The organism is Mesorhizobium ciceri biovar biserrulae (assembly GCF_001618845.1).
Lineage (GTDB): Bacteria > Pseudomonadota > Alphaproteobacteria > Rhizobiales > Rhizobiaceae > Mesorhizobium > Mesorhizobium ciceri.
On sequence record NZ_CP015064.1, the window covers coordinates 1,372,391 to 1,430,061 of the forward strand.

General features: G+C 62.2%; 49 protein-coding genes and 1 pseudogene (2 of these 50 running past the window's edge). 30 read left to right on the top strand and 20 right to left on the bottom strand.

Annotation, left to right across the window (positions count from 1 at the left end):
- Positions 1 to 154 carry the start of an NAD-dependent epimerase/dehydratase family protein gene (locus A4R29_RS06085; RefSeq protein WP_024502367.1) on the bottom strand. It extends 953 nt beyond the left edge of the window, so the window shows 154 of its 1,107 coding nt (coding positions 1–154); it begins with the start codon at positions 152 to 154; the stop codon falls past the left edge of the window.
- A 207-nt stretch (positions 155 to 361) separates the two neighbouring features.
- Here A4R29_RS06085 and A4R29_RS06090 point away from each other — a divergent pair, with 207 nt between their 5' ends.
- Positions 362 to 634: a hypothetical protein gene (locus A4R29_RS06090; RefSeq protein WP_013533191.1), complete on the top strand. Its 273-nt coding sequence runs from the start codon at positions 362 to 364 to the stop codon at positions 632 to 634.
- A gap of 102 nt (positions 635 to 736) precedes the next feature.
- On the opposite strand, the gene A4R29_RS06095 is transcribed toward A4R29_RS06090, so the two are convergent.
- A complete protein-coding gene (locus tag A4R29_RS06095; RefSeq protein WP_063173598.1) occupies positions 737 to 1,330 on the bottom strand; it encodes a response regulator in 594 nt (197 codons plus the stop codon).
- Between the two features lie 334 nt (positions 1,331 to 1,664).
- On the opposite strand from A4R29_RS06095, the gene A4R29_RS06100 reads away from it, so the two are divergent.
- From A4R29_RS06100 to A4R29_RS32820, 4 genes are all read left to right on the top strand, one after another.
- The gene (locus A4R29_RS06100; RefSeq protein WP_063171481.1) at positions 1,665 to 4,775 is read left to right on the top strand and encodes a CheR family methyltransferase; all 3,111 of its coding nucleotides are present in this window, start codon (positions 1,665 to 1,667) and stop codon (positions 4,773 to 4,775) included.
- Positions 4,772 to 5,149 (top strand): response regulator, encoded by a 378-nt coding sequence (locus tag A4R29_RS06105; protein ID WP_063171482.1) that lies wholly within the window; start codon positions 4,772 to 4,774, stop codon positions 5,147 to 5,149. The genes A4R29_RS06100 and A4R29_RS06105 overlap by 4 nt, the downstream gene beginning before the upstream one ends.
- 298 nt (positions 5,150 to 5,447) lie before the next feature.
- Positions 5,448 to 5,711, top strand: a complete 264-nt coding sequence (locus A4R29_RS06110) for a hypothetical protein (RefSeq protein WP_013533187.1) — start codon at positions 5,448 to 5,450, stop codon at positions 5,709 to 5,711.
- A complete protein-coding gene (locus A4R29_RS32820) occupies positions 5,708 to 5,926 on the top strand; it encodes a hypothetical protein (RefSeq protein ID WP_082827335.1) in 219 nt (72 codons plus the stop codon). Before A4R29_RS06110 ends, A4R29_RS32820 begins: the two co-directional genes overlap by 4 nt.
- A gap of 84 nt (positions 5,927 to 6,010) precedes the next feature.
- On the opposite strand, the gene A4R29_RS06115 is transcribed toward A4R29_RS32820, so the two are convergent.
- A complete protein-coding gene (locus A4R29_RS06115) occupies positions 6,011 to 8,311 on the bottom strand; it encodes an FdhF/YdeP family oxidoreductase (RefSeq protein ID WP_024502371.1) in 2,301 nt (766 codons plus the stop codon).
- Between the two features lie 218 nt (positions 8,312 to 8,529).
- Between A4R29_RS06115 and A4R29_RS06120 the strand changes: the two genes are divergently transcribed.
- The 6 genes from A4R29_RS06120 to A4R29_RS06145 all read left to right on the top strand — a co-directional run bounded on the left by A4R29_RS06120 (position 8,530) and on the right by A4R29_RS06145 (position 11,573).
- Positions 8,530 to 8,748: a hypothetical protein gene (locus A4R29_RS06120; RefSeq protein ID WP_013533184.1), complete on the top strand. Its 219-nt coding sequence runs from the start codon at positions 8,530 to 8,532 to the stop codon at positions 8,746 to 8,748.
- A gap of 84 nt (positions 8,749 to 8,832) precedes the next feature.
- The gene (locus A4R29_RS06125) at positions 8,833 to 9,063 is read left to right on the top strand and encodes a hypothetical protein (protein WP_013533183.1); all 231 of its coding nucleotides are present in this window, start codon (positions 8,833 to 8,835) and stop codon (positions 9,061 to 9,063) included.
- Between the two features lie 143 nt (positions 9,064 to 9,206).
- Positions 9,207 to 9,662 (top strand): hypothetical protein, encoded by a 456-nt coding sequence (locus tag A4R29_RS06130; protein WP_082827336.1) that lies wholly within the window; start codon positions 9,207 to 9,209, stop codon positions 9,660 to 9,662.
- The gene (locus A4R29_RS06135; RefSeq protein ID WP_063170167.1) at positions 9,659 to 10,879 is read left to right on the top strand and encodes an NRAMP family divalent metal transporter; all 1,221 of its coding nucleotides are present in this window, start codon (positions 9,659 to 9,661) and stop codon (positions 10,877 to 10,879) included. Before A4R29_RS06130 ends, A4R29_RS06135 begins: the two co-directional genes overlap by 4 nt.
- Positions 10,879 to 11,238 (top strand): hypothetical protein, encoded by a 360-nt coding sequence (locus tag A4R29_RS06140; protein WP_063171484.1) that lies wholly within the window; start codon positions 10,879 to 10,881, stop codon positions 11,236 to 11,238. Before A4R29_RS06135 ends, A4R29_RS06140 begins: the two co-directional genes overlap by 1 nt.
- Positions 11,238 to 11,573, top strand: a complete 336-nt coding sequence (locus tag A4R29_RS06145; protein WP_244506918.1) for a hypothetical protein — start codon at positions 11,238 to 11,240, stop codon at positions 11,571 to 11,573. Before A4R29_RS06140 ends, A4R29_RS06145 begins: the two co-directional genes overlap by 1 nt.
- 30 nt (positions 11,574 to 11,603) lie before the next feature.
- On the opposite strand, the gene A4R29_RS06150 is transcribed toward A4R29_RS06145, so the two are convergent.
- Together A4R29_RS06150 and A4R29_RS06155 are read right to left on the bottom strand one after the other, a co-directional pair.
- On the bottom strand, positions 11,604 to 11,990 hold the full coding sequence (locus tag A4R29_RS06150) for a hypothetical protein (protein ID WP_395316762.1): 387 nt from the start codon (positions 11,988 to 11,990) through the stop codon (positions 11,604 to 11,606).
- Positions 11,991 to 12,020: 30 nt separating this feature from the next.
- Positions 12,021 to 12,275, bottom strand: coding sequence for a DUF982 domain-containing protein (locus A4R29_RS06155; protein ID WP_013533177.1), 255 nt, complete (start codon positions 12,273 to 12,275; stop codon positions 12,021 to 12,023).
- 495 nt (positions 12,276 to 12,770) lie between these two features.
- Here A4R29_RS06155 and A4R29_RS06165 point away from each other — a divergent pair, with 495 nt between their 5' ends.
- The 15 genes and pseudogenes from A4R29_RS06165 to A4R29_RS35350 all read left to right on the top strand — a co-directional run bounded on the left by A4R29_RS06165 (position 12,771) and on the right by A4R29_RS35350 (position 40,156).
- Positions 12,771 to 13,514 (top strand): DUF4142 domain-containing protein, encoded by a 744-nt coding sequence (locus A4R29_RS06165; RefSeq protein WP_013533176.1) that lies wholly within the window; start codon positions 12,771 to 12,773, stop codon positions 13,512 to 13,514.
- 20 nt (positions 13,515 to 13,534) lie between these two features.
- On the top strand, positions 13,535 to 14,137 hold the full coding sequence (locus A4R29_RS06170) for a general stress protein (protein ID WP_013533175.1): 603 nt from the start codon (positions 13,535 to 13,537) through the stop codon (positions 14,135 to 14,137).
- A 715-nt stretch (positions 14,138 to 14,852) separates the two neighbouring features.
- Entirely contained in the window at positions 14,853 to 24,482 is a 9,630-nt protein-coding gene (locus tag A4R29_RS34475) for a VCBS domain-containing protein (RefSeq protein ID WP_063171486.1), read from the top strand.
- Positions 24,483 to 24,545: 63 nt separating this feature from the next.
- Entirely contained in the window at positions 24,546 to 26,240 is a 1,695-nt protein-coding gene (locus tag A4R29_RS06180) for a type I secretion system permease/ATPase (protein WP_063171487.1), read from the top strand.
- Between the two features lie 19 nt (positions 26,241 to 26,259).
- Positions 26,260 to 27,597, top strand: coding sequence for an HlyD family type I secretion periplasmic adaptor subunit (locus tag A4R29_RS06185; RefSeq protein ID WP_063171488.1), 1,338 nt, complete (start codon positions 26,260 to 26,262; stop codon positions 27,595 to 27,597).
- A gap of 197 nt (positions 27,598 to 27,794) precedes the next feature.
- A pseudogene (locus tag A4R29_RS06190) lies at positions 27,795 to 28,038 on the top strand (IS481 family transposase); the annotation flags it as partial.
- A 300-nt stretch (positions 28,039 to 28,338) separates the two neighbouring features.
- On the top strand, positions 28,339 to 29,319 hold the full coding sequence (locus tag A4R29_RS06195; RefSeq protein ID WP_013533169.1) for an AraC-like ligand-binding domain-containing protein: 981 nt from the start codon (positions 28,339 to 28,341) through the stop codon (positions 29,317 to 29,319).
- Positions 29,320 to 29,421: 102 nt separating this feature from the next.
- Positions 29,422 to 31,449 (top strand): hydantoinase/oxoprolinase family protein, encoded by a 2,028-nt coding sequence (locus A4R29_RS06200; protein WP_063171490.1) that lies wholly within the window; start codon positions 29,422 to 29,424, stop codon positions 31,447 to 31,449.
- A 3-nt stretch (positions 31,450 to 31,452) separates the two neighbouring features.
- Positions 31,453 to 33,420, top strand: coding sequence for a hydantoinase B/oxoprolinase family protein (locus A4R29_RS06205; protein WP_013533167.1), 1,968 nt, complete (start codon positions 31,453 to 31,455; stop codon positions 33,418 to 33,420).
- A 161-nt stretch (positions 33,421 to 33,581) separates the two neighbouring features.
- Entirely contained in the window at positions 33,582 to 34,439 is an 858-nt protein-coding gene (locus A4R29_RS06210; protein WP_013533166.1) for an FAD binding domain-containing protein, read from the top strand.
- Positions 34,430 to 34,927 (top strand): (2Fe-2S)-binding protein, encoded by a 498-nt coding sequence (locus A4R29_RS06215; protein WP_063171491.1) that lies wholly within the window; start codon positions 34,430 to 34,432, stop codon positions 34,925 to 34,927. Before A4R29_RS06210 ends, A4R29_RS06215 begins: the two co-directional genes overlap by 10 nt.
- On the top strand, positions 34,920 to 37,268 hold the full coding sequence (locus A4R29_RS06220; RefSeq protein WP_013533164.1) for a xanthine dehydrogenase family protein molybdopterin-binding subunit: 2,349 nt from the start codon (positions 34,920 to 34,922) through the stop codon (positions 37,266 to 37,268). Before A4R29_RS06215 ends, A4R29_RS06220 begins: the two co-directional genes overlap by 8 nt.
- A 12-nt stretch (positions 37,269 to 37,280) precedes the next feature.
- The gene (locus tag A4R29_RS06225; protein ID WP_013533163.1) at positions 37,281 to 38,012 is read left to right on the top strand and encodes a LamB/YcsF family protein; all 732 of its coding nucleotides are present in this window, start codon (positions 37,281 to 37,283) and stop codon (positions 38,010 to 38,012) included.
- A gap of 96 nt (positions 38,013 to 38,108) precedes the next feature.
- On the top strand, positions 38,109 to 39,491 hold the full coding sequence (locus A4R29_RS06230) for an aspartate aminotransferase family protein (protein ID WP_063171492.1): 1,383 nt from the start codon (positions 38,109 to 38,111) through the stop codon (positions 39,489 to 39,491).
- Positions 39,488 to 40,156: a nuclear transport factor 2 family protein gene (locus A4R29_RS35350; RefSeq protein ID WP_013533161.1), complete on the top strand. Its 669-nt coding sequence runs from the start codon at positions 39,488 to 39,490 to the stop codon at positions 40,154 to 40,156. The genes A4R29_RS06230 and A4R29_RS35350 overlap by 4 nt, the downstream gene beginning before the upstream one ends.
- Positions 40,157 to 40,270: 114 nt before the next feature.
- On the opposite strand, the gene A4R29_RS06240 is transcribed toward A4R29_RS35350, so the two are convergent.
- The 10 genes from A4R29_RS06240 to A4R29_RS06285 form a co-directional block, all read right to left on the bottom strand.
- On the bottom strand, positions 40,271 to 41,464 hold the full coding sequence (locus tag A4R29_RS06240) for an ABC transporter substrate-binding protein (protein ID WP_013533160.1): 1,194 nt from the start codon (positions 41,462 to 41,464) through the stop codon (positions 40,271 to 40,273).
- A gap of 42 nt (positions 41,465 to 41,506) precedes the next feature.
- Positions 41,507 to 42,598 carry a branched-chain amino acid ABC transporter permease gene (locus tag A4R29_RS06245; RefSeq protein WP_013533159.1) on the bottom strand — a complete coding sequence of 364 codons (1,092 nt, stop codon included), beginning with the start codon at positions 42,596 to 42,598 and terminating at the stop codon, positions 41,507 to 41,509.
- A gap of 4 nt (positions 42,599 to 42,602) precedes the next feature.
- Positions 42,603 to 43,508, bottom strand: a complete 906-nt coding sequence (locus tag A4R29_RS06250; protein ID WP_013533158.1) for a branched-chain amino acid ABC transporter permease — start codon at positions 43,506 to 43,508, stop codon at positions 42,603 to 42,605.
- 1 nt (position 43,509) lies between these two features.
- Complete coding sequence (locus tag A4R29_RS06255) at positions 43,510 to 44,244, bottom strand: ABC transporter ATP-binding protein (RefSeq protein ID WP_013533157.1); 735 nt, start codon at positions 44,242 to 44,244, stop codon at positions 43,510 to 43,512.
- The gene (locus A4R29_RS06260; protein WP_013533156.1) at positions 44,241 to 44,993 is read right to left on the bottom strand and encodes an ABC transporter ATP-binding protein; all 753 of its coding nucleotides are present in this window, start codon (positions 44,991 to 44,993) and stop codon (positions 44,241 to 44,243) included. The genes A4R29_RS06255 and A4R29_RS06260 overlap by 4 nt, the downstream gene beginning before the upstream one ends.
- A 249-nt stretch (positions 44,994 to 45,242) precedes the next feature.
- Entirely contained in the window at positions 45,243 to 46,214 is a 972-nt protein-coding gene (locus tag A4R29_RS06265; protein ID WP_027163991.1) for a 5-oxoprolinase subunit C family protein, read from the bottom strand.
- A complete protein-coding gene (locus A4R29_RS06270) occupies positions 46,204 to 47,079 on the bottom strand; it encodes a 5-oxoprolinase subunit B family protein (protein WP_027163990.1) in 876 nt (291 codons plus the stop codon). The genes A4R29_RS06265 and A4R29_RS06270 overlap by 11 nt, the downstream gene beginning before the upstream one ends.
- 9 nt (positions 47,080 to 47,088) lie before the next feature.
- Entirely contained in the window at positions 47,089 to 48,453 is a 1,365-nt protein-coding gene (locus A4R29_RS06275) for an acetyl-CoA carboxylase biotin carboxylase subunit (RefSeq protein WP_063171493.1), read from the bottom strand.
- The gene (locus A4R29_RS06280) at positions 48,453 to 48,686 is read right to left on the bottom strand and encodes an acetyl-CoA carboxylase (protein WP_013533152.1); all 234 of its coding nucleotides are present in this window, start codon (positions 48,684 to 48,686) and stop codon (positions 48,453 to 48,455) included. Before A4R29_RS06280 ends, A4R29_RS06275 begins: the two co-directional genes overlap by 1 nt.
- 66 nt (positions 48,687 to 48,752) lie before the next feature.
- On the bottom strand, positions 48,753 to 49,475 hold the full coding sequence (locus A4R29_RS06285; protein ID WP_013533151.1) for a LamB/YcsF family protein: 723 nt from the start codon (positions 49,473 to 49,475) through the stop codon (positions 48,753 to 48,755).
- A 135-nt stretch (positions 49,476 to 49,610) separates the two neighbouring features.
- Here A4R29_RS06285 and A4R29_RS06290 point away from each other — a divergent pair, with 135 nt between their 5' ends.
- Together A4R29_RS06290 and A4R29_RS34060 are read left to right on the top strand one after the other, a co-directional pair.
- Entirely contained in the window at positions 49,611 to 50,516 is a 906-nt protein-coding gene (locus tag A4R29_RS06290; protein WP_013533150.1) for a LysR family transcriptional regulator, read from the top strand.
- 55 nt (positions 50,517 to 50,571) lie between these two features.
- On the top strand, positions 50,572 to 50,745 hold the full coding sequence (locus tag A4R29_RS34060; protein WP_174564963.1) for a hypothetical protein: 174 nt from the start codon (positions 50,572 to 50,574) through the stop codon (positions 50,743 to 50,745).
- Here A4R29_RS34060 and A4R29_RS06295 read toward each other — a convergent pair.
- Positions 50,729 to 51,469, bottom strand: coding sequence for an NADPH-dependent F420 reductase (locus tag A4R29_RS06295; protein ID WP_063171494.1), 741 nt, complete (start codon positions 51,467 to 51,469; stop codon positions 50,729 to 50,731). The genes A4R29_RS34060 and A4R29_RS06295 overlap by 17 nt on opposite strands.
- Before the next feature lie 354 nt (positions 51,470 to 51,823).
- Here A4R29_RS06295 and A4R29_RS06300 point away from each other — a divergent pair, with 354 nt between their 5' ends.
- Positions 51,824 to 52,423 carry a TetR/AcrR family transcriptional regulator gene (locus A4R29_RS06300; protein WP_063171495.1) on the top strand — a complete coding sequence of 200 codons (600 nt, stop codon included), beginning with the start codon at positions 51,824 to 51,826 and terminating at the stop codon, positions 52,421 to 52,423.
- A gap of 250 nt (positions 52,424 to 52,673) precedes the next feature.
- On the opposite strand, the gene A4R29_RS06305 is transcribed toward A4R29_RS06300, so the two are convergent.
- From A4R29_RS06305 to A4R29_RS06315, 3 genes are all read right to left on the bottom strand, one after another.
- Positions 52,674 to 53,813, bottom strand: a complete 1,140-nt coding sequence (locus A4R29_RS06305; protein WP_024502410.1) for an alpha-hydroxy acid oxidase — start codon at positions 53,811 to 53,813, stop codon at positions 52,674 to 52,676.
- Positions 53,814 to 53,914: 101 nt separating this feature from the next.
- A complete protein-coding gene (locus A4R29_RS06310; RefSeq protein ID WP_063171496.1) occupies positions 53,915 to 55,015 on the bottom strand; it encodes an isocitrate/isopropylmalate dehydrogenase family protein in 1,101 nt (366 codons plus the stop codon).
- A gap of 25 nt (positions 55,016 to 55,040) precedes the next feature.
- On the bottom strand, positions 55,041 to 55,784 hold the full coding sequence (locus A4R29_RS06315) for a glucose 1-dehydrogenase (protein WP_013533144.1): 744 nt from the start codon (positions 55,782 to 55,784) through the stop codon (positions 55,041 to 55,043).
- A gap of 141 nt (positions 55,785 to 55,925) precedes the next feature.
- Between A4R29_RS06315 and A4R29_RS06320 the strand changes: the two genes are divergently transcribed.
- Positions 55,926 to 57,422, top strand: coding sequence for an aldehyde dehydrogenase family protein (locus A4R29_RS06320; protein WP_063171497.1), 1,497 nt, complete (start codon positions 55,926 to 55,928; stop codon positions 57,420 to 57,422).
- A gap of 100 nt (positions 57,423 to 57,522) precedes the next feature.
- Here the strand turns inward: A4R29_RS06320 and A4R29_RS06325 are convergent, their stop codons facing one another.
- Positions 57,523 to 57,671 carry the 3' portion of a LysR family transcriptional regulator gene (locus A4R29_RS06325; RefSeq protein WP_013533142.1) on the bottom strand. It continues 748 nt past the right edge of the window, so only the last 149 of its 897 coding nucleotides appear in the window; its start codon lies off the right edge, out of view; its stop codon occupies positions 57,523 to 57,525.

The window sequence follows — 57,671 nt, forward strand, 5'->3', positions numbered from 1 at the left end:
GTTCGGTCCCGGCGGGAAGCGCGACGGCTTCGCCCGCATGCACCTGCTCCAGCAGCGCATCGAGGATGCGAACCGAATAATCCTGCTCGACGAGTTCCTGTGCGACATGCCGGCCGATGAAGCCGCAGCCTCCTGTAACCAATATGCGTTTCACGACGACTCCTCAGACAAGTAACCTCGGCGCCCCGAACTTTTCGGCAAAAGGTTTGTTCCCTTGCTTCAACAAAGTTCCTTTGGCGGACTTCGTTGGGAGCCGGCATCGCGATCACGGCGCGGTGCTGGAACATTGACGCCCTTGTGCTGTTAGGACGCCCGACAGCCCGCGTGTCCCATGGGGCAACGCCGATCAAAGGAGATTTCAATGTCTCAGTCGCAAACGACCACCGACCACGACGAAATTCGCAAGTGGGCCGAGGAGCGGGACGGCCGGCCGGCAGTGGTGCGCACAAAAGGCGAGGGCGGCATCCTGCGGATCGACTTCGGTGAGCCTGAGGAAGCATTCGAGCCCATCGAATGGGACGAGTTCTTCCGGATATTCGACGAGAACGATCTGGCCTTTCTGTATCAGGCCAAGACCGGGGAGGGGAAAGCCAGCCGTTTCAACAAATTCGTCGAGCGCGATCAGAAGGACTGATGACACAAGCCAAGCGGCTGATCTGTACGGCCCAGTTTTCGAGATGTGGTCAACAATGACGGCCCCGCGGCTTACCACTTCAGCCTGAGAGGGAGGGTAAAACTAATGCATCAGGTTTGCGCCGCGGGTTTTCGCCATCTCTCGCATGATGCCGTTGAGCCAGTTTTCAGTGGATTGACCAAGCTGTCTGCGGTCGACATCCCGGATCGCTTGCTCGAGCGTCCTCTCGACGAGCCGATCCGATGCGTCGACGTCTCCCAGCAAAAGGCGAGCCGCAAGTCGCAGTTTAGGCAAAAGCGCGAAGACATCGTCGGACGGGTCCGGCGTGGAACTCGCCCGCCCCGGTGCCTGCGGGGGAAAGAGTGCGTTGAACACCGCCTGGCTGCCCGAGGATTTCCGCAGATTGCTGGCGTAGCGGAGATGGTCGGGAATGGCGATGTCGTCATCGCCACTGAAGAACACGAAGGGGACACCCCGGCGCATCAACTCATCGGCGATTGGAAACACGCGTCGGCCATTGAGATTGACGTCGAGGATTGCAGCTTCGGCCGTCCCGGTGTGTTTGGAAGCCTGTTCGACGGTTGCAGCGGGACCAAGGATTATGGCGCCCATATTGCTGAAGAACCGCGCAAGATCTCCCGCCAGCGTCCATTCGTCTTCGACTATCAGAATATGCAGCCCCCGCAGGTCGCGCACATCGTCATCCTTTCTTGGAACGGAGGTTAGCATGCAGCGCATTCGCTTCCCGAATTCTGTCATCCAGGGCCGCCTGCAACCGCTTCGCAAGCATCAGCATGCGATCCGGGACGGGCCCCGCATCGGAATCTGCTAGCGATCCAGGCGCCCCTGACACCACTGGCGCTCGGAGTTTTATGTCAGCAGAGCGTTTCGTCATTGAACCACCATTGATATCGGGTTCAACGTCATCCCTGACGTCTTGTTCCATACGTCTTGCGCGCTATATGGTTATGTCCTGTTCGATCCGGCCTTGAGGAGACTTCATGTCGGGTCGGCGAAAGGGGGACATGCCGTGACTGCCCGATCGACTAGATTTCCCATCGTTGGCATCGGCGCGTCCGCGGGTGGCATTCCCGCGATGGAAGGCTTGTTCAAAGGCGTTACCAGCCAGCCCGGCATGGCGTTCATCATCATCACGCATCTCAGCCCGAAGCGAGAAAGTCTGTTGCATGAAGTTGTCAGCCGCTACACCGAGATGCCTGTCGTTGTGGCCGAGGATGGCATAGCTGTTGTACCTGACCACGTCTACGTGATGCCACAAAACGTCACTCTGGCGATCGCCAACGGTGTGCTGCGCCTGCGGCGGCCCAACGGGCTTACCCAAGAGCGCAAACCCGTCGACATCTTCTTTAGTGCGCTCGCTGAAGACCAGGGCGAATATGCCGTGGGCGTCATTCTGTCGGGCGGTGATTCCGATGGAACGCTGGGCGCCAAGGCGATCAAGGAGCGGGGTGGCCTCACTGTCGCGCAAGCGCACGACGGCTACGGGCCGCGCAATCCCGACATGCCACAGAGCGCTATTGCCAGCGGGCTCGTCGACGTCGCTGTGCCCGCCGAGGAGATCGGGGCGAAGCTGGAGGCTTTCGCCCGCGGCTTCGACACGCTGGAAGGGCTGGCGGAAGAAGATGGCGACCATACGGCCGACATCGATAAGGTGCGAGAACAGATATACGCCATTCTGCGCAGCCACTCCGGCCACGACTTCTCGGGCTACAAGACCAAGACATTTCTGCGCCGCGTGAAGCGACGCATGCAGATCGCCCAGGTCCATTCCATCAGCGCCTATATAGACTGGCTGAAGAAAGATGCTCGCGAGGTGATGAACCTTTTTCGCGATCTGCTGATCAATGTCACCAACTTCTTTCGCGACCCCGATGCCTTCGAGTTGCTCGAGCGAAAGATCATACCGCAGTTGTTCGAAGGCAAGACCGCCAGCGACACCGTCAGGGTCTGGGTTCCCGGATGCGCCACGGGCGAGGAGGTGTTCTCCATCGGCATCCTGCTGCGCGAACACATGGAGACGCTTACGGTCGTTCCGCGCGTCCAGATATTTGCCACCGACATAGACGAGCCTGCGCTGGCGGTGGCCCGGGCGGCACGCTATCCCGAAGCCCTGCTGCAAGGGCTTTCACCCGAACGCCGACAGCGGTTCTTCAACGGCGACGGAGAGAGCTATGTCATTAGCAACGAGATACGGGAACTGTGCATCTTCTCGCCGCACAGCGTCATTCGCGATCCGCCTTTCTCGCGCATGGATCTGGTCTCCTGCCGCAATCTGCTGATCTATTTCGGCCCGAGCATCCAGAGCCGTGTCATCCCTGTCTTTCACTATGCATTGAAGCCCGGCGGTTACCTGTTCCTCGGCACCTCCGAAAGCGTTGGGCAGCACGACAATCTGTTTGCCACTGTCGACAAGAAACATCGTCTCTTCCAGGCGCGCGAGCATGCCTCGCCGCATATCAGGCTGCCCGCCTTGATCGGTGAGAGCCGTTCCGGCGTCTTTCCCTCTGAAAGCGCCGGCTTAAGGAAGGGAGCCGCCGGTTATCCGCTGCGCCAGGCTGTCGAGGCGCAGGTGCTGGAGCGCTTCGCTCCGCCGCATGTCCTGGTCAACGCCGAGGGCGATGTCGTCTATTATTCGGCCAAGACCGGCAGATATCTCGAAGCGCCGCAAGGGATTCCCAGCCGGCAGTTGCTGACGATGGCTAGGCGTGGGCTGCGACTGGACCTCCGCGCCGCGTTGCGGGAAGCGACGACCACGCGCCGCACAGTGGTGCGGGAAAACCTCATCGTAGAGGAAGACGACGAACGGGTCCAGCCGATCAAGCTCACGATCGAACCGCTCACCGAACGTGGCAATGGCGAGCCGCTTTATCTCGTCCTGTTCGAACCGTCGGGGCCGACCCAGGCCCGCTCAGAGGAAGACGGCGGCGGCCGTGACAGTGACAGCACCGCCGATCTCGAGCGGGAGCTGCGCGACACCAGGGAGCGCCTGCAATCGACGATCGAGGAATACGAGACCGCGCTGGAGGAGGTCAAATCGTCGAACGAGGAACTCGTCTCCGTCAATGAGGAGGCGCAGTCCACCAACGAGGAACTCGAAGCCTCGAAGGAGGAGATGCAGTCGCTCAACGAGGAGCTCAACACGATCAACGCCGAGTTGACGGCCAAGATAGAGGAGCTCGACCACGCCAACGGCGATCTGCGCAACCTGTTCGAAAGCACCGACATCGCGACCATTTTCCTCGACCGCAGCCTTGTGGTCCGTACCTTCACGCCGGCGGCGTCATCCTTCTTCAGCCTGCGTCCCTCCGATGTCGGCCGGCCGCTGACGGATCTGTCTAGCCAGCTCGACTACCCCGAGTTGAAGCAGCACATCGACAAGGTCTTCGAGACAGGCGAGATCCTGAATCACCATCTGGCACGCGATGCCAGGGGCCTGTTCCACATGGTCCGCATCAATCCCTATCGCGACAAGGGCAACAGGATCCAGGGCGTAGTGGTGACACTTGTCGATGTCACCACTCTGGCACAGGCGGAAGAGCATCAGCAGGTGCTCATCTCGGAACTCAACCATAGGGTCAAGAACATGCTTGCGGTGATCGCCAGCATTGCAAGCCGCACGCGGGAAAGTTCTGATACGAAGGAGGAGTTCGCGGATGCGCTGATCGGCCGCCTGCATGCCATGTCGCGGGCCTACGGCCTGCTGACCCGGGAGAGATGGAAGGAAGCCTCGGTCAGGGAAATGCTCCAGCAGGAGCTCGAACCATTCGGCATCGAGCGGATCGAACTCGATGGCAAGGATGTCAAACTAGGTCCGCAACAGGGGCTTTCCCTGAGTATGGCCATCCATGAACTGGCCACCAACGCGGCCAAGTATGGCGCTTTGTCAAAAACCGACGGCAAGGTCAGTGTGCAATGGTCGATCGACGATGACAGTTTCACATTTGGCTGGCGAGAAAAGGACGGCCCTCCTGTCAAGGCGCCGTTAGACAATGGCTTTGGGCTGACCTTGTTGCAGGGTGAAATTGATTACAGGCTGGGCGGCCATGTCGAGACCGCGTTCCACAAGGACGGCCTCAGCGTCCAGATTGCGTTTCCGGCAAACCACAAGGAGGCGCCGTGAGCGACAGGCCGCGCGTTCTGGTGGTCGAGGACGAATGGCTGATCGCCGAAGACGTCGCGTCTCGCCTGCGTGCGGCGGGTTATCCCGTGATCGGCCCGGTCTCGTCGGTCGCCGCGGCTCGTCAACTTATCGATGCAGGCAAAGTCGACGTGGCGCTGCTGGACATTCAATTGAACGGTGAAACAAGTCTGCCCGTGGCCGAAACACTGTTGGCTCGCGGTATCCCCTTCGCCTTCATGACCGGATTTGGGCCCCGTGACGTTCCCAAACCCTTCCGAAACTGCAAATTCGTGCCGAAGCCGGCAGGCGACGCTGCCCTTCTCAACACCCTGGCCGACCTGGCATCGCTTCGTCCCGACACGCATTCTCCGTGATTTCAGGCAGTGCTGGCCTCGATCGATCCGGTGACTCCGGCCCGCCCGATTTAGGGTTCATTCGACTGTGAACACCTCAGGGACCGCGAAGTGGAACAACTCAAGTCCGTGCGAGTTCGGTAGCCGTGCAGCGTCATCGCTCCCCTCGTTTGATGCTGGACGATCGGGTCCCCCTCAGCCTGATCCGCTCGCGCTTTCTGTTGGAAAGCGCGAGCCTTTAATCATCTCGACGATCATGTTTTTGGACCGGGTGGGAACAACGTACCGGTTCGGCAGTTCGGCGTGCAGGAGGAACAAAATGCAATTCGCCGAAGAAATCGCGCTCAGGCGCGTAAAAATGCTGGTCGAACAATATGTTGTCGCCAGGAGCAGGAGATATGATTTCGTCTCGACGGAACTTGCCTGCAAAGCCATCCGCCAGGTCGTACGAAGTCCGATTGAAGATGCCGAACTGGACCATCTGCTGGCCAGAAGCGCCGTCAAGCAAGGGCTTTCGGTGCGGTTCGACCGAATAGGTCATTGGCAGGCGGCTTCGCCCGAACTCCAGGAGAAGTCAGCATGAGAGCAGTGCTATTGATGTCGGCGGCATTGCTCGCCTTGGCGGGGTGCAACGATAATGCCGATCCAGCCAAGTCCAAGACGGATACTACGAACAGCCAACCGGTCGACAAGAATCCCACTACCGACACCGACCCGACACCGCAGACCAGCACCGGCGGCGAGCAGCAAGGTACGCAGCCAACCCAGCCGGCATCTCCAAAGCCAAGTGGCGGCTAGGCCAAGTGGCGGCTACGGTCGCTTCTGTGCCCAACGGCGGGGTCGCCGGACACGTCTCTCCGGCCGGGACCGAGGCCTCCGGCCTCAGCAAACAATTCTTACGGGAACGGACTTGACGGCCGGAACGTGGGCCTCCTTGGCGCGATGCCATAGGGGCACCAGGGGATTGAGTTCCGGATAATAGCCGGCGCAGTTGCCTTGCGGCACGGAATAGGGTGTCACACGAAGGCCGCGCACACGCCGCTCCACACCGTCATCGGCATGCGTTTCGAGATCGATCTGCTGCCCCGCGGTCAGTCCGAACCGCTGGATGTCGGCCTCATTCATCAGCAACACCATGCGTGTACCGTGGATGCCGCGCAACCTGTCATCATAACCGTAGACGGTCGTGTTGAACTGGTCGTTGGATCGCACTGTGATCAGCGTCAGCACCTTTTGGCCCGAGACATCGATATCGGGATCTGTCTCCAGCGTGGTGGGCGGCTTGAAATTGGCCTTCTTGTTCGGCGTTTCCCAAATTCGCTTCGATGCCTTGATGTCGCGATGGAAGCCTCCGGGTGTCAGGAACCGCTTGTTGAACTGGCGGAAATGCTGTGGAAAGCAGCGCTCGATCTCATCACGGATGCGAGAATAGTCGGCAATCCACTTATCCCAAGGGATCGAACTCATGTCTGGCACGGTGGCCTTGGCCAGCTCCGCGACGATCTTCGGTTCCGAAAGCAGGTTTGGCGAAACCGGCGGGCGCGATCCAAAGGACCCATGGATGCAGGCGGTCGAATCCTCCATGGAAACGGTCTGATCGCCGCTTGCCTGGCGATCTCTTTCTAACCGGGACAGGCAGGGCAACAGATAGGTTACTGCCCCCGGCAGGAGATGACTTCGGTTGAGCTTGGTCGCGATTTCGACATGCAGGCCAAGTCTGCGCCAGGCTTTCTCAACGAGGCCGGTTTCGGGCACGGCGCGGACGAAATTACCACCCAGGCCGACAAAGCCTTTCACCGAGCCGGCGATGACGCCTTCGCAAGTCTCGACCGTATCGAGGCCCTTCTCGCGCGGGGGCTCGAATGCATAGAACTCGGCGAATTTGTCGAGCGGAACGAGTTCAGGTTTTTCGGATATGCCGACGGTGCGCTGGCCCTGGACGTTGGAATGACCCCGCAGGGGCGAAATGCCGGCGCCGGGTTTTCCCATATTGCCCCGCATCAGCAGCAGATTGCACAACATCTGCACGTTTTCGGTGCCATGCCTGTGCTGTGTCAGACCCATGCCATAGTTGCCGATCACCGCATTGGACCGGCTGTAGACTTCGGCGACATGCTCCAGATCCGGTCGCGCAATGCCCGACCGGGCGACGATGTCATCCCACGCGGCAGCGCGCAGATAGGCCTCGAATTCGGCGAAACCATGCGTATGTTCCGCGATAAACCCGATATCGAGGATACGCGAGCTTCCCTGCTCGCGGGCCGCATCGTCGAGCGCGAGCACAGCCTTGGCGATGCCGGTCATGGCGGCGATATCGCCGCCGCCGCGGACCTGGAAGAAGTCGCTGGACATTTTCGTGCCGGGCCCCGGCGACAGCATGTCAACGGGATTCTGCGGGTTCTTGAAGCGCTTGAGCCCTCGCTCCGGCAAGGGGTTGAAGGTGAACACCGGCACATTGCGTTCACGGGCCTCCTGCAGCGGGTGCAACAGCCGCGGCGCCGTCACCCCGGTGTTGTGGCCGAAGAAGAACATCATGTCGCATTGCGAAAAGTCTTCGAGTTGTACGGTTCCAACCGGCGAGCCGATTGATCTGGGAAGCCCGACCGAGGTCGATTCGTGACACATGTTGGAAGAATCGGGCAGGTTCGACGAACCGTAGATGCGCGCGAACAGCTGATACATGAAGGAAGCCTCCAAAGAGGCCCGGCCGGACGTATAGAAAACCACCGATTTCGGATCGAGGCGCCGAAGTTCCATGCCGATCTCGGCGAAGGCTTCATTCCAGGACACCGGCTCGTAGCGGTCGGTGACGGCATTGTAGCGCAACGGATCGGTCAGTCGGCCCTGCTTTTCCAGCTCGCAATCCGGCCAATCGAGCAGTTCGGTGACGGAATGTCGTGCAAAGAAATCGGGGCCGCAGCGCAGCTTCGTCTGATCCCACAGCGTGGCCTTGGCGCCATTTTCGCAAAACTCGAAAGGCCGCGGCTCTGCCGGCTTGGCCCATGAGCATGAAACGCACATATAGCCGTCTGCCTTGTTCTGCTTGAGCAGAGTGCTCCATATCCCAGACATCAGAAGGCCTTCGCCATAGGCTTTACGGATCAAGGAAGACAGGGATCCCCAGCCGCCCGTCGGGTGGTCGTATTTCTTGATTTCGACATGATCGGTAACGGCAGGTTTCATGGCAGAACCTTGCAAGTGCGACTACCAAACCTCGCCGCTCGTTGATTGTTCCCCGCTGCCGGGATGGGAACGTCGCTGGTTCAATCCAATCCCGCCAATCCCGGATCGCCCCACCGCTGGAGGCCAGGCCGGCAAGCGCCAGACCCGGTCCTCACTGAGGGCGCTTGCCTGTGGAACTATTTCCGTCATGGGCTGTTCGGCGATGGAAGGAGCCGCAAATGGAGCGACGCAACGCAATAATCTCGCTGGTGATAGCGGCGGTCATCATTGTCGGTTTCGTCGTCGGCTTTTTCTACGTTGACATGGGATGGCAGACCTCGCCGCTGAAACGCGCGCCGGAGCAGAACCAGGGCGGCAATGCCCCGGCGGATACCGCCCCGGCTGCCGGCGTCCAGAAAAATCCCAGGGAAAACACGGAAATGCCGGGGCAACAGTGATCGATGGCTGGCAGCAACAGGGGAGGGTGACCTGGCCGTGACGCTGTCGAACTGAGATCAACACAGCACCGATCTGGAGTGCGGATGATGGGCATCCTTTCCGACCTCGACAAGAAGCTGACGGACAATATGTACGAGCATGGCAGCGAACTCACCGATGCGGTTTCGGATCTGCCGGAAGCAGTTGTGGAAGCGGTCGAGCGGCTGATGTTTTTCATCCAGCCCGACGCGCGCGACACAGTCAGAAGTCAGGTTCTCGGCCTCATTCACGAATACGGAATCCAAGACGCTTCGAGCGGGGATCGCCCCGATTGACGTTCAGCACCCCACTAGCAATCGAAACCCGATTGAGACCGCCTCGTGCTCCGGATCGGGAGCCGCGGTTGTTGACGGACTCGTCGAGCGCTCTAGATCAGATTCACGCCGGCCGCGGTTTGTTGCGTCGGGGAGACTATTCTGTGGCGCACCAAACGCCTGATTTGATCGTTAGCCGCCGCTATCTCAGGCTTGACTGCTTGTGCCTGCTTTTGCTGATGCTCTCGGCATGCTCATCTCCCGATCAGATCGAGCAGCAATCACGAACCGTGGCGTCCGCATCGCAGACCGTGTTGATGGCGCTGGACGCCTGGGCGGCAGGGGCGGCGCCGACCGCATACACGGTGGACACGCTGCAATCGATCGGCAAGACGCTTGCCGATGTCGGGGCGCAAATCCGGTCCGCCGAAATCAGTGAACCCACCGAGCAAGCTTCTCTGACAAAAGCAGTCAATGATTTGTCGGTCGGGGTGACGCGTGCCGAGGCCGGACTGCAGGCAGATGACCGGCTGGAAGTCCAAGACGCGCAACAGGATTTACGGCTGGCGTCGCGTGCGCTCGCTACCGCCTACGCCAAGTATTTCGCGCCGAAGCCATGAAAAAGCTCATGGAAATATCCCTCGGCGTCGTCACCAGCGTCGGCGGCTTCCTCGAAGTTGGGTCCATGGCGACGGCGGCGCAGGCAGGCGCGATGTTTGGCTTCCAGTTGATCTGGGCGGTGGTGCTTGGCACCGTCTGCATCATCTTCCTTGTCGAAATGTCCGGCCGGTTCGCGGCCGTGAGCCATCACACGATCTCCGACGGCATCCGCGAAAGGTTCGGTTTCAACGTCTTTCTATGGCCGTTGCTTGCCGCCTTGCTGGTCAATTTCCTGGTGCTGTCCGCAGAGATCGGCGGCGTTGCCATCGCGCTCGAACTTGCCACGGGCATAGGCTTCCAGTGGTGGGCACTGCCGGTGGCTTTGCTGGCGTGGCTGCTGCTCTGGAAAGGCACGTTCGGCGTCATCGAGAAGGGCGTGTCGTTTCTCGGTCTGGTGACGCTGTGTTTCGTCGTCGGAGCGGTGATGCTGAGACCTGATTGGACGGCAGTCGCAAGGGGCGCCGTGCCTTCGCTGCCGGTCCACGATGCCGCCAATTACTGGTTCATGGCGGTCAGCATTCTGGGCGCCTCGATATCGCCCTACCTGTTCATGTTCTATTCCTCGGGGGCCATCGAGGACCGGTGGGACAAAAGCTATCTCGGCGCCAATCGGGCCATAGCGGGGTTGGGCATGACCTTCGGGGGCACCATCTCGATCGGCGTGTTGATCGTGGCCGCTCTCGTGCTCGCCACGCATGGCGTCACCCAGGTGGACGACTATCACCAATTGCCGTTGATGCTGATCCCCATATTCGGCTTCTGGGGCTTCGTGCTGTTTGTTGCTTCTCTCGCCATCGCCTGCTTCGGCGCCGCACTCGAGGTCGGGTTGCAACAGGCCTATCTTGTGGCCCAAGGATTCGGCTGGAATTGGGGCGAGGATCGCAAGCCGCGCGACGATCCGGGTTTCAGCGCCATCTACACGATATCATTGCTGTTGGCGGCTATTCCCATCGCGCTTGGTCTTGACCCGCTGAGGCTCACCATCTTTTCCATGGCGCTGACGGCTGCCAGCCTTCCGCTGACCGTCGTTCCGTTCCTGTTTCTGCTGAACGACAAACGTTATGTCGGCGAGCATCGCAACGGCATTTTGTCAAATGCCGCCGTCATCTTCATCATCGCGCTTGGCTTCGTACTGGCGGTGGTGACCATCCCGCTGCAGATATTCGGAGGCACATGATGAAGTTGCTGCGTGATCTCCTGGACAAGCAGGTGGTCGACCGCGAGCAGGTCAAGGTCGGTAAGGTCGACGGTTTGGTGGCGCAGTTGCGGCCTGGCAAGCCGCCTCGAATCATTGCCATCGAACTCGGCTCCATCACCCTGGCGCGTCGCCTCGGCGCACGGCCCGGGCGCTGGATGGCGCGGCTCGCGGTCAAGCTGGGTGGCAAGCAGCATGGCGAACCTCATCGGATCGCCTGGCGCAAGGTGAAAGATATCGGCATCGATATCGAGTTCGACATCGATGTGCGAGAAACGTCGATCTTCGCCTGGCAGGACTGGTTGCGCGACCATATCATCGGGCGCATTCCGGGAGCTTGATGATGATCACGGTCAATCTCGAGCATCTGGCGGGGCGGCGCGTACTCTCGCAGCGCGGCAAGAATGTCGGTTATATCGAGGAGATCCGCGCCGAACGGGATGGTGACGATTTCGTCGTCACCGAATTCCACGTCGGGGTCTACGCTGCTTTCGAGCGTCTTTCGGCTTCGGCCATAGGCGTGGCGGTGCTGGATCTTTTCCGATTGCGCCGCCGCGACGGTCTATACCGCATTCCTTGGGACAAGCTCGACATCTCCGATCCCGCGCGACCGCGGCTGCTGTGCCCAATGACCGAACTCTCAGGCATGAAGGACGCGCCAGACCTCCAGGAATAGGTCGTGGGTGCTGCATCGTCGGGATTAGTCTCAGCGCAGCATGCTTGCCGCCAGGAAAACCACGGCTGCTGTCAAAACGACAGCTGCAATCACCAACACCGGCCAGTTGCCGCCAGGCCGCAGTTCCGGCTCGCCTTCGACCGGACGCATGGCATTGGCAAAGCTGGCATCGTTTTCGAATTTTGGACGAGTGCGCGGCGGACTTGTCTTAGCGACCGGATTTTGTGTGTCCGCGGCCTCTGCGTCTGTCTCAAGCGGGGCAATGGCGGGATCGAACCCCGGCGTCTTGTCGTGCGTTGCTCCTGCCTGAACTTCGCCTCTGGCCGCGGCAGGCGTGAGACCTGAAACCTTAGCCATAATCTCTCCCCTTCGAACCAATCTCGGCAGTATCGCACTTGCAGGCGCCAGCGGAACCAAGCTTGCATGCACTGAGGCGACCCGCCACGGTCAGACTTGCTCGCTCAGCAGAATCCTGGCGTCCTTGGCCGCAACGATGAACGCCTGTCGTGCCGCCCTTGTCGGCTTTTCGCCTCGCATGACGGCAAGGCACGCTCTGATCGCGGCAAGACGCCTCTCGGATGTCGGCTTTGGCCAGTCCCGCAGCAGCACTTCGGCTGCGTCCGACACCGAAACCACAACCCTGTCGCGGTCTATCCGGCCAGGTTGAATGACAATCGGCTTTCTGAAATGTCCAGTACGCACATGCCTCTCCAGCGGGATGCACTCTATTCGACACGCCGCTGCAAGAGTGCGCGTCGCGACGCGCTTTAACTCCGCAACCGTCGGTTTGTTCCAGAGCACCTGGCGTTTGAAACAACTAGCCGATGGCCATCCGTGCGCGCCCGTCCCAAGACTTACAACAGGTCCTTGCGAAGGAAGATTCGTACATGCCCTGGAATTCCGAATTCGACTTTGCCGAATTCCTCGAACCCATGCTGCATGTAGAATAGCGGCGCCTGGAAACTGCTTGTCTCGACCACGGCTTTTTTGCAGCCACGCTGGTTCATGGTGCCGGCGTTCCTGTCGCCTGTCACTTCTCCACATTTTCCGTCGATGTGGCAGATCTCACGCGAGATAATCCGGCAGCCTCATGCGTGGATCGTGGTGCTGCCGGGCCTGCAGGCATGTCGTCTGGGTATCGGAACAAAGCGCATCTTGGCCTGCTAGGGCGACGCATCCCAGGCAAGGACAAAGCCGATGAAAACACGACAATTTTTCGCATCGCTCGCCGCTGCTTCCATTCTTCTCGCCGTGCCTGCTTTTGCTGCCGACAGCGCCCAGGCCTTCGTCGACAAGGCTGCCATCGGCGGCAAGTTCGAAGTCGACTCGAGCCAGATTGCCTTGGGCAAGGTTCAGGACCAGAGCATCAAGGACTTCGCCCAGATGATGATCCGCGATCACGGCGCGGCCAATGCCAAGCTGGCAACGGTGGCCGGCGAACAAAAATTGAAAGTGCCGTCGGCGCTTGATGCCCAGCACCAGGGCGATCTCGACAAGCTCAAGAATGCGCAGGCACCGATCGATCCAGCCTATGTCGACATGCAGCGCAAGGCGCATGCCGACGCCGTCAAGCTGTTTGAAACCTATGCCAGCGGCGGCGACAACGCCGGGCTCAAGACATTCGCCCAGCAAACGGTCGATACGCTGAAGACGCACCAGCAGATGATCGAAAAGATCGCAGCCGGGCAGGACGCCATCACGGGAGCGACAACCCCGGCGGTGAAGACCGACAACACCCCCAATGCCGCCGCTCTCGTTCCCGGCGCAAACAGCTTCACCGAAGCCCAGGCCAAGAGCCGCATCGAGGGTGCAGGCTATACCAACGTGTCGAAGCTTACCAAGGACGACCAGGGCATCTGGCGGGGCCATGCCACCAAGGCAGGCGAAAGCCTCGCCGTCGGCCTGGACTATCAGGGCAACGTCGTTGCCGCCAGCAAGTGAGCACGGATCAGGAGAAATCAATGAAAACGGTAACTGGACTGTTCGACAATTATGACGACGCGGCCGACGCGGTCCGCGAACTGGAAGCCACGGGCGTCCCGCATGCGAACATCAGCATCGTCGCCAACAACTCGGATGACTGGTACGAGGGCGACCGTTCGGAGGCTGCCGAGGATGCCGGGGCTGGCGCGGGGATTGGAGCCGTGATCGGCGGTGCCGGCGGATTGCTGACAGGGCTGGGGGTCATGGCCATCCCGGGCGTCGGACCTGTGGTCGCGGCGGGTTGGCTCGCCGCCACCGCGACAGGTGTCGTTGCCGGGGCGGTGGCAGGCGGTGCGGTCGGAGGCATTGTCGGCGGTCTGACGGAGTCCGGCGTGCCCGAGAACGATGCCCACGTGTATGCGGAGGGCGTACGCCGCGGCGGCACGTTGGTCACGGCCAGGGTGGACGATGAACTCATTGCAAATGCCGAGGAAATTCTGGGGCAATCCAGATCGGTCGATCTTGCCGAACGCCGCAGGGCTTACGAGGCTGGCGGCTGGACCGGCTTCGATGCCAATGCCGGCGAATATATCCCTGATGAGACCGATCGCGACAGCGCTCGGACGATCAATCGGCCTTGAACGAGGAGGTGTGGTCGCACGTACCGAACGACGAGGTTTCACGAAGTGCTACGGAGCTTGTGGGACAGATGTTCGAGTTGCCCGGCTTCAAGATCTCCGTGAGCAAGGGCATGAAGCTTCCCGGCTGTCCGGCGCGTTAAGTGATCTCAGTTGAATCCCCGACCGTTCAAGCGAACTGGCTGGCTGTCGGGTTGGCGTGCTGCACGAAAAGTACTCAGCGATCAAGGTGCGGTGTTGGTATGGTGGTGCGCTGGCGGGCTCTGGTCACGCTGAGCCGCACGTCTGCCGCCTGGCTCATATCGGGCGCGCCTTTTCGATCTCACAACTCGATTCTAGTGACTGTGGCTCCCCTTATGTTCGACTATTAACTGTTCGGCCAAGTTGGGCGTTGACGCTTCCTCTCTATAAGAGTTAATAATCTCCTAATATAAGAAGCATCTAAAGTTCGTGGTCGAAAGCCACGAGTTTGACGATGTAGGTTGGGTAGGGAACGTAGCGTGACGACCAGTCGTCGCGTCCAGCAGCATCGGGTCAATATCCGTCCGTGAATGGCCAGCTTGAGGCGGCTGTTCCAAGCGCGGCGGTGTGCCTGGATGAGGGCGAAAATTCATGCCTGCCTGGATTCGCGCGGTTTTTCTTCGGCTGGAAGCAGCCGGTCGTTCAGTACTGTCGATAAAACAGATGAGGCGTCTGTTCTTAAAAGGGGGGTTGAAAAATGGCTACTCAGGTCACCGGTGCCGGCGGCACCACGACGTCTTTCTCCAACACGCCGCAGGCGAAGGATGACCTGTTCAATCTCACCGAGGATACGGTCGTCCTCGCGTCAGGTTCGCAAACCATCATAGTTCTCGATGTGATGGCGAACGATCTGGGTGGAAACGCAAAGTCCCTTTTTTCGGTGGACGACGGGATTTCCGCGTCGACGGCCACGAAGCAATACGCGCCGATCGACCTGACGAACCAGGACGTCCAGTCAACAGGCATTTCAAACTGGGAAAGCATCGGCGACGGCGTTTTGATTCGCATCAACAACGGCAAGGTCGAAATGGACCTCAGCGGGTATCTGGCGGCGCATGGTTTCGCGAACCTGCAAGCCATGGGTGCGGGCGACCAGATCAACGAGACTTTCACCTATGCGATCAAGCTTGGTGGCGGAACGCTGAGCTGGGCCAGCGTGTCGGTCAACATTCAGGGAACCAATGACGGCGCAATCATAACCGCCGTCCCCGGCGCAGACCTGACTGTAGTGGAGGCCGGCGGTGTTGCCAATGGCACGCTGAATGATCCCAACGCCAGTGGACAGCTGATCATCACCGACCCCGATGTCGGCCAGAATCATTTCCAGACTCCAACTTCCTCAAGCCTGCAGGGCACTTACGGCGCCTTCACCTTCGATACGACAACTGGTGTGTGGGCCTATACGCTCAATCAGGCACTTGCGGATCCATTGACGCAGGGCCAGCATGTCACCGACACTCTGACGGTAAAATCGGCGGATGGAAGCGCCAGCTACAATATCGTTGTCAATATTACCGGTACCAACGACGCCGCCGTTCTGTCGGCCGATGTCCGTAATCTTACGGAAGGCAATACAGCCGCGGCAATCAGCACCTCGGGCACACTCACCATCTCCGACGTCGACAGCCCGGCAACCTTCGTCGCCCAGGCCGCAACCCTCGGAACCTATGGCACCTTCGCCATCAATGCGGCCGGCGCCTGGACCTACACGGCATCCTCGGCCCATGACGAGTTCGCCGCCGGCACCACCTACACCGACACCTTCAATGCCGTCAGTGCCGACGGCACCGCCACAACGGTGACCATCCACATCCTGGGCACCAACGACGCAGCCGTGCTGTCGGCCGATGTGCGCGACCTGACCGAAGCCGATACCGCAGCGGCGATCTCGACCTCGGGCACGCTGACCATCTCCGACATCGACAGCGATCCCCACTTCGTGCCCCAGGTGGCTGCCGCAGGCAGCTACGGCACCTTCGACCTCGATGCCAACGGCAACTGGACCTACACGGCATCCTCGGCCCATGACGAGTTCGTCGCCGGCACCACCTACACCGACACCTTCAATGTCGTCAGCGCCGACGGCACCGCCACAACGGTGACCATCCACATCCTGGGCACCAACGACGCAGCCGTGCTGTCGGCCGATGTGCGCGACCTGACCGAAGCCGATACCGCAGCGGCGATCTCGACCTCGGGCACGCTGACCATCTCCGACGTCGACAGCGATCCCCACTTCGTGCCCCAGGTGGCTGCCGCAGGCAGCTACGGCACCTTCGACCTCGATGCCAACGGCAACTGGACCTACACGGCATCCTCGGCCCATGACGAGTTCGCCGCCGGCACCACCTACACCGACACCTTCAATGCCGTCAGCGCCGACGGCACCGCCACAACGGTGACCATCCACATCCTGGGCACCAACGACGCAGCCGTGCTGTCGGCCGATGTGCGCGACCTGACCGAAGCCGATACCGCAGCGGCGATCTCGACCTCGGGCACGCTGACCATCTCCGACGTCGACAGCGATCCCCACTTCGTGCCCCAGGTGGCTGCCGCAGGCAGCTACGGCACCTTCGACCTCGATGCCAACGGCAACTGGACCTACACGGCATCCTCGGCCCATGACGAGTTCGCCGCCGGCACCACCTACACCGACACCTTCAATGTCGTCAGCGCCGACGGCACCGCCACAACGGTGACCATCCACATCCTGGGCACCAACGACGCAGCCGTGCTGTCGGCCGATGTGCGCGACCTGACCGAAGCCGATACCGCAGCGGCGATCTCGACCTCGGGCACGCTGACCATCTCCGATGTCGACAGCGATCCCCACTTCGTGCCCCAGGTGGCTGCCGCAGGCAGCTACGGCACCTTCGACCTCGATGCCAACGGCAACTGGACCTACACGGCATCCTCGGCCCATGACGAGTTCGTCGCCGGCACCACCTACACCGACACCTTCAATGCCGTCAGTGCCGACGGCACCGCCACAACGGTGACCATCCACATCCTGGGCACCAACGACGCAGCCGTGCTGTCGGCCGATGTGCGCGACCTGACCGAAGCCGATACCGCAGCGGCGATCTCGACCTCGGGCACGCTGACCATCTCCGATGTCGACAGCGATCCCCACTTCGTGCCCCAGGTGGCTGCCGCAGGCAGCTACGGCACCTTCGACCTCGATGCCAACGGCAACTGGACCTACACGGCATCCCCGGCCCATGACGAGTTCGCCGCCGGCACCACCTACACCGACACCTTCAATGCCGTCAGTGCCGACGGCACCGCCACAACGGTGACCATCCACATCCTGGGCACCAACGACGCAGCCGTGCTGTCGGCCGATGTGCGCGACCTGACCGAAGCCGATACCGCAGCGGCGATCTCGACCTCGGGCACGCTGACCATCTCCGATGTCGACAGCGATCCCCACTTCGTGCCCCAGGTGGCTGCCGCAGGCAGCTACGGCACCTTCGACCTCGATGCCAACGGCAACTGGACCTACACGGCATCCTCGGCCCATGACGAGTTCGTCGCCGGCACCACCTACACCGACACCTTCAATGCCGTCAGTGCCGACGGCACCGCCACAACGGTGACCATCCACATCCTGGGCACCAACGACGCAGCCGTGCTGTCGGCCGATGTGCGCGACCTGACCGAAGCCGATACCGCAGCGGCGATCTCGACCTCGGGCACGCTGACCATCTCCGATGTCGACAGCGATCCCCACTTCGTGCCCCAGGTGGCTGCCGCAGGCAGCTACGGCACCTTCGACCTCGATGCCAACGGCAACTGGACCTACACGGCATCCTCGGCCCATGACGAGTTCGTCGCCGGCACCACCTACACCGACACCTTCAATGCCGTCAGTGCCGACGGCACCGCCACAACGGTGACCATCCACATCCTGGGCACCAACGACGCAGCCGTGCTGTCGGCCGATGTGCGCGACCTGACCGAAGCCGATACCGCAGCGGCGATCTCGACCTCGGGCACGCTGACCATCTCCGATGTCGACAGCGATCCCCACTTCGTGCCCCAGGTGGCTGCCGCAGGCAGCTACGGCACCTTCGACCTCGATGCCAACGGCAACTGGACCTACACGGCATCCTCGGCCCATGACGAGTTCGCCGCCGGCACCACCTACACCGACACCTTCAATGCCGTCAGTGCCGACGGCACCGCCACAACGGTGACCATCCACATCCTGGGCACCAACGACGCAGCCGTGCTGTCGGCCGATGTGCGCGACCTGACCGAAGCCGATACCGCAGCGGCGATCTCGACCTCGGGCACGCTGACCATCTCCGATGTCGACAGCGATCCCCACTTCGTGCCCCAGGTGGCTGCCGCAGGCAGCTACGGCACCTTCGACCTCGATGCCAACGGCAACTGGACCTACACGGCATCCTCGGCCCATGACGAGTTCGCCGCCGGCACCACCTACACCGACACCTTCAATGCCGTCAGTGCCGACGGCACCGCCACAACGGTGACCATCCACATCCTGGGCACCAACGACGCAGCCGTGCTGTCGGCCGATGTGCGCGACCTGACCGAAGCCGATACCGCAGCGGCGATCTCGACCTCGGGCACGCTGACCATCTCCGATGTCGACAGCGATCCCCACTTCGTGCCCCAGGTGGCTGCCGCAGGCAGCTACGGCACCTTCGACCTCGATGCCAACGGCAACTGGACCTACACGGCATCCTCGGCCCATGACGAGTTCGTCGCCGGCACCACCTACACCGACACCTTCAATGCCGTCAGTGCCGACGGCACCGCCACAACGGTGACCATCCACATCCTGGGCACCAACGACGCAGCCGTGCTGTCGGCCGATGTGCGCGACCTGACCGAAGCCGATACCGCAGCGGCGATCTCGACCTCGGGCACGCTGACCATCTCCGATGTCGACAGCGATCCCCACTTCGTGCCCCAGGTGGCTGCCGCAGGCAGCTACGGCACCTTCGACCTCGATGCCAACGGCAACTGGACCTACACGGCATCCTCGGCCCATGACGAGTTCGCCGCCGGCACCACCTACACCGACACCTTCAATGCCGTCAGTGCCGACGGCACCGCCACAACGGTGACCATCCACATCCTGGGCACCAACGACGCAGCCGTGCTGTCGGCCGATGTGCGCGACCTGACCGAAGCCGATACCGCAGCGGCGATCTCGACCTCGGGCACGCTGACCATCTCCGATGTCGACAGCGATCCCCACTTCGTGCCCCAGGTGGCTGCCGCAGGCAGCTACGGCACCTTCGACCTCGATGCCAACGGCAACTGGACCTACACGGCATCCTCGGCCCATGACGAGTTCGTCGCCGGCACCACCTACACCGACACCTTCAATGCCGTCAGTGCCGACGGCACCGCCACAACGGTGACCATCCACATCCTGGGCACCAACGACGCAGCCGTGCTGTCGGCCGATGTGCGCGACCTGACCGAAGCCGATACCGCAGCGGCGATCTCGACCTCGGGCACGCTGACCATCTCCGATGTCGACAGCGATCCCCACTTCGTGCCCCAGGTGGCTGCCGCAGGCAGCTACGGCACCTTCGACCTCGATGCCAACGGCAACTGGACCTACACGGCATCCTCGGCCCATGACGAGTTCGTCGCCGGCACCACCTACACCGACACCTTCAATGCCGTCAGTGCCGACGGCACCGCCACAACGGTGACCATCCACATCCTGGGCACCAACGACGCAGCCGTGCTGTCGGCCGATGTGCGCGACCTGACCGAAGCCGATACCGCAGCGGCGATCTCGACCTCGGGCACGCTGACCATCTCCGATGTCGACAGCGATCCCCACTTCGTGCCCCAGGTGGCTGCCGCAGGCAGCTACGGCACCTTCGACCTCGATGCCAACGGCAACTGGACCTACACGGCATCCTCGGCCCATGACGAGTTCGCCGCCGGCACCACCTACACCGACACCTTCAATGCCGTCAGTGCCGACGGCACCGCCACAACGGTGACCATCCACATCCTGGGCACCAACGACGCAGCCGTGCTGTCGGCCGATGTGCGCGACCTGACCGAAGCCGATACCGCAGCGGCGATCTCGACCTCGGGCACGCTGACCATCTCCGATGTCGACAGCGATCCCCACTTCGTGCCCCAGGTGGCTGCCGCAGGCAGCTACGGCACCTTCGACCTCGATGCCAACGGCAACTGGACCTACACGGCATCCTCGGCCCATGACGAGTTCGCCGCCGGCACCACCTACACCGACACCTTCAATGCCGTCAGTGCCGACGGCACCGCCACAACGGTGACCATCCACATCCTGGGCACCAACGACGCAGCCGTGCTGTCGGCCGATGTGCGCGACCTGACCGAAGCCGATACCGCAGCGGCGATCTCGACCTCGGGCACGCTGACCATCTCCGATGTCGACAGCGATCCCCACTTCGTGCCCCAGGTGGCTGCCGCAGGCAGCTACGGCACCTTCGACCTCGATGCCAACGGCAACTGGACCTACACGGCATCCTCGGCCCATGACGAGTTCGTCGCCGGCACCACCTACACCGACACCTTCAATGCCGTCAGTGCCGACGGCACCGCCACAACGGTGACCATCCACATCCTGGGCACCAACGACGCAGCCGTGCTGTCGGCCGATGTGCGCGACCTGACCGAAGCCGATACCGCAGCGGCGATCTCGACCTCGGGCACGCTGACCATCTCCGATGTCGACAGCGATCCCCACTTCGTGCCCCAGGTGGCTGCCGCAGGCAGCTACGGCACCTTCGACCTCGATGCCAACGGCAACTGGACCTACACGGCATCCTCGGCCCATGACGAGTTCGTCGCCGGCACCACCTACACCGACACCTTCAATGCCGTCAGTGCCGACGGCACCGCCACAACGGTGACCATCCACATCCTGGGCACCAACGACGCAGCCGTGCTGTCGGCCGATGTGCGCGACCTGACCGAAGCCGATACCGCAGCGGCGATCTCGACCTCGGGTACGCTGACCATCTCCGACGTCGACAGCCCCGCAACCTTCGTCACCCAGGCCGCAACCGTCGGAACCTATGGCACCTTCGCCATCAATGCGGCCGGCGCCTGGACCTACACCGCCTCTTCGGCCCACGACGAGTTCGTCGCCGGCCAGCATTACACCGAGAATTTCGACGTGGTCAGTGCCGACGGCACCCACACCTCGGTGCATATCGATATCCTCGGCACCAATGATGCGGCCGTGCTCTCGTCTGCCTCGGTCAATCTGACCGAAGGCAATACGGCGGCGGTGATCAGCACTTCGGGCACGCTCACCATCTCCGACGTCGACAGCCCCGCAACCTTCGTCACCCAGGCCGCAACCGTCGGAACCTATGGCACCTTCGCCATCAATGCGGCCGGCGCCTGGACCTACACCGCCTCTTCGGCCCACGACGAGTTCGTCGCCGGCCAGCATTACACCGAGAATTTCGACGTGGTCAGTGCCGACGGCACCCACACCTCGGTGCATATCGATATCCTCGGCACCAATGATGCGGCCGTGCTCTCGTCTGCCTCGGTCAATCTGACCGAAGGCAATACGGCGGCGGTGATCAGCACTTCGGGCACGCTCACCATCTCCGACGTCGACAGCCCCGCAACCTTCGTCACCCAGGCCGCAACCGTCGGAACCTATGGCACCTTCGCCATCAATGCGGCCGGCGCCTGGACCTACACCGCCTCTTCGGCTCATGACGAGTTCGTCGCCGGCCAGCATTACACCGAGAATTTCGACGTGGTCAGTGCCGACGGCACCCACACCTCGGTGCATATCGATATCCTGGGCACCAATGATGCGGCCGTTCTGTCATCCGCATCGGTCAACCTGACCGAAGGCAATACGGCGGCGGTGATCAGCACTTCGGGCACGCTCACCATCTCCGACGTCGACAGCCCCGCAACCTTCGTCACCCAGGCCGCAACCGTCGGAACCTATGGCACCTTCGCCATCAATGCGGCCGGCGCCTGGACCTACACCGCCTCTTCGGCCCACGACGAGTTCGTCGCCGGCCAGCATTACACCGAGAATTTCGACGTGGTCAGTGCCGACGGCACCCACACCTCGGTGCATATCGATATCCTCGGCACCAGCGACAACGGCGCACCAGTCGCTGTCGCCGATACCAATTGGGCGAAAGAAGACACCAACACAAGCGCAACTGGCAACGTGCTTCAGACACTCGTGCATGCCGGTGCACCGTCGGGAACGTTCTCGGACCATGCTGATACCGATCCTGATGCCGATACACTGGCTGTCTCCGCGCTCTCCGGCGGCATCGACAACGGCACCACATTCACCAGGACCGGAACTTACGGCTCGCTTGTAATCACCAAGGCGACCGGGGCCTACACCTATACTTTGGCGAATGCCCAAGCCGATGTGCAGGCCCTGGCAGCGGGCCAGACCGTCACGGATAGCTTCACCTACACCGTCTCGGATGGGCATGGCGGAACAACATCGGCCAACCTGGCTGTGACGGTCTTCGGCACGGACGAAGTTACTCCCGGGCTAATCACCTTGGTAGCAGATGGCAAACAGGGGAATAACGCTGACCCAAGTACCGTTACCATAACGTTTACTACGGCCGTCCATACGAATTTTGCCAATCTATCCGACGTAATGCACGTTTCCGGCCCTGCAAATGTAACAGTGATAAATGGGTCCGGCTTTTTCGTTGATTCGACACATTACCGGTTCCTCGTCGACAAAGGCGCAGGAAGCAGCAACGGATCGTCCTACACCCTTAATATCGATGCCGGAGCATTCTCGGATACGACCGGTCATACGAACGCAGCCGCCAGCCAAGGCGGCCTCAAGCCCGCCGGCACGTCCGGCGAGCCCATCAATCTCGCCTTGACCGACCCCTCGCATGAAGGTGCGCTCATCACCGTCACGGTGAAGGACGTGCCTTTGGGCTGGACCATCGACGGCGCAACCCATAACGCCGACGGAAGCTGGACGACACAGACCAACGACCTGCACGGGCTGACCGTCACCACACCGGCAAGTTTCACCGGCGCCGCGGTGCTCGACGTGCAGCTGACCTGGACCAATGCCGACGGCACGACGGGCAGCGCGTCGATCGCCGACAATGTCGAGGCCTACGCTCCGGGTTCGCCGATCTTTGCCTGGTCCGGCGACGACGTGCTGACCGGCTCCAGCGGCAACGACCTCTTCGTCTTCTCGCAGCCGATCGGCGCCGATACGGTGCATAATTTCGACGCCGCGGCCGACCAGATCGACCTCATCGGCTACAACGGACTGGCAAACTTTGCCGACCTACAGACCCATATCGCCGACGATGCCCACGGCAACGCGGTGATCACGCTGGGCGATGGGCAGTCGATCACGTTGGATGGCGTGCACTCGGGCGCGCTGACGGCAGGCAATTTCGTCTTCGACCAGACGCCGGTGGTCAACAATGCCGGCACCATGACGATCGGCGACGGCGCCTTGCTGCCGCTGAGCGGCATGATCAACAATAGCGGCCTTATCTCGCTGGACTCGACCGGCGGCGATACGCTGCTGCAAATCATCCAGCATGGTGTGACCCTGCAGGGTGGCGGGCAGATCCTGCTGTCCGACAGCGCCGCCAACGTGATCTCCGGCACGGGGCCGGACGTCACTCTGGTCAATGTCGACAACACGATATCGGGCGCCGGCCAGTTGGGCGGCGGGATGCTGAGCCTCGACAACCAGGGCACCATTATCGCCTCCGGCGCGAATGCGCTGGTCATCGATACGGGGGGCAGCGTCGTCACCAACTCCGGAACATTGGAGGCGACCGGTTCAGGTGGACTGACGATCACCGGCGGGCTGGCGAATTCCGGCATGCTGTTGGCCAATGGCGGCGACATCGTCATCCATGGCCAGGTCACCGGCGACGGCGATGCCACGATCGGCAACCTGTCGAAGCTTGAGTTCGGCAGCGCCTCGTCGACGGATGTCACCTTCGCGCACGATGCGGCCGGCACGCTGCAGCTCGACGATTCCTTCGATTTCAGCGGGCGGATCGGCGGCATCACCAATGACGACAGGCTTGAGCTCGAGGACATCCTGTTCGGCGCGGGAACGACGGCCGTCTACCAGGCAAACCAGGATGGCAGCGGCGGAACGCTGACCGTTTCGGACGGCACCCACGGTACCGCGCTGCATCTGGTCGGCAGCTACGATGCGAACGGCTTCAAGCTTGCCGATGACGGCCAAGGCCATACCGCCGTTTCGTACAATCCGGCGGAATTCACGCTGACGGGCGTTGGCAATGGAGCAATTTCAAGCGACTTCGTTGTGTGAACCAAAAGGCCGCCGCCAGCGGCGGCCCACCTGGCCTGATGCGTATCGAGTGGGGTTCTGGACGTGGATAGCAAATCTCGAATTGTGAAGGATGCGCTTCGGGCCTGCCGCCGCTATTTCCTGGTAGCGGCGGCGTTCAGCCTGGCCATCAATCTGCTCTATCTCGCGTCCCCACTCTACATGCTGCAGATCTATGACAGGGTCGTCACCAGCGGCAGCGAAACCACGCTGGTGATGCTGACCCTGGTGTTGCTGGCGGCCTTTCTTTCGCTGGCCGGCCTCGACCTGGTGCGCGCCTCCATCCTGACGCGTGCCAGTGCGCGGCTCGACCGGCTGCTGTCGGCAAAAGTCCTGGCCGCGTCGGTCGAGACCCCATCGCCCGGCTCGTCGCCGAGCCAGCCCATCCGAGACTTCGACACGTTCAGGCAGGTCATCACCGGCAGCGGCATCCACGCTTTGTTCGACCTGCCATGGTCGCCCATCTACATCGGCATCATCTTCCTGCTGCACCCCTGGCTCGGCTTCTTCGCGCTGGGCTGCTCGCTGCTTCTGGTCGCCATGGCGGTGCTAAACGAATATATCGTGCGTTCGCCGCTGAAGCAGGCCAACGACCTGGCGACGACCAACTATAATTTCACCGAGATGAGCCTCAGAAACGCCGAAGTCGTTCGCGCCATGGGGATGATCGACGGCCTCATCCGCCGCTGGGGACGCGACCGCAATTTGGCGCTGCGGCGCCAGGCGGAGGCAAGCGATCGCGCCGCCCTGATGTCGGGTCTGATCCGTTTCCTGCGGCTCACCATGCAGTCGCTGATCCTCGGCCTCGGCGCCTATCTGGTGATCGAACGGCAGATCACCGGCGGCACCATGTTCGCAGCGAGCCTCTTGCTGGGCCGGGGGCTGCAGCCGGTCGAGCAGATCGTCGGCCTTTGGCGCAGCCTGATCCTGGGGCGGGCGGCGTTGGCAAGGGTCGAGAAGCTGGTCGACGGGGGCGCGCAGAGCGAAAGATCGTTCAACCTGCCCAAGCCCACCGGCAAGATTTCGGTTGAGCAGGTCAGCTTTGCAATTGCAAGCCAGCAGAAAGTGCTTCTGCGGGACGTATCGTTCCGGCTGGAAGCAGGCGAGACGCTGGGAATCGTCGGCCCTTCCGGCGCCGGCAAGTCGACGCTGGCGCGTCATCTCGCGGGCGTCATGCAACCCAGCCGTGGTACCGTCAGGCTGGACGGCGCCGACCTGTCGCAATGGGGACACGACGCGCTCGGCGACCACATCGGCTATCTGCCGCAGGATGTAGAACTCTTCTCCGATACCGTCGCCGCCAACATCGGCCGCTTCAAGACCAATGTCGACCAGGAGGTCATCGAGGCCGCGCGGCTCGCCGGCGTGCATGAGATGATCATCCGCCTGCCGCAGGGCTATGAGACCCAGATCGGCGAAGGTGGCGCAGTGCTGTCGGGAGGATATCGCCAACGGATTGCTCTTGCCCGCGCAGTGTTCGGAACGCCGAACCTGATCATTCTCGACGAGCCCAGCTCCAATCTCGATGCCGATGGCGACCGCGCGCTGAGCGACTGCGCGATCGAACTCAAGCGCCGCGGCAGTACGGTGATCATCGTCTCTCACCGGCCCTCGACCCTGGCGAATGTCGACAAGATCCTCCTGTTGCGCGATGGCGCCGTCGAGGCCTTTGGCATGAGAAACGAGATCGTGGCGCTCCTCAACCAGCGCGCGGCTCCAATGGCGGTGGCAACGCAATGAGCCGTGTTTGGAGAGAGCGATGAGCGACGGCGCCCTTACCTACCGGAGCCTGCCTGGCGACGCCGGTATTCTGGCCCCGGATTCGATCCGGGTGCCGGCCTATATCGGTCTGCTGATCATCGTTGCTTTCTTTGGCATCTTTGGCGGCTGGGCGGCCTTTGCCCCGCTGAACGGCGCCGTGCTTGCCGACGCCATCGTCAAGGTGGATGGCAATCGCAAAAGCGTACAGCACTTCGACGGCGGTACGGTGAAGGAGATCCGCGTCAAGGATGGCGACGTCGTCAGGAAGGGCGACATAATGCTGAAGCTGGACGACACCAGGATTCGGTCCGAGTTCAATCTTTATGCCCAGCAATATGCGCTGTTGCGCGCAACCGATGCCAGGATCCGAGCCGAACTGGACGGCAGCGAGGTTGTTGCCTTTCCCAAGGACATTCTCAAAGAGCACGAAGACTACCTTAGGGATGCAATGGCAAACCAGATCGCCGATCTGGAAAGCCAACGCGCCTCGATGGCCGGCGCCAGGCAGATCCTCGAGCGGCGCATTGCCGAACTCGAGGAGCAGATCCAGGGCAAGCAGTCTCGGGTCGAATCTTACCATGCCCAGTTGCAATCGACGATCAACGAGAAGGCCAGCCTGTCGAAGCTGCTCAAGGCCGGATTGACGACCCGCCCACGCATCCTGGAGCTGGAAAGATCCGCCTCGGATCTGCAGGGCCTGATCGATGAGAACCTCGGCGCGATCGGCGGCAGCCAACAGAGCAAAGCCGAACTCGAAAGCCAGATCGCACAATTGACAAATGAGCGCCGAGCCAAGCTGTCGGCCATGCTGATCGATACGCAATCGAGCCTTTCCGACCTCGTGCCCAAGATGTTTGCCGCCCAGGCTGCCATGGACCGAGCCGAGGTGCGCGCGCCGTATGACGGCCAGGTGATGGATCTCAGCGTCTTCTCGATAGGCGCTATCGTTTCGCCGGGCCAGACCATCCTCGATATCGTGCCGACCGAAAATTCGCTGATCGTCCAGGCCCAGATTCGCGTCGAGGACATATCGAACCTGCGACCCGATATGGCTGCCGAAGTTCGTTTTACATCCTACAAGCAGCGCTCAATACCCATAATTCATGGCCGCGTCACCCGCATTTCGGCGGATCGCATTACCGACAGCAAGACCGGGTTTCCCTACTATCTTGCCGACGTAGCGGTCGATCCGGTGGAATTGGCAGCAGCCCCACAGATTGCGCTTTATCCGGGCATGCCAGCGTCAGTCATGATCGTCACCGAGGAACGCACCGCGCTCGACTACATTCTGGGCCCGCTGGTTGTGTCGTTCCACTCCGCCTTTCGCCAGAAATGACGGATTAGCCAAGCGACTTCGCTTTTGAGGTGATTCTGACGCAGAGCAGTCGGAGACAAGCCGACAACCAGTCGCTCATGGTCTGCATGTTCCCTGCCGACAGCCCCTCTGTTTCTTTGGTGCTGGATCTGATCATCCTAGATGTTTGATCCCGGGCTTTATGGAGCATCCTTGTCTCCCGAATCAAAGGATGCGCTATGGGCCAAGTTCTGCATGGGAGCGCCAAAACGACAGAGGCGGTCCGTCGAGCGATACAGCATAGTCAAGAGAGCCTGAGGGGGCTGGCCAAGCGGGATCAACCAGAAGACGGTTGCGAAGTGGAAGAGGCGAGCTTCGGTCGCCGATCTATCGACTGGTCCGAAGGAACCGAGATCGACGGTGCTCTCGATTGAGGACGAGGCGGACATTGTCGCTTCCCGCCGCTACACGCTGCTGCCACTCTTCCGTGCGGTGCGCACGGAACTGCAGGACATCATTTCCGCCCACATCTGGAAGCCGACAACTTTTCCTGAATGAGTGTGCGAAAAGAATGCATGGTTCCAAGTCGGCTGGCGGTTTGCGCGCCAAGGCTGGTTTGATCAGCTGCACACTGATCGTGACGACAACTGCAACCGTCGCGAGCTCCGGTCCTGGGCCAACCGACCACATAAGTTTATTCGTTTTTGACCAATACGCGCCGGTGAATTCCTGTAATCTTCGGAACAACACCGGGACAACCGGGTCAACCAGAAAGGTCGGGGAATGAAATACGTCGTCGATACGATCGGCGGTCCCGCAGGCGGTGATGCCTGGCAAGCCGCTGTTACCGAAGCCTATTTTCCGCTCGACACCGAGTATCGGAACCGTCGCGAATTTTCAGGCACGCTGGAAACCTTCTCGCTTGGGCTCGTCAGCGTGTCTAAAATGCGCTGCGATGCCGTAAGCTATCGTCGCCACCGCCGCCACTTCCTCAACGAGCGTGACGCCAGCCTGCTCATCACGATCCCGGAGATGTCGGAGGTGAATTTCTCGCAAGGGTCGAGAACCGTCAATTGCAGGCCGGGGGGCTTTCTCGTCGAGCGGGGAGATGCGCCTTACGAATTCTGGCACGGCAAGCCAAACGCGCTGTGGGTCCTCAAGGTACCATCATCGAGCGTTCGGGCACGGATCGGATCCGCCGAACGGCTCAGTGCGCTCAGTTTCGACGCGACCCAAGGCATCGCCGCGCTCTTCCTCGACACGGTGCGAACCACGATCGGCCATCTCGATGAGATCACTGAAGTCGCTCGTGAGATGATGGGCAGGCACATCCTGGAAATGCTGTGCCTGTCGATCGTGAGCGACGATCGCGTGCTGGACAGCAGCATCTCGTCGATCCGGGCCGGCCATTTGCATCGTGCCGAGCAGTATATTCGCGACAATCTGAAGAATTCCGACCTCGGCCCGCAGGCGGTGGCTGATGCCTGCGGCATCTCCCTGCGTTACCTGCAGGTCCTTTTTCAGGACAGCAACCAGTCGATCAACGGCTTCATCCGCGACGCCCGGCTTGAACTTTGCGCCGAGGAGCTGATGTCGGTGACCAACATCAGCAGCGTAGCCGAGATTGCTTACCGCTGGGGCTTCGCCGACCAGTCCCAGTTCTGCAAGCACTACCGGACGCGGTTCGGCTGCGCACCGACGGATACCCGTCGCGAAGCAGCGAACCGGGCGGGCGGCTCTTCGGCCTCGCGAGAGCGCCACTAGTCCCGACGAAATCCGGGCCAATTCCACCATTCATGCAACGTCTCCCCGGCAAGGGGCGACGAAGGCGGGGCTTTGCCCGCAAGACCTAGCGAAGGAACTGTCATGAGCCGAATCAGAGTTGCCGTCGACGTCGGAGGGACTTTCACCGACATCTGCATCATGGACGAAGACAGCGGAGCGATCCGCATCGAAAAAACCGCCTCCACGCCTGACGATCCCATGCAGGCCATCATGAATGGCGTGGAGCAGGGGCGCATCGATCTTTCGGAGGTAACGATGTTCTCTCATGGTACGACGGTCGCCACCAATGCGCTGATCACCCGCCGTCTGCCGCGCACCGCAATGGTCTGCAGCGAGGGTTTTCGTGACGTTGTAGAGATCCGTCGCGCCAACAAGGAAGATCTCTGGGACACCTACAAAGATGTCGCCAAGCCCTATATCCCGCGCCGCGACCGGCTGACCGTCCGGGAACGGGTCAGTGCCGAGGGCACGATCCTGGAAGCGTTGGACGAAGAGGCCGCGCGCCGTGTCGCGGAGATTCTCAAGAAACGGCAGGTCAAGTCCATCGCCGTCTGCTTCATGAACTCCTATGTCAACGGCGCCAACGAGCGCCGCATGCGTGAGATCCTGAAGGAGGCAATGCCGGATCTGCCGGTCTCGATCTCCTCGGAGGTGATGCCGGAAATCTTCGAGCACGAACGTTTTTCCACCACCATGGCGAACGCCGTCTGCGCCCCGGTCGTCGTCGACTACGTGTCGCGTCTCGGAGAAAAGCTTGCCGACGCCGGATACAAGCGAGATCTCCTGTTGCTGCACAGCGGTGGCGGGGTCATGACGCCCGCGAGCGTCAAGGATTTCTCAGCCCGGCTCGCGGGATCCGGCATCGCCGCCGGAGCGATCGCAAGCCGCTTCATCGGAAATCTCTGTGGCTACCCGAACTCGATCGGCTTCGACATGGGCGGCACCAGCACCGACGTCTCGCTGGCCTGGAACGGGGAGTCGCGCATCACAAAGGACTGGTACATCGAATTCGGATATCCGATCCGCTTCCCCTCCATCGAGGTATTGACCATCGGTGCGGGCGGCGGGTCGTTGGCATGGCAGGACGAGGGCGGCAGCTTGCGCAACGGACCGCAGTCCGCTGGCGCCTTTCCAGGTCCGGCCTGCTACAAGAATGGCAACCGCATTGCCACCAACACCGATGCCAATGTGGTGCTCGGCCGTCTCGGCACCAGCCTTGCGGGCGGCAAGATCACGCTCGACCCCGCTCTGGCCGCCGAGGCGGTTCAGGAGACGGTGGCGGAACCCTTCGGCATGGAACTCCACCAGGCGGCCGAGGCGATCATCGCCGTCGCCAACGCCAATATGGGCAATGCCGTCCGGCTTCTCTCCATCAGCCGAGGCTACGACCCGCGCGACTTTGCGCTGGTCGCATTCGGCGGTGCTGGCGCTTTGCACGGAGCGGCTGTGGCCAAGGAGCTTTCGATTCCAACCGTGATCGTACCGCCCAATCCCGGCGTTACCTCCGCGCTCGGTTGCCTTCTCGTCGACGTGCAGCACGATTTCTCCGAAAGCTTCATGGCCGATGCTTCGACTGTCTCGCCCGCCGAGATGCAGGCAGCCTTTGTTCTGATGGAAAAACAGGCGGTTGAGCGTCTGGGCCATGAGGGCGTGGCGCAGGAAGACATGGCGCTGCAGCGCACGGTCGAGATGATGTACCAGGGCCAGTGGCGCTCGCTCGCGGTGTCAGCCCCGGCGCGCATCGAGAGCATCTGCCCGCTGATCGAGGCATTCCACAACGAACACGAACGCGAGTTCAACTACCGCCGCGAAGACGCGCCGGTATCGATCTTCCGCATCGCGGTCAAGGCGATCGGCATCGTCCCGAAAGCCGAGATACCGCGACACGGAGTCTTGCCTCATGTGCCCGAGCCGCTCGGCCGCCGCGGCGTCTGGTTCGACGGCGTATCTCATGATGCGGCTGTCTATGAACGCGATCAACTCAGCGCCGGCGCTGCCTTTGCGGGACCCGCCATCGTCGAACAGTTCGATTCCACCACCGTGGTTCCGCCGGGAATGAGCGCGACCGTCGATGGCTTCCTGAACATTCTCATCGTGACGAAAGGCTGAAACATGACAAAGCTGATTGAAACGAGCCCTGGCCTCGATCCGGTAACGTTCGAGGTGCTGAAGAACTCCTTCATCACCACCGTCGACCAGATGGCCGAACAGATGCTTCGCACCTGCTATTCCTTCGTCATCTACAACCGAGACTTTTCGAATGCCCTGCACGACGCCGATGGCAACTCCGTCGCCCAGGGCAACTACGACATCGCGGTCCATGTCGGCACATTGCACAACACGTGTAAGGAAGTGATCCGGGTCTTCGAAGGCGATATGGCACCCGGCGATGTCTACGCAATCAACGATCCTTATGCCGGCGGTACGCATTTCAGCGACGTTCGGCTCGTCCGGCCGATCTTCGATGAAGACAAACTGATCGGCTTCTCCCAGTCGAACGGACACTGGTCGGATCTCGGCGGCTCGGTGCCGGGCTCCTTCGACGTCACCGCCCGCGACATGTTCCGCGAAGGGCTGCGGATAACGCCGCTGCGCCTTTTCCAGCGCGGCCGCTTCTGCTCCGATGTTGCCAACATGATCGCGGCCAACACGCGCGATCCCGCATCGATCATTGGCGACATCCATTCCCAGGCGCAAGCGACGCAGGCGGCCGAGCGCGAACTGCTGCGGCTGGTCAAGAAGTACGGACGCGGCCAGGTCATGCGCGGTATGGAGGAGGTTCAGGACTACGTCGAACGTGCCGTGCGAAAGCGTCTGGCGGAGCTGCCCGACGGCACCTGGGAGACGGTCGACTACATCGACCGGGATCTCGGTGCCGGCGAGGGCATGATCCCGATCCGCATCAAGATGACGATCAAGGGCGACACGATCCACTACGATTTTACGGGAAGCCACTCGACCATTGCCTCGATGTATAATTCCGCACCGGGCGCAACCTTCTCGGCCGTGGTCGCCGGCATGAAAACCTTCTTTCCGGACCTCCCGCTCAACAGCGGGTTTTACCGGATGATCGAGGTGACCGCGCCGAAGAATAGCATCGTCAGCGCGGAATGGCCGGTGGCGGTGACCGGGTTCCTGATGCCGTTTGAAAAGATCATGAACGCGATCTTCGAGATGTGGTCGAAGATCATGCCCGAACGCGCTATCGCCTGCGCCTTCAACCTCGAATATCTGCTGGCCGGGGGACGGGATGCGCGCAAACCCGAAAAGCCGATCTTCATGTTTTACGAATGGCTGCCTGGCGGCTGGGGCGGGCGCAACGGCAAGGATGGTGCCGATGTCACAACCGCCTGCTTCGGAACCGGGCTGATGTCGCAGCCGAACGAAGGCAACGAGCGGGTCAATCCCACTCGGACGCTCGAGTTCCAGATCAAGCAGGATTCAGCCGGGCCCGGCAAGTGGCGGGGCGGCGTCGGCGTGCAGAAGACCTCATTGCTGCTTGAGGCTGAAAATGCCGTCATGTCCTATATTTGCGACCGCGAGCGTGCTGTCGTCTGGGGTGTCGAAGGAGGCCTGCCGTCGATGCCCCACGGCTTGACCATGAAGCGCGCCGGAGAAGAGACCGAGATCTGGCTCGGCTCCGTATTCTCCGATTACTCCGTCCACACAGGCGACCAGTTCGCTCGTCCGACGGCCGGCGGCGGTGGTTTCGGCGATCCACTGCAGCGCGAGCCCCGCAAGGTGATGGAGGACGTGATCGACGACTACGTTTCCCTGGAGCGTGCCAGGACTGACTACGGTGTGGTGATCCGCGAAATCGACCGCGACCTGTGCCAGTACGAAATCGACGAGATGGCGACCGAAGCCTGCCGTGCCGACATCCGGGCGAAACGGAAGGGCTGGGCACGCATGGATCCCGAGGAGGTCGCGCGCAAATATCGCTCCGGCGAGATCGATACGCTCGATGCGGTTCGGCACTATGCCGTGATCCTCGACTGGGAGACTGGCGAACTACTTCCCAAAACCACCGCCCAGTTCCGGGAGAGTTTTGAGAAACGGACCGTCACCCACTGGGTTTGAGCGCCAGCGAGCGCGCCGCAATCTTGCGGGCGCTCGCGGGATGCCAGAGTTATCTGTTTTTTCGATACCATATTCAAAGAATTACTATTTCACAGGAACCTAAAGCTGGAGCAACAATGTCGCAGCGCCGCGAAGGTTGGCTGCTCCGAGGGGTATGACAGATGGCACCAGGCGTGGGACGATCGTTCACCGCGGCCAGCACACTTGAAGAGGCAATGGCCGCACGCCGGCAGGGCGCGGTGGTGCTTGCAGGCGGCACCTGGATGATGCGTGATCCCCAACGCGGGGTCGACCTTCCCGACGCTGTGGTCGCACTCGACCGAATACCGGCCTTGTCCAAGGTCGAAATCGACTCGGACCATGTCGTGATAGGTGCAGCTGTTACCCACGCAGTCCTTGGCCGCGCGTTGCATGGGGCAGCGGGCTTCGAAGGTCTGGTTGCCGCGGCGGAGAACGCGGCCAATCCCGGTATCCGAAGGGTCGCCACCGTGGGCGGCAACATTTGTGCCCTCGACTTTGCCGCCGCCGATCTCGCCCCTGCGCTTCTCGTCTGTGAGGCGACGGTGGAGCTGGAGACGTTCGAAGGCCCAAAACTCATCGGTATTTCGGATTTCCTCAAAGACAGGCATGCGCTGCTGGCAGAGGCGATTGTGACGAGAATTCATCTGCGCCGCGACCTTGTCGCAAGCGCGCATATCCGCCTGCCGCTTCGGAAGGCTGGCGACTATCCGGTCGCCGTCGTCTCGCTTGCGGTGGACAAGGACAAACGATGTCGCATCGCCGTCGGCTCGGTGGAGCCGGTAGCGCGGCGCTGGACGGCGCTCGAACAGGCGATGAGGGCAAGCCAGGCCTCCGCGCTCGATCCGGAGCGCGCTGCCGGGCTTGCACTGGAGCACAATGATTTTCAGGGCCGCGACGGCAGGGAAGCGGAGGGTTGGTACCGGCGCCAGGTTCTTCCGCCGCTGGTCAAGCGCGGTGTTGCCGCACTTCTCAAGACCGAGGGCCTGGCATGGTTGTGACATTCCAGCTGAATGGCGAGGACTGCAGCTTTCACGGCGATCCGATGACGCCGCTCGTCGACATCTTGCGGCGGGAACGATTCCTGACGGGGACCAAAGCCGTGTGCCGCGAAGGCTTCTGCGGCGCCTGCACGGTGCATGTCGACGACGAAGCGGTGCCGTCCTGCCTGAAGCCGATTGGCCTGGTCCAGGGATGCGCGGTCACGACCATCGAGGGATTGAGTTCCGGAAACCAGGCGCTGCATCCGCTCCAGGCCAATCTAGAGGCCGCCGATGCCGTGCAATGCGGCATGTGTTTTCCGGGAATAGTTATGAGCCTTTCGGCGTTCGTGCGTGACAATCCGCATGCGAGCCGTCCCGAAATCAAGGCCGCGATGGTCGGCAACATCTGCCGCTGCACCGGATATGAGCGGATCGTCGACGCCGTGGCCGACTGCCTTGACCAAGCGCGGAAGGCTGGCCAGTCGGTGGGAGGCCTCCATGTCTGAGCTGTCCGCCACCGTGATGAATCTTCCCCGCCGCGATGCGCAGGACAAGCTGCGCGGGCGGACGAAATACACCAACGACCGGGTTCGCCCCGACATGTTGCATGCCGTGCTGCTGCGGTCGACCGTTTCCGCGGGGCGTATCCGCAAGCTCGACCTTTCGGCGGCACTTCGCTGTCCTGGCGTGCGCGCGGTGGCGACCGGCGCCGACGCGCCAGGCCTCTACGGCATCGGCATTGCCGACCATCCGCTCCTGGCCATCGACACCATCCGCTATCATGGCGAGCCAATCGCCGTCGTTGCCGCCGAAACGGAGAAGCAGGCGCGGGCGGCGCTTGCCGCCATCGTGCTTGAGATCGAGCCGCTGGCACCGGTGTCCACCATGGCCGAAGCGCTCCAGCCCGCAGCCCGTCTCGTCCACGAGGGCTGGCGCGGCTATGAGGTGATCACCGAGGGCGGCGCACGTGCCGGCAACATCGCATGGGAGGCAAAATCCAGCCGCGGCGACGTCGATGCGGCCTTCGCCCGTCCCGACATACGCATAGTCGAGAGCAGCTTTACCGTCGGCCGGCAGAGCCATGTGCCTTTCGAACCGCGCGTTGCCATCGGCTCCTGGGAGGACGGCCGGGCTCACATCCAGACCTCGACGCAGGTGCCTTGGACAGTTCGCAACGTCACCGGAAGGGTCATGCAGCTTGCGCCCGGGCGTGTGCGGGTCACCGTGCCGCCTGTCGGAGGCGGGTTCGGCCTGAAATTCGATGCGTCCATCGAGCCGATCACGGCACTTCTGGCGCGGATGACCGGGCGCACGGTGGTCCTGGAAAACACCCGGCAGGAAGAGATGGCAACTTGCCTCTGCCGCGAGAATGCGGAAATCCGCATCCGGTCCGCTGTCACTGCCGAAGGATACATCGCCGGACGCGAGGCGGTCGTGCTGATGGACTGCGGCGCGTATGGCGGCGAACAGGTTTTCCTGACAACGATGACGGCGCACACGCTGGGCGGCAATTACAGGGTTGGCGCAACGCGGCTCGTCAGCCGCGCCGTATACACCAACACACCACCCAACGGCGCTTTCCGAGCTTGCAACGGCGTCTACAACACCTTCGCGTTGGAGCGACACACCGACGAAATCTGCGATGCGCTAGGCTTCGACCCAATGGAGTTCCGGAAGAAAAATGTCCTGGGAGATGGCGATCTCGGTGCCACGGGGCAGGTTTTCGAGGCCGACGTGCTGGGTCCGATGCTCGATCGCATGGAGACACTGCGCGCCAGCACCGGTACATCAGAGGCCAAGGCCGACAGCAGGCTCTATGGAATTGCGACCACGGTCGGCACATGGTTCGTTTTCGTCGGGCCTTCGGCGGCGACGGTGAATTTGAACGCCGACGGCAGCGCAACGCTGGTCACCTCGGGTGTGGAGATCGGATCCGGCACGATGGTGCAATCCCTGCCGCAGATCGTGGCTGGGCAGCTCGGGCTTGCTCCCGACCAGGTGATCGTGCGCGAAGCCGATACGGATGCCGCCGGTCTCGATGTCGGCGTTGGCGGTGGGCGCACCACCGTGTCCATTGGTGCCGCGAGCATCGCCGCCTGCGCGGAGGTGCGGGAGAAGCTGCTTCGGACCGCCGGCGAGATGCTCCAGACCCGACCGGAAGACCTGGTGCTGCGGGACGGTCGTGTCGAGATCACGGGACGTCCCGGTTCCGGCATGTCGATCCCCGCTGTCGTCGCCCATGCACAGGCAACCACTGGCCCGATCACCGGAAGCGGGGCCTTTGCCGCCAGGAACACTCCGGCAATGTCCGGCTGCGCGATGGGGCATTTCATCGATGCGCTCGACATTCCCGTCTTCGTCGTTCACGAGGCCGAGGTGGCGGTTGATCCGGACACCGGCCATGTCGAGGTGCTGGCCTATCGCGTAGTTCAAGATGTCGGCCGCGCGCTCAACCCGCGCGCCATCCTGGGCCAGATACAGGGCGGCGTGGTACAGGGGCTCGGCTATGCGTTGCACGAGGAGGTGACGCTCACCGCCGACGGACGCATCGCGCAGGACGATTTCGAGACTTATCGCCTGCCGCTGGCGCAGGATGTGGTTCCGGTCGCCGCCGACCTTTACGAGGGCGCGCCGTCGATGGGGCCTCTAGGCACCAAGGGTGCGGGCGAGGTCCCGATCCTGGCAGTGGGCGCGGCAATCGGCTGCGCTGTGGCACGCGCCATCGGCAAGCCGGTACGGCAGCTGCCACTGACGCCGCCACGCGTGCTTCGACTGCTGCATGAGCGCGAACCACCGCCGGAATTCCCGCACGTCGCCCCCGGCTGGGCGTTGAACACTCTGGGCTGAGGCAAGTAAACCATGGTCACCCTGAACTGCGACATGGGCGAAAGCTACGGCAACTGGCGCTTCGGTGACGATGCCGGCATCATGCCTCATATCGATTGCGCCAACATCGCCTGCGGCTTCCACGCCTCCGATCCATGGACGATGCTGAAGACCGTGCGGCTCGCCCTTTCGCATGGCAAGCGGGTCGGCGCGCATCCCTCCCTTCCCGATCGTGAGGGGTTCGGCCGGCGCGAAATGAGACTTCAGCCGGAGGAACTGACAGCTGCCTTCCTCTACCAAATCGGTGCTCTGACAGGGATGCTGGCCGCCGAGGGCGGGCAACTCAGCCATGTCAAGCCGCATGGCATCATTTACGGCATGGCCGCGCACGACGTCGACACTGCCCTGGCAATTGCCGCGGCGGTCAAGCCGTTCGGCGTCCCTCTCTTCGGCATGGCGGGAACCTGTCACGAGACGGCGGCAGCCGAACTCGGCGTTGCCTTCGTGGGCGAGTTCTTTCCCGATCTTGCCTACGCTCCCGGCGGCAGCCTGATCATCCCGCGCGTCCAGTCGGCCATCGACCTGACGCTTGCCGAGCACCGCATGGTGGGAGCGCTTACCCGACGCGAACTCGTCACGACAGACGGCACGATCCGCCCGGTCGACTTCGACACTGTCTGCATCCACTCCGATCCGCCGAATGCGCGCGACGTCGCCGCGCTGATGCGGCGGATCATCGACACTCATTCCAACGGCCTGCCATGATTCATTCTCCCGAATCGTGAAAGCTCCACGCAAGGGACTCGAGGACTATCTCGAACTCACTGCCCGAACCATTTCTCCAAGCCGCTGAGGACTTCCATGGATGCGCTTTCCAACTCTCTCGCCGCCGCCGACATCGCCACCACCATGCACCCCTACACCAACCTGCGTCAGCACGAAGAAACCGGGCCGCTGATCATCAGCCGCGGCGACGGCATCCGTGTGTATGACGAACGCGGCAAGGAATACATCGAAGGGCTGGCCGGGCTCTGGTCGGTGGGCGTCGGCTTTTCGGAAAAGCGGTTGGCCGACGCTGCCTATCAGCAAATGCTGAAGCTGCCCTACTACCACACCTTCTCCTCCAAGGCGCATGAGCCATCCATCCGGCTCGCGGAGAAACTCGTGGAGATGACGCCGGAAAACCTGACGCGTGTCTTCTTCACGTCGTCGGGCTCGGAAGCCAACGACACCATCGTCAAGATGATGTGGTTCATGAACAACGCGCTGGGCCGGCCAAAAAAGAAGAAATTCCTGGCACGGACCAAGGGCTATCACGGCATCACCGTCGCCTCCGGCAGCCTGACAGGCTTGCCGGTCAACCATCGCGACTTCGATCTGCCGGCCATTCCCGTTCGCCACCTGACCTGCCCGCACTTCTATCGCTTCGGCATGGCAGGCGAAGACGAAGCCGCCTTCACGGCGCGCCTGCTCGCCGAGCTGGAAGCGGTGATCGCGGAAGAAGGGGCCGACACCATCGCAGCCTTCATAGGAGAGCCGCTCATGGCAGCCGGCGGCGTTCTGCCACCGCCGGTCGGGTACTGGGAAGGCGTGGAGAAAATCTGCCGGGCAAATGATATCATTCTAGTAGCGGACGAGGTGATCTGTGGTTTCGGGCGGCTTGGTACGCCCTTCGGCGCTCAGAAATACGGCTTCACGCCTGATATCATGACGGTCTCCAAGCAAATCACGTCGTCTTATATGCCGCTTGCCGCCGTCATTTTCTCCGATGCGATCTATCAGGCGATCGCCGACAACACCGCCACGATCGGCAATTTCGGCCACGGCTTCACGGCGTCAGGTCATCCGGTCGCGACGGCAGTGGGTCTCGAAAACCTGGCCATCTTCGAGGAGCGGGACCTGATCGGAAACGCGGCCCGCCTCGAGACGTCGTTCCAGGCCGGCATCCGCTCATTTGCCGATCACCCGCTTGTCGGCGAAGCGCGGGGCACCGGTCTTATCGGCGCCGTTGAGCTGGTGGCAGACAAGGCGACGAAACGCCCCTTCGCCAAGGTTGGGCGCGCAGGGGGTATCGCAGCAGGGATCGGCCACGAGGAAGGCCTCATCTTCCGCGCCATCGGCGATCAGCTCGCGCTCTGCCCGCCGATGATCTCGACAGAAGACGATGTGAAAGAAATCATGACGCGCATGGGCCGGACGCTTGAGCGCCTGACCGGTGCGGTTGCCAAGGAGGGACTCGAATGACCCGCATGAAAGCCGAACCGGTCGTCCATATCGACGACGAACGCTTTCGGGTCACCGAATGGCGCTTTGCCACCGGGGCCGAGACCGGCTGGCACATCCACGGACATGACTACGTCATCGTGCCGCTTACGGACGGCAAGCTCGGTCTCGAAGGTCCGGACGGCGCGCAGGCGCAAGCCGCTCTCACCCAAGGGGTGCCCTATTCGCGGCGGACGGGTGTGGCCCATAACGTCATCAATGCCGGCGATGCGCCGCTGGCCTTCCTGGAGGTCGAGGTCGTTGAGGCCGGCGACCTCGCAGCCAGGCGGCTCGCCGTGCTCGACCGGTTCCTCGCAGCCTGGAACGCCCGCGACGTGGGCGCGCTGATGGACTGCATGGCTGAGAATTGCGCTTTCCACGGCTCGGCTGGACCCGATGCCGAAGGGCGCAAGCATATGGGGCGTGACGCCGTGCGCGCCGCCTATGCAGCGCTGTTCGATGCTTTCCCGAAGGCCGCGTGGACCAGGGGACGGCACGTCGTGACGGGCGACACCGGGCTTTCATCATGGCGCTTCGTCGGCACCACGGCAGCGGGGCAGCAAATCGAAGTCGACGGCTGCGATATCTTCGCTTTCTCGGGGGAGCTCATAGCGCTCAAGGATTCCTACCGCAAAGCGCGAGGGTAGCGAAAATCTGAATTCATCGGGCGACGAGGGCGGTCCAAGCGGGCCGCCCTCGTTTTTTGTCCAAAGGCAAGATCCTCAAAAGATGAAAGGGCCGGGCTTACCCGGCCCATCTTCTTACTTGAGCAAGGCTTCCATCGGTACCGGCTCGGAAATCGTCCAGTTGCCTACAACACCCGGCTTGCCGGCCTTGGTCTCGACGATCAGGTACCGCGTCTGGTTCTGGTGATGCAGTTCCGGCGTGAAGGTACGAGGCCCGAACAGCGTCGGCTCGTTCTTCATCTTCTCCAGTTCCGCGACGACGGCGTCGGCATCGGTCGTGCCTGCACGCTCCACCGCCTTGGCCCAGACGTCGACCATGACGTAACCCGGAAAGACATACTGGCTCGAGGGATCGGCGCCTGTCTTCGCCTTGTAGGTGGCATTGAACTTCAGCACTTCCGGATTGGGATCGTCGCCATAGATCGATCCCTGAACGGGGACGTAGAAGTTCGTCAGATCGGGCACAGCGGATAGCCAATAGCTACCGTCGACGCCCGAGCCATTCAGGATCATGGAGTTGATGCCCGCGGCACGAAGCTGCTTGATGGCCGAGACAGCGCCCGGCATCATTGTGCAAAGCATGATCGCATCCGGCTCCTTCGGCAGAGACTTGATGCGAGTGATCTGCGCGGCGATGGAGGCGTCCTCGTTCTTGAAGGTGTCTTCACCGACAAGCTTCGCGCCTTGGGCTTCGAGCTTCGGCATCATCCAGTCGAAGCCGTCGCAGATGCCCTTGTTGTAGGCCGTCCAGGTATCGAGCAGACGGTAGAAGTCCTTTGCGCCTTTTTCCTTGAATGCCCACTCGGCCATGGTCGCGCCCTGCACGGGCGCCAGCACCGACGCGGAGAAGCTGTGCGGGCCGACACCCTGGATACCGGCCTTGACCGATTCCGCGCACAGGAAGAAGGAGATACGGCCCGCGTCCTCGGCCGCGAGCGCAGCCGGCGATCCGAAGTCGTAGTCGCACGAGACGACCACGAGATCCGCGCCCTGGTCGAGCACGGAGAGGCCCGCCTTGGCGCCTTCGGCCCGGTCGGACTTGGTGTCGGCCTTGACGACCTTGATCTGCTTTCCAAGCAGACCGCCAGCCGCATTGATCTCGTCGATGCGGATCAAGGCCGCCTCCTGCGCAGGCTTGTCATAGGCTTCCATGAAGCCCGACTCCGCAGTGGCGAAGCCGATGACGATGGTCTTGTCATCGGCCAGGGCCGGGTATGCGATGGACATCGAGGCCAGAGCGGTTGCGACAATTCTCATTTTGTATGTCATGCACGTCTCCTTTTTGTTTTCCGGTCGGGCTTGTGCCGCCGGTCACTTGTTGCGACTGCTGCGGGGTAAGGTGATCTCGCGGTTGCCCATGAGTCCGGATGGGCGAAGCGCGAGGATCACGATCATGATGACGCCGAGGGCTATTTCCTGAACCCCTTTCGGGAGGGCGAAAGTGGACTCGCCGAGCGATACGCCTGCCTCCAGCCAGCGCAGCGCCTGGATGAGGGCGGACAGCAGGACGACACCCACCACACCCCCCGACAGGCTGCCCATGCCGCCGACAACGAGCATGGAAAGGGTGATGAAGGTGAGACCGAGATAGAATGTGTCGGGTGTGACCACGCCGATGGAATGAGCCATGAGCGCACCGCCCAGCCCCATCACCGCGCCTGATATGACGAATGCCACCAATCTTTCCCTGGGAATGTCGATACCGGAAGCCGCGGCGGCGGTGGGCTCGTCGCGGGCAGCACGAAGGGCCAGGCCGGACCGGGAGATCGCGTGCGCCCAGGCGATGAAGATCGCGACCACGGCGCCGATGAGATACGGCCAGATCACGCGTACGATCGGAATGCCGACGACCGATGAGGTCGCTCCGGTCACGCTCTCCCAGTTGGAATAAATTGTGTTGATCATGGCGAGCATCGCGAAGGTCGCGATCGAAGCCGCGATGCCCGATAATCGCATCAGCACCCGCCCGAAGATGAGAGCGGCGAGGGCGGCGAACAATGCTGCCAGCGTAGCCGATTGCCAGTACGGCAATCGGGTCGCCAGCAGCCATTCGGGCAGTCCCGGCAGCGAACCGCGTTTCATCATCGGATTGATGGTGAGCCACGCGGCCGCGTAGGCGCCAAGGCAGGTGAAGCCGATATGCCCGAAGCTGAGAACGCCCGAATTCCCGATAAAGATGTATAGGCCCACGACGAGGATGACACGGACGAATACGTCGATCACCGTCTGGTTGAAGGGCCGCGATCCGGTCATCACCGTGATCAGCGCGATGGCCAGCAGCAGCAGAGAAAGCAGGACCGGTGTCAGGATTGTGCGGCGGGCAAGCGCGAAGCGGGCGGGCTTTCGCTCGGCAGCCGGGGCACCGGCAGCGGTAGAGTTGGTGAGGGAGGCGGCGACACCCATGAAATCAGATCCTTTCCTTGGTGCCGCGCGCGGCAATAAGACCCTGTGGGCGGAAGAGGAGGACGAGGATGACCGCTCCATAGACAAAGGCATCGCGGAATGGCCGGGCGTCGATGGGCAGCATGACTTGCATGATCACCGAGGCGGCACCCAGCAGGAAGCCGGCGAGCACGGCTCCCCCGAGGCTGCCGAGGCCGCCAATGACGGTGGCGATGAAGGCCATCAACATGATCGAGGCGCCCATCTGGATGTCCAGCGTGCCTGTCTGGGCGCCAAAGATCAGTGCAATGGCGGCGGCCAACGCGCCGGAGAGGGCGAACGCGCCCATGATAACCCGGTTCGCACGCACACCCAGCATTCGGGCCATCGAGAAGTTCTCGGCCGCCGCCCGCATCTCCAGGCCGAAGCGGGTTTGACGCAGGAACAGTGTCAGGCCGATCAGGATGACCATCGTGGCCACGATCGTTATGAGCTGGAGGAGGGGAAGCCTGGCACCAAGGATCTCCACCGGCTGGGACAGTTCGGGCAGCAGCGAGATCGATTTCGGCCGACTGGAGAAAAGCATGAGCAGGAAGTAGCGAATGACGAAACCGAGCGCGAAGGAGGCGATCATCATGGTTGCCGGATTTGCCTGACGGAACCGCCTGAAGACGACGATTTCGCACAGCACCGACAGCCCGGCCCCGCAGAGGAGCACGAATGGCAACAGCAGGTACCACGGCAATTGGCCGGCGAAGACGATGGCCATTGCGTCCGTAGACGGCCATAACAGGGCGAAGACGCAGAAGGCGATGACGTCGCCATGCGCGAAGTTCACGAGCCGCATGACGCCGAAGATGAGGGCAATGCCGAGCGCCCCGAGCGCATAGAGCGAACCAAGCGAGAGTGCGTCGAACAGGATCTGAAGCATCTCAATTGTCCTCGTAGCCGAAATAGGCAGCCTGGATCGCCTCGCCATTGCCGAGCGTCCGCGCGTCGCCATCGAGCACGATCTGTCCGCCACGCATCAGGATCATCCGCCCGCCCACCATCATCGCCCGGGCCGAGCTCTGCTCAACGATCAGGAGCGTGAGCTGGCGCTGCGCACGCAGCGCGATCAGCCGCTCGTAGACCTGGTCGTTGATGTTGGGGGCGAGGCCCAGTGAAGGCTCGTCGATGGCTACAAGCCGCGGATTGGTCATCAGCGCGCGGCCGATGACCAGCATTTGCTGCTGCCCGCCGGACAGCAATCCCGCCTGCCCGTGCCGCCTCTCTTTCAGCATCGGGAAGGTTGCGTAGACGGCTTCGAGTTCGTCGGCCGCTCGGCTGCGCCAGCCGCGTTCGCGGGCATGCATGCCGGTTCCGACCAGAAGGTTCTCTTCGGTCGTCAGCGAGCCGAAGACATCGCGCCCCTCCGGCACCATGGAGAATCCGAGCCGGGCGATGTTCTCCGGCGCCTGGCCGGTGATCTCATGACCAGCAAGGTCGATCCGGCCGCCCGCCACCGGCGTAACACCGGCGATCGCGCGCAGCAGCGAAGACTTCCCGGCTCCGTTCGGGCCGGTGATGAACAGGATTTCTCCCTCGTCCATGGAGAAGGAGACATTGCGGACCGCCGTGAGACGGCTGTAGCGGATGGTGATATCGGAAAGGGCGAGCAGGCTCATTCCATCGCCTCCAGCACAGGCAGGTCGGTGTTCGCGGCCGTGCCCATATAGGCGTGGCGCACCTTCTCGCTGTCGCGGATCGCGGCAGGCGGTCCTTCCTCGATGATCGCTCCGGAATCGAGCACGACGATATGCTGGCAAAGGCCGAGCACCAGCCCGACATTGTGCTCGATGAGCAGGACACCACAGCCGAGATCGCTGGCGATGTGTCTTATCAGGGCGGAAAGCTCCCGCGCCTCCAGTGCGCTCATGCCAGCCGCGGGCTCGTCGAGCAGGATGTATGCGGGCCGTCCCATCAAGGCGCGGCCAATGGCGACGCGGCGCTCGTCCGTGTATGGCAACGTTCCGGCGATGCGGGTACCCAGCGCACCGATGCCTATCCAGTCGAGCATCGCTTCCGCTTCGGCGATGGCAGCGCGCCGGCTCATTCCCAGGCCAACGCCCGTTACCTCCAAATTGTCCAGCACAGGCAGGTCGCGGAAGAGCCGCCCACCCTGAAAGGTGCGGGCAATGCCGCGCCGCCGGACCTGATGCGGCTTGAGACCCGTGAGTGCTTCCCCGTCGAGCTTGATGGTGCCTTCCGTCGGTGCCTGGAAGCCGGTCAGCACGTTGACGAGCGTGGTCTTGCCAGCGCCATTCGGGCCGATGAGGCCACTGATGCGGCCGGGCGTAATTTGGAGGTCTACCGATGACAGGGCCTTCAGCCCCGCAAACGATACCGAGACGTTCTCCGCGCTCAGATGACTCATGACCCTTTCCTTCTTTCTACCGACGGAAAGGCGCGAAGCATCCGGCCTTGCGGCCAGCCACGTTGCAAATGTCTTCCCCTGTCGGTTCCGGCGGTCTCTAGCGGACTGCTCGGGTGCCAAATTCACGCCGTTGCCCGGCGTCGTCTTGTCGTTTCGCGCACCGGATTTTGTCTTCCGCCACGCGCGGTCGGTTTTGGCCGGCCGATCTCCTCGCCTCCGGCTCCTCCGCCGGCATTTTCCCGGCTGACGTCAGCCGGCCAGATGCCCTTCAGCACGCGCCAGCGCGGCGCGCTGTTCGGTTCGCGCGGCAAGCGCGTCTTCCAGCGTCACCGGAACGAAGCGCGCCGGGGTGTGCGGCTGGAGTTGGGCGATAAGGTCCATGTCGGCCGATATCACCACGCCCAGCATCATATACCCGCCACCCGAAACCGCGTCCCGGTGAAGAACGATCGGCTCCGTGCCACTCGGCACCTGGACGGATCCGTAAGGATAGCAGGCATCGACGATGTTCGAGGGGTCGGAGCCCGCACCGAAAGGCTGCTCGCGCTCGACGAATTCCAGCGGCGTCCCGCCCCGGAAGCGATAGCCGATACGGTCGGCTTCGGGCGCGACCTTCCAGGTTTCCTCAAAGAACCGATTGCCGGCAGCCTCAGTGATCCGATGCCAGTATATGCCGGGAAGCATTCTGAGTTCCGCCGGGCTATTGCGCGCGCGGCGCAGATTTGCAGGCAGTGAAAGACCGGCTTTGCCGGAACCTTCGCCGAGGGGAAGCTCATCGCCCGCCTTCAGCGTGCGGCCCTGATGGCCGCCGAGTGCGCCCAGAATGTAAGTCGAGCGCGAACCGAGAACCACGGGTACGTCGATGCCGCCGGAGACGGCCAGATAAGCGCGCGCGCCGCCCTTGAGGAAGCCGAAGGAAAGCCGGTCACCGGCCTTCACCGGAAAACTTTCCCACGTCGACCGTTCCTCGCCATTGAGTTTGGGTGGGAGCTCTCCACCTGTGACGGCGACGACCGCGGATTGGGTGAATTCGAGTTCGGGACCCATGAAAGTGGCTTCGAGCACCGCGGCACCCGGATCGTTGCCGACAAGCAGGTTTGCGACGCGTGTCGCAAAGCGGTCCATGCCGCCGCCTTCTGGAATGCCGACATGATAGTGGCCGGGTCGGCCAAGGTCCTGCACGGAAGTGGAGAGGCCGGGAGAGATTACCTTAACGGCCATTGATAAGCTCCATCAGCTTTGCGTTGGTGCCGTAAATGTCGCTGTTGAAATCCTTCAGGCTGAAGGTGCACTCGCGAACCGTCGGCTCCCACCGATTGGCTTCGATTTCCTCAAGCGTGGCGTCGTAGTCATCGCGGCCAATGGGCTTGAACTTGACGATGTCGCCTGGCTTGAACAGACACATGTCATCGGCGAGGTAGCGCACCTTCCTGGTCGGGTCGTAGATCGGGGCCGGGGTTATGCCATACATCTGGTAGCCGCCAGCGCCGCGTACCGAATAGATCGCTGCAAAGCAGCCGCCATGGCCAATGGTGAGCTTGGGAGTGTCGGTGCGTGGACGCAAGTATTTCGGCGCCTGAATCTGTTTCTTGCGCTCAACCATCTGGTACAGGAAGGGCAGTCCGGCGACGAAGCCGACCATCGATACGAACCAGGGCTGGCCGGAATAGGCCTCGATAAACTCTTCCACCGTGGCGTAGCCGTTGATGCGTGCCGAATATTCAAGATCGGTGGAGGAGGGGTCCTGATGGCGCTCGCGGAAGCGCAGGCAGGTTTCACGCGTCCATGGATCCTGGAAATAAACCGGCAGTTCGATGATCCGGGTCTTCAGCACCGGGTCCGACTTCGAGGCGGCCTCTTCCATCGACTTCAGTTCGCTGAGCAAATCCTGCGGCTTGACGATGTCGGGGTTGAAGCGAATCTGGAAGCTGGCGTTGGCTGGGCAGATCTCGGTGACGCCTCGGATGCCTGCCGTACGCACCGCATTGGTCATCGAAAGGCCGGTAAAGAAGGAGGTGAGCGACATTTCTTCGGACACCTCGCCGAAGATATGTTCGTCACCGCCGAAGTTGAATCGTATCGACATCGGTCCTCCTTAACCCGCCAATGCTGCGGCGTTTTCGATGAGCCAGCCTTCCAGCCAGCGGGTATGCACGTCTCCCGCCCGCATCGCCGGATCGGCGGCCAGCGCAAGAAACAGCGGCTTGGTGGTCTTGAGCCCGCCGATCTTCAACTCGTTGAGCGCGCGGATCAGGCGCACTATCGCCGCCTCGCGCGTCTCTGCATGCACGATCAGCTTGGCAAGCAGCGAGTCATAAAAGGGCGGCACCTGATAGCCTTGATAGAGCATCGAATCGAAGCGTACGCCCGGACCGCCGGGAATGCGAAGCTCGGCCACCTGCCCGGGGAATGGAGCGAACTCCTTCGCCGGGTCTTCGGCATTGAGCCGGACTTCGATCGCATGCCCTTTGACGGAGACATCGCTTTGCCGGATCCGCAGCTTCTCGCCGCCGGCGATGCGAAGCATCTCCGCAACGAGGTCGATGCCGGTGATCGCTTCGGTGACCGGGTGCTCGACCTGGATACGGGTGTTCATCTCGATGAAGTAAAAGCGGTCTGCTTCATCGTCGTAAAGATACTCTACCGTGCCGGCACCAGAGTATTTGACCGCCTTGGCCAAGGCGACCGCTGAAGCGCAGAGCTCTTCGCGCAGCCTGTCTGAAAGTGCGCGCGACGGCGCCTCCTCCCAAACCTTCTGGCGTCGCCGCTGCAGCGAGCACTCCCGCTCGTAGCAGTGGATGGCATCGCTTCCGTCTGCCAGCACCTGCACCTCGATATGGCGGGCCTTGCCGATCACCTTTTCCATGTAGAGACCACCATCGCCAAAGGCGGCGAGGGCTTCTGCCTCGGCCTGAGGAAAGGCTTGTTCGAACTCTGCGAACGAGTTCGCGATGCGGATGCCCCGCCCGCCGCCGCCTGCCGCCGCCTTGATCATCACCGGAAAACCGGTTGCGGTCAGCACCTCGTGGCCAGCCTCGAGGCCCTCGACCCGGCCAGCCGAGCCTGGCACGACGGGGACACCTGCAGCGGCAGCGGCCGATCGCGCCGAGACCTTGTCTCCCATCATCCGGATCGCATCTCCCGACGGGCCGGCGAAGACCAATGCAGCGCCTGTGACCGCGTCGGAAAACGCGGCATTCTCGGCAAGGAACCCATAGCCTGGATGAACACTGTCGCAACCGGTGTCGCGGGCAGCCTTCAGAATTGCTTCGACATTGAGATAGGACTTCTTTGCAGCTGGTGGGCCGATGTTGACCGCTTCGTCCGCAAGCTGGACGTGGAGCGACTCGGCGTCTGCGGCCGAATACACCGCCACGGTGGCGATCCCCAGATCTTGCGCGGCCCGGATGATCCTGACCGCTATCTCGCCCCGGTTGGCAACCAGAAGCTTTTTCAGCATCAGTCGAGATCCGCAATAGGTGCGCCGGCCATGATGGGATCCTCATTGTCGGCAATGAAGCGGATGTTCGTACCGGCCGTCTCGGCCCTCACTTCGTGGAACGACTTCATCACTTCGATGAGACCGATTACGTCTCCGGCGGACACCGCGTCGCCATCCGCCTTGTATGGCGGCTGGTCTGGCGAAGCGCTGCGATAAAAAGTGCCGGGAAGAGGTGAAAGAATCTGGGCCATAAAAAGCTCCGGAAAACTGCGGACAGACTAATCTGGAACCGCCCGCACGGGCGGGTTCGGTCGAGTTCAGTGCCAGGGGGCGATTGCGGTGCGCACGGCCCGGGCTATTTCGATGGCGTTCGGCGTATCGGAATGCACGCAGATGGTTTCGCAGCGTACAGGGAAGAAACTGCCGTCCTCTGCCGTGCCCTCGCCCTCCCTGATGGCGCGTACGCACCGCTCGGCCATCTCTGCGGGGTCCTTGGCGTCATGAACGCGTGTCAAGATCAGCTTGCCGGAGGCATCGTAGTCGAGATCGGCATAGAACTCAGCGACAAATGGGATACCGCGCTCTTGATAGATCTTCTCGTGCAGGGTGCCCGTCATGCCGAAGAGGGGTACGCCGAAAATTTCTGCCGCGTCGCACACGCCATGGGCTATTGCCTCCTGCTGCATGGCCATGAAGTAGAGGCTGCCATGCGGCTTGATGTGGTGGAGTTCCACACCCTCGGCCTTGAGGAAGCCGGCAAGCGCTCCCACCTGGTAAATGATGGTGTTCCTGACTTCTTCGCGGGTCATCCGCATCTCGCGCCGGCCGAAACCCTGAATGTCGGGCAAGCCTGGATGGGCGCCGATCTTTACGCCACTCGCCTTGGCGCTGCGGACGGCGGCGTGCATGTGATCCGGATCGGAAGCGTGAAAACCACAGGCGACATTGGCAACGTCGATGATGGGCATCATGCCCATATCGTCGCCAACCTTGTAGAGGCCAAAGCTTTCGCCCATGTCGCAGTTTAGCGTCACCGCCATCGCATTGTTACCCCTCGAAGCTGCCGTCTTTGCGGCGTTGCAGCATTTTTTGCGCATGCGAGGGCATTTGTGAAATAGTAGTTTATTGATTGTCATATCAAAAAAACAGATAATGGTTCTGGGCCAGGGCGCACCATGACCATCACCTTGAAACAGTTGGATTATTTTATCGCGACCGCCGAGAGCGGACAGGTCAGTCATGCCGCGGTGGAACTCAACATCTCGCAATCGGCGGTCACTGCGGCGATAAAGACGCTTGAGGCTGACCTGGGCGTACGGCTTTTGGAGCGTAACCACGCTGGCGTAAGACTGACGATGGAGGGCGCGCGGTTTCTTGAACATGCGCGTGTTATCACCGGGGCCGTCGCTGCGGCCGTCCGAAGCCCGTTGCGCGATAGGAAAGGCCTGGCGGGCAAGCTGCGGCTGGGCATGACCTACACGGTCGTCGGCTACTACATGTCGCGCCACTACGCGCGCTTTCGAAAGACCTATCCCGAGATCGAGGTCGAGGTGCTGGAACTGCCCCGAGACGCTCTCGAAAGCGGGTTGATGTGCGGGGACATCGACATGGCCGTGATGCTGGTGTCGAACCTGGAGCACACCAAGGAGTTGGCGCAGGAGGTCTTGATGCGGTCGAACCGCCGGCTCTGGCTTTCGGCTGATCATCATCTGCTCGCGCGGCAGGAGATCAGCCTCGCCGATGTGGCGGCGGAAGATTATGTCATGCTGACGGTTGACGAGGCACGCACGACGGCCGCCCGTTACTGGGATGCCGCGGGCCTTTCGCTCCGCGCCGTCCTTACCACCAGTTCGGTCGAGGCCGTGCGGTCGCTCGTGGCTGCCGGCATGGGGGTCACTGTCCTGTCCGACATGGTTTACCGCCCCTGGTCCTTGGAGGGGCAGCGCATCGAAGTGCGCGGGCTTGTCGAGCCCATCCCCACTATGGACGTTGGCCTTGCCTGGTCGCGTGACAGATCAATCGAACCGGCGGCTGCGGCCTTCCGGGCCTTTATGTCCGTAACCATGGGCGGCGGCGGCTAATCTCCTGCCGCCAGTCAGGCGCTATGGCTCAGGCTCGCTGGTTGAGCAGCGGAGCATGCGCGCTCAGGAGCTGATGCCTCGCATCCTCAAGGGGGATTTCACCTTTGTCGCAAATTACCTCGTCATCGTCGTCCCTCAGGTTGCTCCCGACAAACAGAAGGAATTCTTGGACAGTCTTATTGGTCACCTCGGACCGGAACCGGAGAAGTTTCTCATCGGCGGGCGGTGACTTCACGGTTGCGGGCTACGATCTGCTCGTGGCGGAGGGGAGGCGTCGCCTCCATGAAGCCCTTGATCAGCGCGTCGCGAATTCCGGGTGCGCGCGCCTTTTCCGCCGTGGACAGCGCATCCTGAAGATCAGGCAACGTCAGTTCCGTGCAGTAGGCGGGCGTGCCCGGTTGCTGGCGCCAGGAATTCGCGAGATCGCCGGCATCAAGTGCGTCGAAACCGGTCTCGTTCACCAGTTCGCGTGCGATCGCTTTGGCATGCACATCATCGCCTGCGACGGGGATCGCGATGCGTCCGGTCATTCCGGCCGCTGCGCCACTTTCTGCGAGCGTTTGGGCGAGGACTGCATTGAATGCCTTGACCACTGGCCGGCCGAGTTGTTCGCTGGACCACACGCTTTCCGGCTTGCCATCGTCAACCTCCGCGATATTCCCGTCGCGCATGGGATAATAATTGGAGGTGTCGATCACGACCACGTTGGCTGGTACATCGGCAAAGAGGCCGGCGACATCGGGGATCTTCGCAAACGGGATCGATAGAACGATCGCCTCGACATCCCTGGCTGCTTCGTGCGCGGCAACCGGGATCGCACCAACCTCCGTCGCTTTCTCGCCGATGTCCTCAGGCCCCTTCGAGCCCGCCAGCTTCACCGCGTGTCCGGCGGCTGACAGCTTTCGTGCAAGGGTGGTGCCGATATTTCCCGCGCCGATAATGCCGATCTTCATGCCGATTTCCTTCCAGATAATTGTGATTATGAGCTCAGCGCATGGTGCGCGGATCTACTCCGTATTGAGCGGACATCCAGAGGGTCACGCAGGGCGGTGCTGCCGACGGAGCAGTCCGCCTCGAAACTCGTATAGCTCGCGGCATCTGCTGACGGCGCGCGCCAGGCGCCAGGCAGGTTGCGGTACCCGTTGCCCGGATGCATGCCGGTATCATCTGCCTGATCATCGTGTCCTCGTTTAGCTCGCTGATGCCGACCTGTTAGAATAGTCGACCGGGGGCTATATGGAGACTCTCTCCGATTCGGCTTTTAGATGCGGAGAGTGTCTCCGGTATTCAAGGGTTCAAAGTCAGTAATGTCGCAATTGTCGGTCGCGTCAGCCCTGCGCAGGGACGCGCAGCATAATCGGGCGCACATTCTCGAGGTGGCGCGACAAGCGTTCGGCAACGATAGTGTTGACGTTTCGATGGATTCTATTGCGAAGCTGGCGGGCGTGGGAGCAGGGACGCTCTACCGCCATTTTCCAAACAAAGACGCCGTGCTGGCTGCGCTGTTAGTTCTTCATTATGAAGGCCTCGACCATCGTCGCGTTGAAATCGAAGCCGGGGAGAGCGATGCAGGCCGCGCACTCGAACTCTGGGTTGAAGCTCTCGGCGACTGGATGCTGGCTTATCAGGGCTTGCCTGAACCGTTACGGGCGGCTTGCCGAGTAGAATCCCCGCTGACGCCGACCTGCCATGCTGTCATCGCGACGACCGAGCGAATCCTGAAGGCTGCACAGGACGAAGGGCTTGCACGACGGACGATGACCGGGCGCGACATCTTTTTCGGGGCACTGGCGATCGCTTGGGCGAGCGGCGCAACGGCAGCGGGCGAAGACACCCGCAACGTGCTTCGCGACATTCTGAAGAACGGGTGGATGGAACCGAAAACAGCACCGGGCGGCCGACCTTAGTCTGCCTATCCGACTGCGCAGCCTCTCGAATTTAATCACGCCCGCCGCTAGCGGGTGTGCATCAAACAAGCGCTCTCTGACAGGGCGCCGTTGGGCTTGGGAAGGAGCGGCGTGCGAGGGCGGCAATTGGTCGCCCGCCCGCAGCCGCTTGCACAACCGCGATAGCAAAACCTTGGCATGATGAGGAAGAATATTGGACGAGCGGGGGTTTTCTGTACCTCTTGACCAAGCGTGAGCACTCGTCTTGGCGCTATGCTATCATTTCTGATCCCGCTTCCTGAAAACGGGGGATCCCGCAGAGCCTGAGGCAAGTCACCACTTCGTCCAGGATGATATCCAGTGCCTTGGCCACGCCGGGCTCGCCAGCCACGGCGCCGAACAGGGCGGCCCGGCCGATCGCCGCGACGGTGGCGCCGCGTGCCTTGGCCTTGACGATGTCCGTGCCCGTGCGGATACCGGAATCGATGAGGATCGGGATTTGGGCGCCAAGTGCCTGACGGATAGCGGGCAGGGCATCGATGCTCGATACAGCACCGTCGAGCTGGCGGCCTCCATGGTTGGACACCCAGATGCCATCGGCACCAGCCGCCACCAGTCGCGACGCATCGCCCGGGTGCAGGAGGCCCTTGACCAGCAGCCGGCCTTTCCACCAGTCGCGGATCTGGCGGAAATCGTCCCAGTCGAAACCTGCATGAAGGCTGCCGCCAACACGCGCGGCGATCGTCAGGCCGGCGCTGTTGTCACCGAGATAGCCGCGGACGTTCTCGAACTGGGGCAGACCGCCGCGCAGCAGGCGCAGCGACCAGCCAGGATGAAGCATGCCTTCCCAGAGATGCCGGGCCGAAGGCCGCAGTGGGATAGATATGCCGTTCCTAAGATCCTTTTCGCGCTTGCCACCGGCTTGCAGATCAACGGTCACCACCAGCGTCGAATAGCCAAATTCTTCCGCTCGCCTCACCAACTGGCGATTGAAGTCGAAATCCTTGAGCACATAAAGCTGGAACCACAGCGGCCCCTGTACGGCTCGCGCCATGCCTTCGATGCTGGCCGTGGCCATGGTGGAGAGCGTGTAGGGGATGCTGCGAGCGGTTGCCGCCCTCGCGATGGCAATGTCGGCTCCGGGCCTGACCAGCGCGCAGGAGCCCATCGGGCTGATCACCAGCGGTGTTGGCAAGGTCTCGGACCAGAGCGTCGTGGAAACGTTCGGATGCGAAACATCGATAAGCACGCGCGGCAAAAGTCTGATCTTTTCGAAATCGCTTCGATTGGCGTTGAGGGTGAGTTCTTGCCCCGCCCCGCCATCGATGAATTCGAAGACCGACTTCGGCAGACGACGGCGGGCAAGCCTGCGAAAGTCCTCGACCGAAACATGGCGATCGAGAGCGCCCATCTCAGGTCTGGACCCTGTGCCCGCCGGCAATGAATATCCGGCGCATGAGCGTCTGGCCGACCTTGCCAGGTCCAACAAGATTTATCCTTGGCTTGGTCATATCAGTCGCGCCCGGCCGTGAGCCGGTCGCAGACCGAACGGGTTATCTCGCTGGTCGACGCCCTGCCTTTCAGGTCGGCGCTCAGAAGCCCATTGGCCAGGCAGTCCTCGGTCACGCGACGGATGCGCGCGGCGGCCTGGTTGAGCCTCTCGTCGCCATGCTTGTGGCCGAGCCAGTCGAGCATCGAGGCTGCCGACAGGATCGTCCCATAAGGGTTGGCGATACCCTTGCCGGCAATGTCGGGTGCCGAGCCGTGCGCGGCCTGAAAGAAGCCGTTGGCCGCGCCGATCTCGGCTGAAGGCGCCATGCCCATCCCGCCCACCGTCGCGGCGGCGAGGTCGGACAGGATGTCGCCGAACATGTTCTCGCTGACGATGACGTTGAAATGGCCCGGTTTCACCACGAGATACATCGCCATGGCGTCGACCAGCGCGTGCTCGGTCGCGATATCGGGATAGTCCTTCGCCACTTCGTCGAAGACGGAGCGAAAGAAGGCATAGCTGCGCAGCACGTTGGCCTTGTCGCAGCAGGTCACCCGGCGCACGCCGTCACGGGGCGCGCCGCCCGACTGGCGCGCCAGTTCGAAGGCCTTGCGTGCGATGCGCTCGATGCCGGAGCGGGTCTGCACCAGCGTGTCGACCGCCACTTCGCCGCGCAACAGCGCGCCCGATCCCCGCGCGGCGTAAAGCCCTTCGCTGTTCTCGCGCAAGATGATGTAGTCGATATCGCCGGCCTTCACTCCGCTCAACGGGCTCGGCACGCCCTCGAAGAGCCTGACGGGGCGGATATTGGCATAGAGATCGAGTTCGAAGCGCAGCCTCAGCGTGAAATCCAGGCCTGCTTCGGTCCCATCGGGATGGATGACGCCCGGCAAGCCGCCCGCACCATGCAGGATGGCGTCCGCCTCGCGGCAGGCCTGGAAGGTCGGCTCGGGAAAGCTCTGGCCGGTCTTCAGGAAATGCTCGGCTCCGGCCGGGTATTCGCTGAAGTGCAAGGGGCTGCCGGGACCGAGCGCTGCTTTCACCACTTGAACCGCTGCGGCGCAGACTTCCGGGCCGATGCCGTCGCCATGCACCACGGCGATTTCGTAGACAGGCTTCATCGCCAACTCCCAAATGGTCTAACGCTCAGATGCACTTGCCGCCATCGACGTTGAGGTCGACGCCGGTGATCATGCTGGCCTCGTCGGAGCACAGGAATGCCGCGGCGTTGCCCATATCCGCCGGCGTAGACAGCCTGCCGATCGGAATGGTGGCGACGACGCGGGCGCGGTTCTCTTCGCCGGAGCCGATGAAAGTGGACAGAAGTGGCGTGTCGCCGGCAACCGGATTGATGGCGTTGACGCGGATGCCGAAGGGGGCGAGTTCCACGGCCATGGCCCGGGTTGCGGCAATCGCCCAGCCTTTGGAAGCATTGTACCAGGTCAAATTCGGGCGCGGCGAGACGCCGCCGGTGGAGGCGACGTTGAGGATGGCGCCCGATTTGATGGATTTGAAATGCGCAACGACCGCACGGGCGCCATTGTAGATGGATCGCATGTTGACGTTGGCGATCCGGTCGAACATCTCTTCGTCCATTGTCTCGAGCGCCAAGGGCGGCTGGGCCACGCCGGCATTGTTGACCAGTATGTCGAGACCGCCAAAGGCCGAGCGGGCCAGGTCTGCCGCCGCTTCGAAGCTTCCGAGTGTCGAGACGTCGCCTGTGATTGGCCGCACATTTTCGCCGGCTTCGGCAGCAACGCGGGCCGCGGCGGCCTCATCACGGTCCATCAACACGACCAGCGCACCTTCGGTGACGAATTTCCTGACGATGCCTTCGCCAAATCCCGAACCGCCGCCCGTGACGATAGCGACCTTGCCAGCAAGTCTCATATCTGTTCCTCCGTTGCCGGCACCATCGGGGAAGTCGCGTGCATTGCACAGTCCGATTATCTGAACGCCCTTTTAGCTTTCCTTGTTTGAGGTCGACCGGCGTGGGAGTCATAGTCGCCACGGAATTGTGAGGAGGAAGAGATGACGCTGAATTTCGACCCGCGGGCGAAGGCCACGGCGCTCTACCATGGCGAATTCCGGCCGATGTTCGTCGGCGGCAAGTGGGTTCCGGCACAATCCGGCCAGGAGATGCAGGCGCTCAACCCGGCGACTGGCGAAGTGCTGGCCACGGTGCCGCGTGGCTCGGCGGCCGACATCGATGCGGCGGTGGCCGCTGCGCGCACGGCCTTCGAAGGGCCGTGGTCAAAATTCTCGCCCTACGAGCGGCAGTGCGTGCTTCTGCGCATCGCCGATCTCTTCGAGACCCATTGGGAAGAACTCAGCGTTTCCGACACTCTCGACATGGGACTGCCGATCACGCGCACGCTAGCCAACCGGCGGCGCGTCATCGGCATGCTGCGCTTCTATGCGGGCATGGCGACCGCGCTGCATGGCGAATCCATAGACAATTCGATCCCCGGCGAGATCGTCTCGTTCACAAGGCGCGAGCCGGTAGGCGTTGTCGGCGCGATCATCCCCTGGAACGCTCCGACCGCAGCGTCGATCTGGAAGATCGCGCCGGCGCTCGCCACCGGCTGCACCATCGTGCTGAAGCCCTCGGAGGATGCTTCGTTGACGCCGCTGCTGATCGCCAGGCTGATGCAGAAGGCCGGCGTTCCCGACGGCGTCGTCAACGTCGTCACCGGCACCGGGACAGAGGCCGGGGCGCGGCTCGCTGAACATCCCGACGTCAACAAGATCGTCTTCACCGGCTCGACGCTGACCGGCCAGGCCATCGCGCGGGCGGGCGTGACCAACCTCAAGCGCGTTTCCCTGGAGCTCGGCGGCAAATCGCCGATCATCGTCTGCCGCGATGCCGACATCGACAAGGCGGTTCCGGTCGCCGCGATGGCTGTGTTCGTGCATTCGGGCCAGATCTGCATCGCCGGTTCGCGGCTTTTCGTGGCCCGCGAAATCCATGACGAATTCGTGCGCCGGGTCGCCGAGTTTGCCGGCAGGCTTCGCATCGGCCATGGCATCGAGGCGGAAACCGAAATCGGCCCGCTCATCAATGCCAGGCAGGCCGGCAAGGTGGTGGGCTATATCAAGGCCGGCCGCGACGAAGGCGCGGAACTGATGGCGGGCGGCTCGCGACTGACCGGCGGGCCCTACGACGGCGGCAATTTCATCGCGCCGACTGTCTTCGGTGCGGTGTCGGACAAGATGACCATCGCGCGTGAAGAGATCTTTGGTCCGGTGATTTCGGCGATGCCGTTCGACACGCTCGACGAAGCCGTGGCGCGGGCCAATGCGACGCCCTATGGCCTGGCGGCCGGCATTTTCACCAGTCATCTTGGCACCGCCCACAAGCTCGCCCGCCGCATCAAGGCCGGCTCGGTATGGGTCAACATGTACCACGCCATCGACCCGGCGGTGCCGTTCGGCGGCATGAAGATGTCCGGCTACGGCCGCGAGGGAGGCATCGAACATCTGCATGAATATCTGGAGACCAAGTCGATCTGGATCCAGACCGACTGAGGGTGCGCTGATATTCAGGAGAGGCCGGGCTGCCAATGGCGGCGTTCCCAACGCACCATTCTCGGCGCTCGTGCAAGGTGCCTGTCCGAAGGCGCGACGCTCAGTTTGCCAGTTCGCGCAAATTGGTGCGGATGAGGTTCATCAGCTGTTCGGAGAAGGAGTGGTGCACATAGCCCCGCGCGGTGATGATGCCGACCGAGCGGTGGGCGTCGCGATGGTCGATCGGCACCACCCGCATACGCTCGTCAT

Bases quoted from the DNA above. Each gene is read 5' to 3' on its own strand.
- A4R29_RS06215 (WP_063171491.1), top strand. From the start codon at position 34,430: ATGGTTGTGACATTCCAGCTGAATGGCGAGGACTGCAGCTTTCACGGC.
- A4R29_RS06285 (WP_013533151.1), bottom strand. From the start codon at position 49,475: ATGGCGGTGACGCTAAACTGCGACATGGGCGAAAGCTTTGGCCTCTAC.
- A4R29_RS35350 (WP_013533161.1), top strand. From the start codon at position 39,488: ATGACCCGCATGAAAGCCGAACCGGTCGTCCATATCGACGACGAACGC.
- A4R29_RS06250 (WP_013533158.1), bottom strand. From the start codon at position 43,508: ATGCTTCAGATCCTGTTCGACGCACTCTCGCTTGGTTCGCTCTATGCG.
- A4R29_RS06145 (WP_244506918.1), top strand. From the start codon at position 11,238: ATGATGATCACGGTCAATCTCGAGCATCTGGCGGGGCGGCGCGTACTC.
- A4R29_RS34475 (WP_063171486.1), top strand. From the start codon at position 14,853: ATGGCTACTCAGGTCACCGGTGCCGGCGGCACCACGACGTCTTTCTCC.
- A4R29_RS34060 (WP_174564963.1), top strand. From the start codon at position 50,572: ATGCGCGCTCAGGAGCTGATGCCTCGCATCCTCAAGGGGGATTTCACC.
- A4R29_RS06320 (WP_063171497.1), top strand. From the start codon at position 55,926: ATGACGCTGAATTTCGACCCGCGGGCGAAGGCCACGGCGCTCTACCAT.
- A4R29_RS06210 (WP_013533166.1), top strand. From the start codon at position 33,582: ATGGCACCAGGCGTGGGACGATCGTTCACCGCGGCCAGCACACTTGAA.
- A4R29_RS06230 (WP_063171492.1), top strand. From the start codon at position 38,109: ATGGATGCGCTTTCCAACTCTCTCGCCGCCGCCGACATCGCCACCACC.
- A4R29_RS06195 (WP_013533169.1), top strand. From the start codon at position 28,339: ATGAAATACGTCGTCGATACGATCGGCGGTCCCGCAGGCGGTGATGCC.
- A4R29_RS06090 (WP_013533191.1), top strand. From the start codon at position 362: ATGTCTCAGTCGCAAACGACCACCGACCACGACGAAATTCGCAAGTGG.
- A4R29_RS06310 (WP_063171496.1), bottom strand. From the start codon at position 55,015: ATGAAGCCTGTCTACGAAATCGCCGTGGTGCATGGCGACGGCATCGGC.
- A4R29_RS06225 (WP_013533163.1), top strand. From the start codon at position 37,281: ATGGTCACCCTGAACTGCGACATGGGCGAAAGCTACGGCAACTGGCGC.
- A4R29_RS06275 (WP_063171493.1), bottom strand. From the start codon at position 48,453: ATGCTGAAAAAGCTTCTGGTTGCCAACCGGGGCGAGATAGCGGTCAGG.
- A4R29_RS06115 (WP_024502371.1), bottom strand. From the start codon at position 8,311: ATGAAACCTGCCGTTACCGATCATGTCGAAATCAAGAAATACGACCAC.
- A4R29_RS06185 (WP_063171488.1), top strand. From the start codon at position 26,260: ATGAGCGACGGCGCCCTTACCTACCGGAGCCTGCCTGGCGACGCCGGT.
- A4R29_RS06170 (WP_013533175.1), top strand. From the start codon at position 13,535: ATGAAAACGGTAACTGGACTGTTCGACAATTATGACGACGCGGCCGAC.
- A4R29_RS06125 (WP_013533183.1), top strand. From the start codon at position 8,833: ATGATGGGCATCCTTTCCGACCTCGACAAGAAGCTGACGGACAATATG.
- A4R29_RS06165 (WP_013533176.1), top strand. From the start codon at position 12,771: ATGAAAACACGACAATTTTTCGCATCGCTCGCCGCTGCTTCCATTCTT.
- A4R29_RS06140 (WP_063171484.1), top strand. From the start codon at position 10,879: ATGAAGTTGCTGCGTGATCTCCTGGACAAGCAGGTGGTCGACCGCGAG.
- A4R29_RS06120 (WP_013533184.1), top strand. From the start codon at position 8,530: ATGGAGCGACGCAACGCAATAATCTCGCTGGTGATAGCGGCGGTCATC.
- A4R29_RS06245 (WP_013533159.1), bottom strand. From the start codon at position 42,598: ATGGGTGTCGCCGCCTCCCTCACCAACTCTACCGCTGCCGGTGCCCCG.
- A4R29_RS06300 (WP_063171495.1), top strand. From the start codon at position 51,824: ATGTCGCAATTGTCGGTCGCGTCAGCCCTGCGCAGGGACGCGCAGCAT.
- A4R29_RS06280 (WP_013533152.1), bottom strand. From the start codon at position 48,686: ATGGCCCAGATTCTTTCACCTCTTCCCGGCACTTTTTATCGCAGCGCT.
- A4R29_RS06315 (WP_013533144.1), bottom strand. From the start codon at position 55,784: ATGAGACTTGCTGGCAAGGTCGCTATCGTCACGGGCGGCGGTTCGGGA.
- A4R29_RS06135 (WP_063170167.1), top strand. From the start codon at position 9,659: ATGAAAAAGCTCATGGAAATATCCCTCGGCGTCGTCACCAGCGTCGGC.
- A4R29_RS06290 (WP_013533150.1), top strand. From the start codon at position 49,611: ATGACCATCACCTTGAAACAGTTGGATTATTTTATCGCGACCGCCGAG.
- A4R29_RS06255 (WP_013533157.1), bottom strand. From the start codon at position 44,244: ATGAGCCTGCTCGCCCTTTCCGATATCACCATCCGCTACAGCCGTCTC.
- A4R29_RS06295 (WP_063171494.1), bottom strand. From the start codon at position 51,469: ATGAAGATCGGCATTATCGGCGCGGGAAATATCGGCACCACCCTTGCA.
- A4R29_RS06240 (WP_013533160.1), bottom strand. From the start codon at position 41,464: ATGACATACAAAATGAGAATTGTCGCAACCGCTCTGGCCTCGATGTCC.
- A4R29_RS06260 (WP_013533156.1), bottom strand. From the start codon at position 44,993: ATGAGTCATCTGAGCGCGGAGAACGTCTCGGTATCGTTTGCGGGGCTG.
- A4R29_RS06220 (WP_013533164.1), top strand. From the start codon at position 34,920: ATGTCTGAGCTGTCCGCCACCGTGATGAATCTTCCCCGCCGCGATGCG.
- A4R29_RS06305 (WP_024502410.1), bottom strand. From the start codon at position 53,813: ATGGGCGCTCTCGATCGCCATGTTTCGGTCGAGGACTTTCGCAGGCTT.
- A4R29_RS06200 (WP_063171490.1), top strand. From the start codon at position 29,422: ATGAGCCGAATCAGAGTTGCCGTCGACGTCGGAGGGACTTTCACCGAC.
- A4R29_RS06205 (WP_013533167.1), top strand. From the start codon at position 31,453: ATGACAAAGCTGATTGAAACGAGCCCTGGCCTCGATCCGGTAACGTTC.
- A4R29_RS32820 (WP_082827335.1), top strand. From the start codon at position 5,708: ATGAGAGCAGTGCTATTGATGTCGGCGGCATTGCTCGCCTTGGCGGGG.
- A4R29_RS06265 (WP_027163991.1), bottom strand. From the start codon at position 46,214: ATGGCCGTTAAGGTAATCTCTCCCGGCCTCTCCACTTCCGTGCAGGAC.
- A4R29_RS06270 (WP_027163990.1), bottom strand. From the start codon at position 47,079: ATGTCGATACGATTCAACTTCGGCGGTGACGAACATATCTTCGGCGAG.
- A4R29_RS06110 (WP_013533187.1), top strand. From the start codon at position 5,448: ATGCAATTCGCCGAAGAAATCGCGCTCAGGCGCGTAAAAATGCTGGTC.